The 57,082-nt window shown below is 60.1% G+C and carries 55 protein-coding genes and 1 tRNA gene (2 of these 56 only partly in view); 14 read left to right on the forward strand and 42 right to left on the reverse strand.

All coding sequences use genetic code 11. The annotated features are described in order from the left end of the window. A protein-coding gene (locus ACKVY0_RS27920) for a hypothetical protein (RefSeq protein WP_409218162.1) crosses the window boundary here: on the forward strand, positions 1–262 show its end. It extends 521 nt beyond the left edge of the window; only the last 262 of its 783 coding nucleotides appear in the window; the start codon falls outside the window, past its left edge; the stop codon is at positions 260–262. Positions 263–289: 27 nt separating this feature from the next. Here the strand turns inward: ACKVY0_RS27920 and ACKVY0_RS27925 are convergent, their stop codons facing one another. After that, complete coding sequence (locus tag ACKVY0_RS27925; protein WP_409218163.1) at positions 290–559, reverse strand: hypothetical protein; 270 nt, start codon at positions 557–559, stop codon at positions 290–292. Positions 560–568: 9 nt separating this feature from the next. Further along, on the reverse strand, positions 569–1,585 hold the full coding sequence (locus tag ACKVY0_RS27930) for a GDSL-type esterase/lipase family protein (RefSeq protein WP_409218234.1): 1,017 nt from the start codon (positions 1,583–1,585) through the stop codon (positions 569–571). A 97-nt stretch (positions 1,586–1,682) separates the two neighbouring features. Here ACKVY0_RS27930 and ACKVY0_RS27935 point away from each other — a divergent pair, with 97 nt between their 5' ends. Beyond that, positions 1,683–2,954 carry an SGNH/GDSL hydrolase family protein gene (locus ACKVY0_RS27935; protein WP_409218164.1) on the forward strand — a complete coding sequence of 424 codons (1,272 nt, stop codon included), beginning with the start codon at positions 1,683–1,685 and terminating at the stop codon, positions 2,952–2,954. Positions 2,955–2,964: 10 nt separating this feature from the next. On the opposite strand, the gene ACKVY0_RS27940 is transcribed toward ACKVY0_RS27935, so the two are convergent. The 14 genes from ACKVY0_RS27940 to ACKVY0_RS28005 all read right to left on the reverse strand — a co-directional run bounded on the left by ACKVY0_RS27940 (position 2,965) and on the right by ACKVY0_RS28005 (position 18,888). Further along, the gene (locus ACKVY0_RS27940; protein WP_409218165.1) at positions 2,965–3,531 is read right to left on the reverse strand and encodes a polysaccharide biosynthesis/export family protein; all 567 of its coding nucleotides are present in this window, start codon (positions 3,529–3,531) and stop codon (positions 2,965–2,967) included. Positions 3,532–3,555: 24 nt separating this feature from the next. Next, on the reverse strand, positions 3,556–4,122 hold the full coding sequence (locus ACKVY0_RS27945) for a polysaccharide biosynthesis/export family protein (RefSeq protein WP_409218166.1): 567 nt from the start codon (positions 4,120–4,122) through the stop codon (positions 3,556–3,558). Positions 4,123–4,144: 22 nt separating this feature from the next. After that, positions 4,145–6,343, reverse strand: coding sequence for a GumC family protein (locus tag ACKVY0_RS27950; RefSeq protein ID WP_409218167.1), 2,199 nt, complete (start codon positions 6,341–6,343; stop codon positions 4,145–4,147). Between the two features lie 120 nt (positions 6,344–6,463). Continuing rightward, positions 6,464–7,666 (reverse strand): outer membrane beta-barrel protein, encoded by a 1,203-nt coding sequence (locus ACKVY0_RS27955; protein ID WP_409218168.1) that lies wholly within the window; start codon positions 7,664–7,666, stop codon positions 6,464–6,466. Positions 7,667–7,719: 53 nt separating this feature from the next. Further along, positions 7,720–8,280, reverse strand: a complete 561-nt coding sequence (locus ACKVY0_RS27960) for a hypothetical protein (RefSeq protein WP_409218169.1) — start codon at positions 8,278–8,280, stop codon at positions 7,720–7,722. 46 nt (positions 8,281–8,326) lie between these two features. After that, a tRNA-Gly gene (locus tag ACKVY0_RS27965) sits at positions 8,327–8,397 on the reverse strand. A gap of 245 nt (positions 8,398–8,642) precedes the next feature. Then, entirely contained in the window at positions 8,643–10,088 is a 1,446-nt protein-coding gene (locus ACKVY0_RS27970) for a sulfatase (protein ID WP_409218170.1), read from the reverse strand. A gap of 44 nt (positions 10,089–10,132) precedes the next feature. Next, the gene (locus ACKVY0_RS27975) at positions 10,133–10,618 is read right to left on the reverse strand and encodes an 8-oxo-dGTP diphosphatase (RefSeq protein WP_409218171.1); all 486 of its coding nucleotides are present in this window, start codon (positions 10,616–10,618) and stop codon (positions 10,133–10,135) included. 6 nt (positions 10,619–10,624) lie between these two features. Then, positions 10,625–11,521, reverse strand: a complete 897-nt coding sequence (locus ACKVY0_RS27980; RefSeq protein WP_409218172.1) for a DUF502 domain-containing protein — start codon at positions 11,519–11,521, stop codon at positions 10,625–10,627. A gap of 65 nt (positions 11,522–11,586) precedes the next feature. After that, positions 11,587–12,672: a dihydrolipoyllysine-residue succinyltransferase gene (gene sucB, locus ACKVY0_RS27985; RefSeq protein WP_409218173.1), complete on the reverse strand. Its 1,086-nt coding sequence runs from the start codon at positions 12,670–12,672 to the stop codon at positions 11,587–11,589. Positions 12,673–12,693: 21 nt separating this feature from the next. Beyond that, entirely contained in the window at positions 12,694–15,456 is a 2,763-nt protein-coding gene (locus tag ACKVY0_RS27990; protein ID WP_409218174.1) for a 2-oxoglutarate dehydrogenase E1 component, read from the reverse strand. Between the two features lie 193 nt (positions 15,457–15,649). Further along, on the reverse strand, positions 15,650–16,786 hold the full coding sequence (locus ACKVY0_RS27995) for a transposase (RefSeq protein WP_409218175.1): 1,137 nt from the start codon (positions 16,784–16,786) through the stop codon (positions 15,650–15,652). A 323-nt stretch (positions 16,787–17,109) separates the two neighbouring features. Beyond that, entirely contained in the window at positions 17,110–17,952 is an 843-nt protein-coding gene (gene accD, locus ACKVY0_RS28000) for an acetyl-CoA carboxylase, carboxyltransferase subunit beta (RefSeq protein WP_409218176.1), read from the reverse strand. A 144-nt stretch (positions 17,953–18,096) separates the two neighbouring features. Beyond that, positions 18,097–18,888 carry a ComF family protein gene (locus ACKVY0_RS28005; protein ID WP_409218177.1) on the reverse strand — a complete coding sequence of 264 codons (792 nt, stop codon included), beginning with the start codon at positions 18,886–18,888 and terminating at the stop codon, positions 18,097–18,099. A 53-nt stretch (positions 18,889–18,941) separates the two neighbouring features. Between ACKVY0_RS28005 and purT the strand changes: the two genes are divergently transcribed. The 4 genes from purT (at position 18,942) to ACKVY0_RS28025 (ending at position 21,824) form a co-directional block, all read left to right on the forward strand. Further along, a complete protein-coding gene (gene purT, locus ACKVY0_RS28010) occupies positions 18,942–20,123 on the forward strand; it encodes a formate-dependent phosphoribosylglycinamide formyltransferase (RefSeq protein WP_409218178.1) in 1,182 nt (393 codons plus the stop codon). 89 nt (positions 20,124–20,212) lie between these two features. Continuing rightward, positions 20,213–20,494: a hypothetical protein gene (locus ACKVY0_RS28015; protein WP_409218179.1), complete on the forward strand. Its 282-nt coding sequence runs from the start codon at positions 20,213–20,215 to the stop codon at positions 20,492–20,494. Continuing rightward, positions 20,491–20,901 (forward strand): HNH endonuclease, encoded by a 411-nt coding sequence (locus ACKVY0_RS28020; protein WP_409218180.1) that lies wholly within the window; start codon positions 20,491–20,493, stop codon positions 20,899–20,901. The genes ACKVY0_RS28015 and ACKVY0_RS28020 overlap by 4 nt, the downstream gene beginning before the upstream one ends. Positions 20,902–20,981: 80 nt before the next feature. Further along, positions 20,982–21,824, forward strand: coding sequence for a transglutaminase-like domain-containing protein (locus ACKVY0_RS28025; RefSeq protein ID WP_409218181.1), 843 nt, complete (start codon positions 20,982–20,984; stop codon positions 21,822–21,824). A gap of 6 nt (positions 21,825–21,830) precedes the next feature. Here ACKVY0_RS28025 and mtnP read toward each other — a convergent pair whose 3' ends face one another. After that, positions 21,831–22,703, reverse strand: coding sequence for an S-methyl-5'-thioadenosine phosphorylase (mtnP, locus tag ACKVY0_RS28030; protein WP_409218182.1), 873 nt, complete (start codon positions 22,701–22,703; stop codon positions 21,831–21,833). A gap of 144 nt (positions 22,704–22,847) precedes the next feature. On the opposite strand from mtnP, the gene ACKVY0_RS28035 reads away from it, so the two are divergent. Both ACKVY0_RS28035 and ACKVY0_RS28040 read left to right on the forward strand, forming a co-directional pair. Further along, positions 22,848–23,084, forward strand: a complete 237-nt coding sequence (locus ACKVY0_RS28035) for a YgdI/YgdR family lipoprotein (protein ID WP_409218183.1) — start codon at positions 22,848–22,850, stop codon at positions 23,082–23,084. After that, a complete protein-coding gene (locus ACKVY0_RS28040; protein ID WP_409218184.1) occupies positions 23,081–23,659 on the forward strand; it encodes a Maf family protein in 579 nt (192 codons plus the stop codon). Before ACKVY0_RS28035 ends, ACKVY0_RS28040 begins: the two co-directional genes overlap by 4 nt. Positions 23,660–23,665: 6 nt before the next feature. On the opposite strand, the gene ACKVY0_RS28045 is transcribed toward ACKVY0_RS28040, so the two are convergent. From ACKVY0_RS28045 to ACKVY0_RS28055, 3 genes are read right to left on the reverse strand one after another with little or no spacing between them, the layout of a single operon-like run. Further along, complete coding sequence (locus tag ACKVY0_RS28045; RefSeq protein ID WP_409218185.1) at positions 23,666–25,414, reverse strand: hypothetical protein; 1,749 nt, start codon at positions 25,412–25,414, stop codon at positions 23,666–23,668. Positions 25,415–25,447: 33 nt separating this feature from the next. Continuing rightward, on the reverse strand, positions 25,448–27,889 hold the full coding sequence (locus ACKVY0_RS28050) for a DUF3656 domain-containing U32 family peptidase (protein ID WP_409218186.1): 2,442 nt from the start codon (positions 27,887–27,889) through the stop codon (positions 25,448–25,450). A gap of 33 nt (positions 27,890–27,922) precedes the next feature. Continuing rightward, positions 27,923–29,662, reverse strand: a complete 1,740-nt coding sequence (locus tag ACKVY0_RS28055) for a molybdopterin-dependent oxidoreductase (protein WP_409218187.1) — start codon at positions 29,660–29,662, stop codon at positions 27,923–27,925. A gap of 132 nt (positions 29,663–29,794) precedes the next feature. Between ACKVY0_RS28055 and ACKVY0_RS28060 the strand changes: the two genes are divergently transcribed. The 3 genes from ACKVY0_RS28060 to ACKVY0_RS28070 are packed head-to-tail and all read left to right on the forward strand — an operon-like array spanning position 29,795 to position 31,531. Then, entirely contained in the window at positions 29,795–30,682 is an 888-nt protein-coding gene (locus tag ACKVY0_RS28060) for a diacylglycerol/lipid kinase family protein (protein WP_409218188.1), read from the forward strand. A gap of 43 nt (positions 30,683–30,725) precedes the next feature. Beyond that, positions 30,726–30,905 carry a hypothetical protein gene (locus tag ACKVY0_RS28065; protein WP_409218189.1) on the forward strand — a complete coding sequence of 60 codons (180 nt, stop codon included), beginning with the start codon at positions 30,726–30,728 and terminating at the stop codon, positions 30,903–30,905. Then, positions 30,902–31,531: a hypothetical protein gene (locus tag ACKVY0_RS28070; protein ID WP_409218190.1), complete on the forward strand. Its 630-nt coding sequence runs from the start codon at positions 30,902–30,904 to the stop codon at positions 31,529–31,531. Before ACKVY0_RS28065 ends, ACKVY0_RS28070 begins: the two co-directional genes overlap by 4 nt. Before the next feature lie 8 nt (positions 31,532–31,539). Here the strand turns inward: ACKVY0_RS28070 and ACKVY0_RS28075 are convergent, their stop codons facing one another. The 7 genes from ACKVY0_RS28075 to trpD form a co-directional block, all read right to left on the reverse strand. After that, a complete protein-coding gene (locus ACKVY0_RS28075) occupies positions 31,540–32,547 on the reverse strand; it encodes a pseudouridine synthase (RefSeq protein WP_409218191.1) in 1,008 nt (335 codons plus the stop codon). 9 nt (positions 32,548–32,556) lie between these two features. Then, positions 32,557–32,709 (reverse strand): small basic protein, encoded by a 153-nt coding sequence (locus ACKVY0_RS28080; protein WP_409218192.1) that lies wholly within the window; start codon positions 32,707–32,709, stop codon positions 32,557–32,559. A 95-nt stretch (positions 32,710–32,804) separates the two neighbouring features. Then, positions 32,805–33,101 (reverse strand): hypothetical protein, encoded by a 297-nt coding sequence (locus ACKVY0_RS28085; protein ID WP_409218193.1) that lies wholly within the window; start codon positions 33,099–33,101, stop codon positions 32,805–32,807. Between the two features lie 43 nt (positions 33,102–33,144). Continuing rightward, entirely contained in the window at positions 33,145–33,513 is a 369-nt protein-coding gene (locus ACKVY0_RS28090) for a hypothetical protein (RefSeq protein WP_409218194.1), read from the reverse strand. Between the two features lie 102 nt (positions 33,514–33,615). Continuing rightward, on the reverse strand, positions 33,616–35,079 hold the full coding sequence (gene gatB / locus ACKVY0_RS28095) for an Asp-tRNA(Asn)/Glu-tRNA(Gln) amidotransferase subunit GatB (RefSeq protein WP_409218195.1): 1,464 nt from the start codon (positions 35,077–35,079) through the stop codon (positions 33,616–33,618). Positions 35,080–35,110: 31 nt separating this feature from the next. Beyond that, positions 35,111–35,992: a hypothetical protein gene (locus tag ACKVY0_RS28100; protein WP_409218196.1), complete on the reverse strand. Its 882-nt coding sequence runs from the start codon at positions 35,990–35,992 to the stop codon at positions 35,111–35,113. A gap of 206 nt (positions 35,993–36,198) precedes the next feature. Then, on the reverse strand, positions 36,199–37,236 hold the full coding sequence (trpD, locus tag ACKVY0_RS28105; protein WP_409218197.1) for an anthranilate phosphoribosyltransferase: 1,038 nt from the start codon (positions 37,234–37,236) through the stop codon (positions 36,199–36,201). Positions 37,237–37,373: 137 nt separating this feature from the next. Here trpD and ACKVY0_RS28110 point away from each other — a divergent pair, with 137 nt between their 5' ends. Then, positions 37,374–39,089, forward strand: coding sequence for an Hsp70 family protein (locus ACKVY0_RS28110; RefSeq protein ID WP_409218198.1), 1,716 nt, complete (start codon positions 37,374–37,376; stop codon positions 39,087–39,089). Here ACKVY0_RS28110 and ACKVY0_RS28115 read toward each other — a convergent pair whose 3' ends face one another. From ACKVY0_RS28115 to ACKVY0_RS28135, 5 genes are all read right to left on the reverse strand, one after another. After that, positions 39,090–40,076 carry a hypothetical protein gene (locus tag ACKVY0_RS28115; protein ID WP_409218199.1) on the reverse strand — a complete coding sequence of 329 codons (987 nt, stop codon included), beginning with the start codon at positions 40,074–40,076 and terminating at the stop codon, positions 39,090–39,092. A gap of 211 nt (positions 40,077–40,287) precedes the next feature. Beyond that, positions 40,288–41,892 carry an L-aspartate oxidase gene (nadB, locus tag ACKVY0_RS28120; RefSeq protein ID WP_409218200.1) on the reverse strand — a complete coding sequence of 535 codons (1,605 nt, stop codon included), beginning with the start codon at positions 41,890–41,892 and terminating at the stop codon, positions 40,288–40,290. Further along, positions 41,889–42,473, reverse strand: coding sequence for a hypothetical protein (locus ACKVY0_RS28125; RefSeq protein WP_409218201.1), 585 nt, complete (start codon positions 42,471–42,473; stop codon positions 41,889–41,891). The genes nadB and ACKVY0_RS28125 overlap by 4 nt, the downstream gene beginning before the upstream one ends. Next, a complete protein-coding gene (locus ACKVY0_RS28130) occupies positions 42,470–42,640 on the reverse strand; it encodes a hypothetical protein (protein WP_409218202.1) in 171 nt (56 codons plus the stop codon). The genes ACKVY0_RS28125 and ACKVY0_RS28130 overlap by 4 nt, the downstream gene beginning before the upstream one ends. Before the next feature lie 74 nt (positions 42,641–42,714). Then, positions 42,715–43,833 (reverse strand): aldo/keto reductase, encoded by a 1,119-nt coding sequence (locus ACKVY0_RS28135; protein ID WP_409218203.1) that lies wholly within the window; start codon positions 43,831–43,833, stop codon positions 42,715–42,717. Between the two features lie 175 nt (positions 43,834–44,008). Here ACKVY0_RS28135 and ACKVY0_RS28140 point away from each other — a divergent pair, with 175 nt between their 5' ends. Continuing rightward, the gene (locus tag ACKVY0_RS28140) at positions 44,009–44,215 is read left to right on the forward strand and encodes a hypothetical protein (protein ID WP_409218204.1); all 207 of its coding nucleotides are present in this window, start codon (positions 44,009–44,011) and stop codon (positions 44,213–44,215) included. A gap of 16 nt (positions 44,216–44,231) precedes the next feature. Here ACKVY0_RS28140 and murG read toward each other — a convergent pair whose 3' ends face one another. The 10 genes from murG to rsmH form a co-directional block, all read right to left on the reverse strand. Further along, complete coding sequence (murG, locus tag ACKVY0_RS28145) at positions 44,232–45,350, reverse strand: undecaprenyldiphospho-muramoylpentapeptide beta-N-acetylglucosaminyltransferase (protein ID WP_409218205.1); 1,119 nt, start codon at positions 45,348–45,350, stop codon at positions 44,232–44,234. 14 nt (positions 45,351–45,364) lie between these two features. Beyond that, positions 45,365–46,510: an FtsW/RodA/SpoVE family cell cycle protein gene (locus ACKVY0_RS28150; RefSeq protein ID WP_409218206.1), complete on the reverse strand. Its 1,146-nt coding sequence runs from the start codon at positions 46,508–46,510 to the stop codon at positions 45,365–45,367. A 72-nt stretch (positions 46,511–46,582) separates the two neighbouring features. Continuing rightward, the gene (locus tag ACKVY0_RS28155; protein ID WP_409218207.1) at positions 46,583–47,743 is read right to left on the reverse strand and encodes a LysM peptidoglycan-binding domain-containing protein; all 1,161 of its coding nucleotides are present in this window, start codon (positions 47,741–47,743) and stop codon (positions 46,583–46,585) included. A 44-nt stretch (positions 47,744–47,787) separates the two neighbouring features. Beyond that, a complete protein-coding gene (gene murD / locus ACKVY0_RS28160) occupies positions 47,788–49,092 on the reverse strand; it encodes a UDP-N-acetylmuramoyl-L-alanine--D-glutamate ligase (RefSeq protein WP_409218208.1) in 1,305 nt (434 codons plus the stop codon). Next, the gene (gene mraY, locus ACKVY0_RS28165) at positions 49,089–50,234 is read right to left on the reverse strand and encodes a phospho-N-acetylmuramoyl-pentapeptide-transferase (protein WP_409218209.1); all 1,146 of its coding nucleotides are present in this window, start codon (positions 50,232–50,234) and stop codon (positions 49,089–49,091) included. Before mraY ends, murD begins: the two co-directional genes overlap by 4 nt. Further along, on the reverse strand, positions 50,231–51,601 hold the full coding sequence (locus ACKVY0_RS28170; protein ID WP_409218210.1) for a UDP-N-acetylmuramoyl-tripeptide--D-alanyl-D-alanine ligase: 1,371 nt from the start codon (positions 51,599–51,601) through the stop codon (positions 50,231–50,233). Before ACKVY0_RS28170 ends, mraY begins: the two co-directional genes overlap by 4 nt. Then, complete coding sequence (locus tag ACKVY0_RS28175; RefSeq protein ID WP_409218211.1) at positions 51,598–53,154, reverse strand: UDP-N-acetylmuramoyl-L-alanyl-D-glutamate--2,6-diaminopimelate ligase; 1,557 nt, start codon at positions 53,152–53,154, stop codon at positions 51,598–51,600. The genes ACKVY0_RS28170 and ACKVY0_RS28175 overlap by 4 nt, the downstream gene beginning before the upstream one ends. Beyond that, entirely contained in the window at positions 53,151–55,013 is a 1,863-nt protein-coding gene (locus tag ACKVY0_RS28180) for a peptidoglycan D,D-transpeptidase FtsI family protein (protein ID WP_409218212.1), read from the reverse strand. Before ACKVY0_RS28180 ends, ACKVY0_RS28175 begins: the two co-directional genes overlap by 4 nt. After that, a complete protein-coding gene (locus ACKVY0_RS28185) occupies positions 55,010–55,399 on the reverse strand; it encodes a hypothetical protein (RefSeq protein WP_409218213.1) in 390 nt (129 codons plus the stop codon). The genes ACKVY0_RS28180 and ACKVY0_RS28185 overlap by 4 nt, the downstream gene beginning before the upstream one ends. Continuing rightward, positions 55,396–56,319, reverse strand: a complete 924-nt coding sequence (rsmH, locus tag ACKVY0_RS28190; RefSeq protein ID WP_409218214.1) for a 16S rRNA (cytosine(1402)-N(4))-methyltransferase RsmH — start codon at positions 56,317–56,319, stop codon at positions 55,396–55,398. The genes ACKVY0_RS28185 and rsmH overlap by 4 nt, the downstream gene beginning before the upstream one ends. A 676-nt stretch (positions 56,320–56,995) precedes the next feature. Here rsmH and ACKVY0_RS28195 point away from each other — a divergent pair. Next, on the forward strand, positions 56,996–57,082 hold the 5' end (the start) of the coding sequence (locus ACKVY0_RS28195) for a hypothetical protein (protein ID WP_409218215.1). The gene runs 567 nt beyond the window's last position; only the first 87 of its 654 coding nucleotides appear in the window; the start codon lies at positions 56,996–56,998; its stop codon lies beyond the right edge, outside the window.

Below are 57,082 nucleotides of genomic sequence, written 5' to 3' on the forward strand. Positions count from 1 at the left end.
TGCCTTCTTCTATCCTGGCGACGGAGATGTGATGCTGGCCCGTCCAGACGGATCAACCGGCGTCTGGCAGCACGAATTTTCAGCCGACTATGATGAAAGTGAATGTACCGGTCCTCTAGGTCTCCTCGCCAAGGCCATCCAATCATTTTTGCCCAGCCCTCCCGACCCCGCATCCCGCCCACCAGACTGTGTGGCCCGATGTGACAAAAACATCCTTGTCGAAGTGCGTGAAGCGATAAAATGGGCGATGAACCGGGCCTGACTTGCCAGGCGGCTCAATGAGTCAGCCCTACTCCGGCACGATGATCTGATCTTCGGGCTGAAGCTTGATGTCGCGGTGACGGATTTGGGTCTGTAAGACCCCTCTGTCTGCGGACCTCTTCACTTCGTAATGCACCGTCACAGGTGCCGCATATTGGCGCTGCAACACCTCCAGTTGTTCCAGCGCCTTTTTCGTTTCCACACGTATCTGATCAAGCCCCGGCTGCTGGCTCAGGAAGGCATCACTATAGCTCTGCGATCCGACGATCTCCATGCGCGCATCGGTGACCATCTTCAAGGCCGCCGCCTAGGCATCCCATGGCCCGCCCGGCTCCCAGCCGTTGGCGGTCATGGAGGAGATGTTCATTCCGGCGGCGAATTGCTTGTCGGTGAATTTGCCCAGAAGCCGGCCGCCCGCGCGCAGATCGTATTTGCCTGCGGCAAGGCCGCGCACGGTCAGCCTGTAGCCGTTCAGTTCCGCCGGAATCGGAATGAACATGAAGTTCAGCGCTCCAAAGGTGCCAAAGTTGAGCGGTAGTCCTTCATCCAGGCGGTCAAATTCGATGCCGTCGCTGGCTGGCTTCACACTCGACACCTTGCAGCCGCTGACGGATTCGACCTTGCCCTCACCCGCACTGATCACGGCGGCAGAAACCTCGGTGGGAGCACCGAGACCTTTGAGCATGGCAAAGGCCATCGCGAGCTGGCCGAGTTCGTTGAGATGCACGCCGTCTTCGACATGCAGTTTCGTGGCGTCCTTTTGATTCTTGTTCGCCGCGAGCACATGCCGCTGTACTTTCCGCATCGAGCGCTGGATGTCGGTGGTATCGGCACCCAGGCTCTTCGCGAGTGCCAGCCCTTCATCACACATCTGCTGGAGGAAGCCTTTCTCGGCGTGATCCGGGTCTTCGTTGGTGATGGCAGGCGAGCAGATGAAGACACGGACGTGATGCTCCTGGCAGCGCCCAACAAGCGTGCGCAGTGAAGTAAGATAAGCGTTCTTGTGCTCCGCATCGGCTTTCATGCCCCAGCCGATGTCGTTCACGCCGAAGGCGACGGTAAGCACCGTGGCGCCGCGATCAAAGACCTCGCGCTGTAAACGATCCAGCGCACCTGTCATCGTGTCGCCACCTTTGCCGGCGTTGAAGAACTTCACCTTGTGCTGTGGGTAGCGGAGCAGCGTATAGTTCTCGATGATGCGGTCGTAGCGGCGTGCTGCGGTGATGCTGTCGCCGAGGAAGACGACGGTTTCGCCGTCCTTGAGGGCGAAGTCAGCGAGAGAGATCGAGGCAAAGCCGACAATGCAGGCGACAAGGCGGGTAATTTACATGCCATGAAAACGCATCCGCGAGGCCCGGCTTTGTCCACCAGGCACATACAATGAGATGAACTTTTGCGCCGGCACTGCGTCTCATCCAGCCATGCGTGTCTTCGTCGGTCTCTCGCTGCTGCTGTTCTCCCCGTTGCGGGCGGAGCAGTGTCTAGTGATCGGTGACAGCCTGACGAAGGAATACGAGGCGGAGTTTCCGGGCTTGTATCAGCAGAATCCAGCGTCCTGGCAGGCGCGGAACTGGATCGAGATCCTGCATCAGCACCGCACGGACTGGTTCGACACAGGCACCTGGGATGTTTACGCAGATCCACGTCTGACGGGTCACACCTACAACTGGGCCTTTCCTGGGGCGACGACGACGGAGATCAAGAACCTGCTCAGCAATTTCTTCAACGGCTGGTGGACGAACTCGTTGAAGAATCATCTGCGCCACGATGTCGAACGCGTGGTGATCTTTGCCGGCGGCAACGATGCTGACAGCTACTATGCAAACCTTTACAACGGCTTCATCGGGCCGGAAGTGACGAACCCAACCTTGGGCAACCTCCAATGGCTGGTGAATTACGTGCGAACGGTGAACGCGGCGCTGCCCATCGTGCTCGTGAGTGTGCCGCATGTCGGCTGCACACCGAAGATCCAGCAGGGCTATCCCACCGATCCAGTGAAAACGGCCCGGGTGACTGCGGCAATGGATGCGCTGAACGCCAGCCTCGCCACCTACGCGCAGTCACAGGGCATCGGCTTCGCGCCAGGGGTGTATGAATTCACCAAGGCGATGATCACGCAGCCCTTGCGCATCAAGGGAATTGAGTTTTACCGCGTGGCGGATGCCGACTCGCGCACGCGGTTTGTTTTCGGCGGGGACGGGTTCCACCCAAACACCTGCGCTCACACCAAGATCGCGCAGATGATTGTGGCGGCCTTCAATACGGCGTATCCTGGCACGCCGATCACCCCGCTTGATGACGACTACATCATCACCAACGTCCTTGGTCTTGATCACAACATTCCCTTCAACGAATGGCTGGCCGCGCAGGGTGCCACCGGCGGTTTCAATGACGATGCAGATGGTGATGGTGTGCCGAACCTGACCGAGTTCGCCATCGATGGCTTCACCGCCGGCGCTTCAGACATTGCGAATCTGCCGCGGCCCGTGATGCAAAACGGCGCTCTGAAGCTCACTTGGCGTCCACGGCCGCTTTTTGCCGAATGGGGCGTTTTGAAAGCCCAATCCTCCCCTGATTTGACCGACTGGACCGACGTACCCGCCTCTCAAATCGTGACAAATGCTGACGGCACAGTCACTGTGAGCGCCAATTTAGCAGGTCGAGGCTTTGTTCGCCTAAAAGCCACCAAGTAAGCCGAAAATCTCACTCCGGCACGATGATCTGGTCTTCGGGCTGGAGTTTGATGTCGCGCGCTGGATTGGCGCTGATGTTTTTGAGATCGACCTCGGTGGTGACGCCGTCGCGGATGAGCTTGGTGCGGCTGGGGTGAGCAAAGTCGGAGAAGCCTTTCGCCACACTCACGGCTTTCATGATGGTCATGCCAGAGTTGTAAGGCACCGGGCCGTTCTGTTTACAGCCGCTGACGACATAGACCATGCGGGACGGAGACTCGCCACCATCAATCGAGATGGTGACAGTAGGACGCGTGTAAACCTCACGCTCGATGTAGGCTTTTTCAATGGCACGTTGAAGCATGGACGGCTTGAGACCAGCGGCTGGAACCTCGCCGATATGCACCAGATTGATGGTGCCACCATCACTGACGCTGTACACTTTGCTGATCTGGGTGACCTCAGCATCTGGAATCCCGCCGATGGAGAGGGCGATGCGATCACCTGATTTGAGTGCGAGTTCGCTGTTCTGTGCCTGAACTGGATTCAGAACAAGAGCAGAGGCACCAAGGATGCAAATGAGAAGCCGAGTGTTCATTGCCGTGTCATTGGTTTTCAGAACTTACTCCGGCACGATGATCTGGTCTTCGGGCTGGAGTTTGATGTCGCGCGCTGGATTGGCGCTGATGTTTTTGAGATCGACCTCGGTGGTGACGCCGTCGCGGATGAGCTTGGTCTTGCTAGGCTTGGCAAAGGCAGTGAAACCACCGGCGGCACCGACGGCCTTGAGGATGGTCATACCGGAATTCCACGGGATGGGGCCGTTTTTGCCACAGCCACTGATGACATAGACCATGCGGGCGGTGGCGGCGCTATCATCGGTGGAGACGGTGACGGTGGGGCGGGTGTAGATTTCTTTAGCGACGTAGGTCTGCTCGATGGTGCGCTGGAGCGAGGAGGGCTTGAGGCCGGCAGCGCGGACTTCGCCGATGTGCAGGAGATTGACAGTGCCGTTGTCGCTGATGGTGTAAACCTTGCTGATCTGCGGCACTTCGTTGTCGGGGATGCCACCGATGGAAATGGTGACGCGGTCGTTGGCCTTGAGGGCGAGTTCGCCGTTTTGAGCGTGCGCCGGAGCAAACGCGAAGGCGCATGCGGCGAGGATGCTGGAGAAGATGCGTGTGTTCATAAGCGTGATGATTGGATGAGGATTAAAAAACGTCGTCGCCATCCAGCCGCGACAGGGGCTGGGTGCTGGCGAGCGCGGAGGCGGTGGTTTCGGTCTTGATCTTGCGGCGACGTGCTTTGCCGCCCTGAGCACCACCGGGGGAGTTGGTGGGCGAGTAGTAGGTGTAGTAGCTGGTGTAGTACTGGTATTGGGCGTCGCTGCGGAGATCGACGTTGTTGAGGACGACGCCGATGACTTTGCCGCCGACGTTTTCGACGCTCTGCTTGACGCGCATGAGCATGTGACGCGGCAGTTTCCGATGCTGCACGACGATCATGGTCATGTCGGCCATGTTGGCGAGCACGGAGGCGTCGCTGACGCCGAGGATGGGCGGGGAGTCGATCAAGACGAGATCGAAACGGCTTTTCACATCGGCGATGAGATCGACCATGCGCTGGGAATTGAGCAGTCCGGCGCTGTCCGCAGGCAAGAGGCCGCTGGGGAGGAAGAACAAGTTTTCAACCTGAGTGCGGATGACGACGTCTTCGAGGCGGATGTCGGTGGTGAGATAATTGGTGAGGCCGGTGGCATGGCTGACATCGAAGTGCGTGTGCATGCTGGGGCGGCGCAGGTCAGCGTCGATGAGGAGAACGTTGTAACCGCCCTGAGCACAGACGTAGGCGAGGTTCACCATCGTGGTGGATTTCCCCTCCCCTGCCCCGCCGCTGACAACGGTGAGGCAGTTGGCGTCGGGTGACTTGCGATTGAACTCGATGTTGGTGCGCAGAATGCGATAGGCCTCGGCGTCAGGATTGAAGCCGCTGGAGCGATGAAGCACGCCGACATCCTTCGGCACGACGGCGAGAACGGGAACGCCGAGGAAGCGCTCGACATCATCGAGACTCTTCACGGTGGTGTCCATGTACTCGAGGAAGAAAGCGAGACCGAGGCCGAACATGAGGCCGAGAACGCCACCAAGCGCGAGATGCAGCGCAACGTTGGGTTTGGCGGGTTTCCCTTCGGGCTCCGCCTCGGAGTAGATGGTGGCGGGAGATTTCACGAGTTCGATGCCCGCCTTTTCCTCGAAGAAGCGCGAGCGCATTTTGACGAGGAGGTCTTCGAGGTAGGTCACTTCGTCCTTGGCGGTCTTGTACTCGTTGTAGAGCGACTGCATGCCCATGAGTTCTTGTTTGGCCTTATCGTTGAAGTCCTGGAACGATTCGCGTTTCTTTTTGGCACCATCCAAGCGGTTCTGGAGACCAGCGATGTGCGCCTTCGCTGCGGCATCGATCAACGATTTGTATTGGGTGATCTGACTGTCCACGCTCAGCACCTGAGGATGCATGCGGCCACGGCCCTCATTGATCAGTCCCTCGCGTGCGACTTTCAGTTCCTGAAGCTTGGAGGTCATCGCCAAAATGTTTTGATTCTCCAACTTAAGGCCCGAGGCCTGATCAATAAGTTCATCGGGGGTCAGTTTGCCGACCTGATCGATCTCGGACTGCAAGGTCAGGATGTCCTGATCCGCCATCAGCAGGGCCTGCTCGCGTGTAATGACCATGGAGTCTTTTTCACTGCGCATTTCGCCGCCGGGATTCAACGAATTGCCGCCGCCCGGGAACCAGTCGCCGACGATGCCGGCCTTGCGCTTGGCTTCCTGCGAACGCAACTGCGCCTGACGCCGGAGATCCTCCTGGTCGGAAATCTGCTGCTGCAAAACCGTGAGCGCCTTCTGCTTCTTGTCACTCTCGATGTTGTTCCGCTGCGCCATATAACTTTTGGCGATCTCGTTGGCGATGGTGGCCGCAAGCTGCGAATCCTGGTCGTAGTAGTCAATGGTAACGAAGTCCGAACGAAGCATGGACTGCGTTTCGAGGTTGGCACGCAGCTTTGCCAGCGCCGCCTGGCGTGATGGCAGTTCCCAGCGCTTCGCGAGTTCAAGCTTCTCGATGACCGGATAAAGCGTGGTGGGCTTAGTGATGGTCTCGAACTGTGTTTTGAGATACTCCGGTAGGCTGGCGTTGCCATCCGTGCGGTTGCGTTCGAAGACATTGATGTCCTGCGTGATGCGCTCAATGGTCATCTCGACATGGCCGCGATATTTGCGCGGCATGATGTAGGTGAGGACGGCCGCAGCGGCGAAGATGAGGATGAAGCTCAGCGAGATGAGGCCAAAACGGTTTTTGACCACCTGCCACGTGTCCATCGCATGTTTTTGCAGTTCTGTGCCTGTCTCGTTCATGCCTGGTGAGGTGAAAGTGTTTTGGAGAGGTTAAGAAAGTGGTCTGGAAATGCCGCCAGCGGGAATTTCGTGGTGTCCGAAACGGCCCGCCGGCGGATGGGTGTCTGGCTGTTGAGCGACTTAAAAGCTGGCGGTGGCACCGAGGGACACGCGGTGACGATCGAACTCACGGAGTGCGTCGGTTGCTTGCAGCGTGGAGTAGGAGTAGTTAGCGTTGAGATTCAAATTTTCGAGGAGCTGGTAGCCAATGCCTGCGGAGATGAGCGCCGAGTGCTCGGTGGCGTCTGCCCCCGTGCCATTATCAAACTGACTGAGGGCATATGATGCCCCGGCATTGGCACTGAGGCGCTTCGTAAAATTGTGATTCACCTGGACTCCCGTGTTCAAGCCGTAACGGCTGTTGAAGGCGGCAAGCTCGGCACCGTTGAATCCAAGCGCGGCAAACCAGCGCACCATGGTCTGCTTGGCGACGGCGTAATTAAGTGCAGCTTCGGCATAAGGAGCCGCCTTGGAGACGCGCTCCGAGTCATAGAACTCTGCACCACCGCGCACCGATCCAGACATGCGCTCACTCCAGGCATGATCCACGCCGAGCAGGGCAAAATGAGAGGTGTAGTTTTTGTCCGCCTGGGTGGCGTAGGTGGCCATGCGGTAGCGGTATTCTGCCGTCAGACTGGTGCGCTTTGAAATCGCATACGCAAACTGGTGGGCGAACAAATGCGTGTAACGGTCCTCAGGATCGGCCACCAGGTCATCCTGATAACCGATGCCATCAATCGTGTAGGAAGTGGTGGTGGAGAGACGCGGCGTCCAGGCGTAGCTGACGTTGAAGTTGTTGAAGCCATACAGGTACTGGCCGTTCCACAACGTTGTGGACGCTCCGTAGCCAAAAGCGGAACTGGGGTCCACGCCATAGGTGAGGTAGAAATTGTTGCTGACCTTAAGACGTTCCGAAAACCGGTGCTCAAAATTGAAGGCGGCACGCGCATTGTAAAAGGTGCCGCCAAAACGTGGCACCCCGTCGATGTAGTGGATGACGCTGGTATCGAGATTAAAACTCCACGGCGTCGTGCGGTCAGGATGAGTGTAAGCCGCCCCGACACCGCCCTGCACATACCAAGACTCAATGTCCTGCACGAGCGGCGAATTCACCTTGTAGTTGAGGAAGTCATAGCCGGTCTGGCCGGTAAATGAAAACGTGAGTGGCTGTTCCGTTTTAAAATCCGCCGAGTAATTCTGGATCGCCACCAAGCCTTGGCCGCGCAAAGCAGCGGGGCCGAGCAAAGCAGCCGCAAGGAGCAGTATGGCAAGTGGAGTGCGCATGTTGGTTAGAACGATGGAGTGTGCGGAAAGGAGAAGCAGACCTGAAATCGACTTTATGGAATCGCCGTGGATGGAGACACTGGATTACAGTCGCAACGCGGAGGCAGCGGGCCTGAGGCAGGAGGCTGAATGAGGTAAACTCCACGGATTGTAGATGGAACAAAGAAGTCCTCCTCCTTTGCAGGAGCAGCGGGAATGACCGGATTTTTGCCGGGATTTTTGCCGCCTGCGACAGTCACCGGACGCGCCGCTTCTTCAACTGGTGCGACAGCGGCGAGGCCGGGGACAACACTGGTTGCTGCGTCATTGATGACCGCAGCCATCTTCGGTGCCACCGAAACCGCAGTTTGAACGATCTGGCTGGCGAGAGTCGCATCCGCCTTGGAAGCTGTGATAGCAGTCTTCACGATGTCGGCAGCACAGCCCTCATTGATCACAAGAGCATCTTCCACAACCATCAGAACCTTGGAAGGGTCTTTTTCGACGGCAACTCGCACATCATTGGAAATTTCGGTGCAGTTACTGGGCGACTGCGCCGTAGAAATCGAGGCTCCGGCAAGCATGAGTAAACATGCTGAAATGCCAGCGATGCGAGGAAAAAATACAGCTTTCATAAGCGGCAGTGAATTTATGGTGTTTTGGAAATGTACGCGTTCTCAGAGCGGGTAGTGGGAATCGAACCCACATGGCCAGCGTGGAAGGCTGGAACTTTACCATTAAGCTATACCCGCAATTAAAGTTATAGTAACACGTAACACCTTACTGCCGCAAGATATTTTTTAGAATTAGAAGGATGTTTTTGAATTTCCAGACTGACTGATGGATTCAGAAGTCCAAACTTTCGTAACTTCCCTCTTTTTAAACTCAGGGTGGTTAATTAGCACTCTTGAGCGACCTGGCAAGCAAGGACTAGAAGGAAGCCTTTTGAGCACCATCAGGCTGATTTCGGCCATGAAAGTGTGATTTGGAGCCACGCTTATTTGGAAGCGGCCTTCTCAACCGCATAATCTTCGCCATTGAGGCTGCGAGCCACGCTTTCCAGCCAGTCTTCGAGATTTTTTTGCATTTCCGCCACTCGCTCGGGCTGCTCTGCCAGCAAAACGGTGCTTTCGTCGGGGTCGCTGGCGAGATTGTAGAGTTCCCAGGTGATCTCTCGAGTCTTCTTGTTCTCGATCCGATGGAGCTTCCACGGCCAGTCGAGCCAGGCGGAATGACCGGGGAAACTGGTCAGCGAGACAGGATCGCCGATTTTACCCGCATCAGGGCGAATGCGGACGGGGTCATTGGGCTCGCCACCACGGGATTGATCGGCCCGCAGTTCGTCCATCCATGCTTTTGATGGTGTGCTGATGCCTTTGCTGCCTGTCTCCCAAAAGCCGATAGGTTGACGACGCTGCTGCTCCTGGCCAGTCAGCAGAGGCATAATGTCACTGCCATCCAGCACCGGCTGTTGGTCCATCTTAACATCAGCAATTTCCAACACGGTGGGATAGATGTCAGACGTGACGCACGGTGCCTGGATCACCTTCGGTTCACGAAAAACGGCCGGCCACTCCAGCAGCGCAGGCACGGCGAGTCCGCCTTCATAAATCTGTCCTTTAAAACCTCGTCTTCCGCCACTGGTGCCGACCTTCAGCAGCGCGCCGTTGTCGCTGCAATACCATAACAGTGTGTTTTCTCGCAGGTCCAGTTCACGCAATTCCGCCCGCAGCTTGCCGAAAGCACGATCCATGGCGGTGATCTCGCCATAAAAGTGCTGCTGCTTCTCTGACAGGCCGACATACAGCGCACGGTCGGCTTCCAGCGCCTGATGCGGATCGTGTGGCGATCCAAACCAGACCACAGCCAGAAAACGCTGCTTCTGCACTGCACAGCGGCGGATGAACTTCAGCGCCTCTTCCACCGTGACATCGGAGCTGTCGCCTTGGAATGGCACCGCCTTGCCATGCACACTCAGAACCGGATCGAGATCGAAAAAGTTCGGCGATGAGACCCATTCGTCGAAGCCGCTAGCACCCGGACTGACCGGGCTAGCCTTCTGCACCGAACCCAGGTGCCATTTCCCAAAATGACCCGTCGCATAGCCCGCCGTTTTGAGCGCCTCCGCAATCGTGATTTCCTGCGGGCGCAACGCATGGCCCCAGGAAAAGCAGCCGAAGCGGTTCGGGTTGCGTCCCGTCATCACGCTGCCGCGTGTCGGTGAGCACACCGGCGCAGCAGCATGAAACTGGTCAAAACGCACGCCTTCCTTCGCCAGCGCATCAAAATGCGGCGTCTGCAACTGCGGATGCCCATTATAAGCCATGTCACCCCAGCCTTGGTCATCGGCCATCACGAGAACAATGTTCGGCGGCTCGGACGGAGCGGCATAACAGGCGATGGCCATCAAATAACAGCCGCAGAAAGTCAGAGAACTGTTCATGGCCGGATGATAACCACGAACCAGCTCAGTCTGGAATCAAAAACTCAGCGCCATTCGAGTTCGTGCGACAGCATCGTGTCATCATCAAACACGAAGCGGCCTAGAAAATGGCGGCGCTCGATCAACGTCTGAGCGAGCCAGTGGATGTCATCGGCCCACATTTGATCGAAGGGCAGAACATCTAGCGATGTCCACAATGGCAGGGCTTCAGGTGTTTCGACAGCCTCACCTTCATGCTCGGTGGCGACAAAGACATCCACAAGCATGCGCAGGCCATCGACGAATTGGAACCAGAGTTCGCCGTGATGCATGGGATTAAAGGCGGTAACGCCGAGTTCCTCCTGCGTTTCGCGCACCGCGCACTCCAAAGAAGTCTCGCCAGGTTCCATTTTGCCGCCAGGCCCGTTGATTTTACCCGCGCCAAGGCCGCGCTTTTTGCGGATGAGCAGCACTTCACGTTTCGATTCATCAATGATGAACATCAGTGTCGCGCGCACGTCGGGCTGCCAGGATTGCCAGTCGATGATCACCGTGGTTCAGCGTTTTTTCCACGGCAGGCCACGCAGCCAGCGCTTGCCGCTCTTGATGTCCATGGATTGGGCGAGGATTTCCGTGTCGCCGGCATCGAAGTCCTCGGCACGCGGCAGACCTGCGGGCAGATCATGCACCGGCTCAGGCACTGGCAGTGATTCTGGCAGGGGGGCAACCACCGGCCTTTGATTCAGCGGCACAACAGCGTTGAGCGGCGCGACGAGCCCCCCGGAGATGATCATTTTCATCGCTTCTTCGATCGTGATCGGCGCATCGCTGATTTTTTCGGAATCAACGACCAGCAGGATGCCGGTCATGGGACTGGGAGCAGTGGGCAACAGGACGCAGGTCATGGCCTTGCCGCTCTGCGGATCGCAGTACTGGCCGGTGGCAAAGCCGATCATGCGCATACCGGGCACGGGATAGTCGATGTACACGACTCGCTTGAAGCTCTGCTTCGCACCACCAAGACCGCGGAAGGCGTCGATTACCTGCTTGAGGGGACGATAGATGACGGCGACGAGCGGGATCCGCAGCAGTAGTTTGTCAACGGCCGTGACGACATGCACGCCGATGACGTTCGTGGCCATGAAGCCGAGACCGATGATGGCGAGCACGGAAAACAAGAAACCGATGAAGTTGGTAAAGCTCTCGAGTTTCGGATCCTCAATGTTGAGCACCGGATGTTCGGACAGTTCGTTGACCAAGCTCACCACCTGGGCCAGCACCGGCTTGCTCCAGCCGTGCAGCAGGTCATAGATCGAATACAGAATCCAAAACGTGATGATCAACGGCAGCGCCAGCGCGAGTCCGGCCAGGAACTTGTTGCGCAGCCACACGCCCCATCCTTTCGGCGCAGGTGCTTCAGGTATGACTGCGGTGCTGGATGTTTCGAGTGCCATGTGAATCAGTCTCAGTGCGCTAATGAGAACGTGCGGCAACCGCTTCGTTCAGCATTATTCAGTGATTACGCACCGACGAGCATGCGCGCCGGATTTTCGATGCAATCTTTGACGCGGATGAGAAAAGTAACGGCCTCTTTGCCATCGACAACGCGGTGGTCATAGCTCAGGGCAAGGTACATCATCGGGCGGATAACGACCTGACCATCGACGGCGATGGGGCGCTGCTGGATGCTGTGCATGCCGAGGATGGCGCTCTGCGGCGGGTTGATGATCGGCGTGCTGAGCAGCGAACCATAGACACCGCCGTTGGAAATGGTGAAAACCCCGCCAGTGAGGTCGCTGATCTGGATTTTACCTTCCTTGGCCTTGGCAGCGAAGCCGAGGATGTCTTTTTCGAGTTCGGCGAAGGACTTCTGATCACAGTCACGCAACACGGGCACGATGAGACCACGCTCGGTGCCAACAGCGACGCCGATGTCATGGAAATGCTGCTGCACGATCTCATCGCCTTCGACGCGGACATTGACCTGCGGCACGGCTTTGAGCGCTTCGACGACAGCCTTGATGAAAAAGCTCATAAAGCCGAGTTTGACGCCATGTTTGGCCACAAAACTGTCCTGCAGCTTCGAACGCATCGCCATGACGTGGCTCATGTCGCATTCATTGAAGGTGGTCAGGATGGCGGCGGTGTGCTGGGCGCTGACGAGCTGCTCCGCGATCTTCCGGCGCAGCGGACTCATCTTTTTGCGCGTCACACGGCCTTCGGGCATTTGAGATTTGAGATTCGAAATTTCAGATGCCTGCGGAGCAGGTTCAGGTTTCGGGACGACTTTGAACTCGGTGATGTTGCTCGGCTTGGCTTCGGCAGCAGGAGCAGGCTTGGGCGTTTCAGCCTTCGCCGCAGGAGCAACGGCGCTTTCATCGATTTGACCGACCACAGCACCGACTTCGACGTCTGCACCGGCCGGTTTGCCAATGTGCAATGCACCTGAGAATTCAGCAGTGACTTCAGCGGCCACCTTGTCGGTTTCGAGGGTGAGGAGGATGTCGCCGGTTTTGACATGGTCACCTTCTTTGAAGTGCCATTTAGCGATCTGACCACCGGCGACGGATTCGCCGAGTGCGGGGATTTTGATGTCGGAGGGCATAACGGGGTATTTAGAAAATGATCAAGCGTTGAAGGCGGCCTCAACCAGATTTTCCTGTTCGAGGGTATGGATGGCCTTAGAACCTGCGGCAGGGCTGGAGCTGCGTTCGCGGCCGGCGTAGCGCAGCTTGTGGTTGGAGAGTTCCTCCAAGCGCGGACGGATGTAGTAGTGGGCGCCCATGTTGCGCGGCTCCTCCTGGCACCAGATCCATTTTTTCTGCGCACGCGGATATTTGGCGACGATCTCCTTGAGCATCTCGTAGTTCAGCGGGTAAAGCTGCTCGATGCGGATGATGGCGGCGTTCTTGATCTTATGCTCCGCACGGAAATCGAGCAGATCATAATACACTTTGCCACTGCACAGGATGAGGCGCGTGATGCGCTCCGGCGGTGCGAGGAGCTGATCGTCATCGAGCACTTCCTTGAACGTGGTGCCCTCGGCCATCTCACTGAGCTTGGAGACGCACTTTGGATGACGCAGCAGGCTTTTCGGCGTCATGACGACGAGCGGCTTGCGGGTGCTGCGCTTGAGCTGGCGGCGCAGCGCGTGGAAATACTGCGCGGGCGTGGAGAAATTGCAGACTTGCATGTTACCGCCGGCGCAGAGCTGCAGGAAGCGCTCAAGCCTGGCGCTGGAGTGCTCCGGCCCCTGCCCTTCATAACCATGCGGCAACAGCAGCGTGATGTGGCTCGGGCGCTGCCATTTACTCTCTGCGCTGGCGATGAACTGGTCGATGATGACCTGCGCCCCGTTCACGAAGTCGCCAAACTGCGCCTCCCAGCAGACGAGCAGGTTGCTGGTCAGCAGCGAGTAGCCGTAATCAAAGCCAAGCACGGCGGCCTCGGAGAGCAGGCTGTTGTACACGCAGTAGCGGCCTTGTTCCGGCTTGAGATGGTTCAGCGGGATGTGGCGCTCGCGTGTTTGGGAATCGTAAAACACCGAGTGCCGCTGGCTGAAGGTGCCACGCCGCACGTCCTGGCCGCTGAGGCGCACGCCATGACCTTCTGTGAGCAACGTACCGAACGCCAATGACTCCGCATAGGCCCAGTCGATGCCTTCACCGGCTTCGATGGCCTTCTTGCGCGCGGCGAGGAAGCGCTTGGCGATCGTCGGGTGCAAATTGAAGTCTTCCGGCACTTCCAGCAGGCGCTGGCCCAAGGTTTGCAGGGTCTCTAGTTCGACGCCGGTCTTCACCGGGTGGTAGTCATAAGCCGGCTGCGGCATCGCCATGCTGCCTTCAAACGGATTGCCACCTTCGGCATTTTTATCGCGGTCAGACAGGGTTGTGACGCCTTGTTCGAGTTCGTCCTCCAGCTCGCGCTGCAACACGGCGGCGCCGGCTTCGTCGAGCACACCATTTGCGGCGAGATCGAGGCGGAACAACGTCGCGGTGGAGGGATGTTCGGCGATGGCGCGGGCCATGTTCGGCTGCGTGAAGCCGGGTTCGTCGGTTTCATTGTGACCGTGACGGCGGTAGCAGACGATGTCGATGATCACGTCACGCGCGAAGGTCTGGCGGAATTCGAGCGCGAGTCGCGTCGCGTTCATCACTTCCATCGGGCAGTCGCCATTCACATGGAAGACCGGCGCTTCGATCATCTTCGCCACGTCCGTGCAGTAAAAGGAGCTGCGGGCGTCTTCCGGCATCGTGGTGAAGCCGATTTGGTTGTTCACGATGATGTGGATGGTGCCGCCGGTGCGGTAGCCGGGAAGCTGCGAGAGATTGAGCACTTCGGCCACGAGCCCCTGGCCGGCGAAGGCCGCATCGCCATGGATGAGCACCGGGATGACCTTTTTGCGCTCCTTGGTATCGCCGAGCGCGCGCTGACGCGCGCGCGCCATGCCTTCGACGACGGGATCGACGGCTTCGAGGTGGCTTGGATTGGGGGCCATCATCACGCCCACGGAATCGCCACTGCTGGTCTGGCGCACGGTTTCAAAGCCAAGGTGGTATTTCACGTCGCCGTCGCCGGAGACCATGTTCGGCACGTAGTTCTCGCTGAACTCGTAAAACAGGTATTCCAGCGGCTTGCGCAGAAAATTCGCCAGCACGCTGAGGCGGCCGCGATGCGCCATGCCCAGAATGATTTCTTTGCCGCCTTGCGCAGGCAGGCCTTCGAGGATCGTCTCCAGTGCTACGAGCATGGATTCTCCGCCTTCCACGGAGAAACGCTTCTGCCCGACGAAACGACGATGCAGGAAGCGCTCGAAGGTTTCCGCCTCCAGCAACCAGCGCAACGCGTCGATTTGATCCTTCGCCACCGGTTTGGCCTCAAGATCACGCGCTTCGACACGATCCAGCAGCCAGGCGCGCACTTCAGGATGATGAATGTGCATGAACTCGAAGCCCGTTTTCCCACAATAAATGCGGCGCAGGTCGCCGAGCAGCGTTTTGAGCTTCATCGGCTGGCCGTTGCGGAACAAGTGTGTCTGCACCTCTTCTTCGAGTTCGTCCGCAGTGAAGCCAAGACCAGCAAGAGTGAGCGATGGAATCTCCGGTCCTGCCGTGTCGAGCGGATCGAGATACGCGGCCGTGTGGCCGAGTTCGCGGAAGGCATACAGCGCGTTCGACACGCGCATGCGGAAGTTCAGCGTCTTCTCGGACAACGGCGCCGCGTCTGCGGTGCCGGCGGCTCCTTTGGTGGCAAGCCGGGCCATGCCCAGCTCGAAACCTTCGAAAAACGACGACCACAGTGGTTCAACGGAACCAGGGTCTTTTTTCCAGTCCACGTATTTGGACTCGAGGAAATCCGCGTTGGCGCGGTACGGCAATGTAGCACTCATGAGGGGGGCGGGCAGAATGCGCTCATTCGCTCCAAGTGCAAATCAGGAAAGGCTGCTTTTGCACACCTTTTCAAGGGTGAACCGCCATCCCTTGAGCAGGCTACGCCTTCTTTGCCGCGACCATGCAGACCAAAACCTTCGCAGAGCGCGGCAAACCTGATGTTGGCACCAGTTGCGCTGTTTATGGATGAATTCAACCGACGGGGGCCTTGCGAAGCTGGCGCAACGAGTAAAACGGCTGGGTGAATTCGCTGATGCGTTTGGCCCCATGCTTCCGCTTCGGGCTAAAGTTCTCGCGTTGCGCCTCGAAAATGCCCTCCACAAACGCCTTGCTGCCCAGGATGGCCCCGTCACTGAAGTAGCGCACACGCAGGCGCACCAGCTCCGTCGAACTTAGCTTCCCTCGCCCCGCCAGCACCACTCGGGCGGATTCCACGCTCACGCCGCGCTCCACCACCGTCACATTCTGCGCGTCCTTCACCTCCCGGCCTTCATCAAAGAGAATGCAGCGATACGCCTCCGCAGCTCCCGCCTCCTGCCAGCCGTCCACCGGCTTGCCGATGGCCTTGCACAGTCCGCGCTGTGCCCTCCGACTGCCGCCCAATGCCTCGGCATAACCACACCAGCGGTAGTCCTTCGGATCCTGCACCAGCCCCGCACGCACCGGGTTAAGATCGATGTAAGCCGCCATCGTGCGCAGCGCCTCGCCTTTGCCTTCCACCAGCACGCTCTTGAAACGGTCCATCCACAGCGTGCCACGGCGTCCGCGCCGCTTGTTGAACCAGCGGCTGAATCGCTCTTTCACTTCCTTCACAAACAAGGACAGCTCACAAAAGCGCCGCTTGAGCGTCTCGATCTTCTGTTGCGCCAGTGACTCTAGGCCACGCTGGCGCAGGTCGCTGAGTTCATCGCGCAACAGGCCCACGTAGGTCTTGCTGTAGAGGATGCGCAGGTGCTCCAGCAGCTTCGCTTCGCCCTGTGGGCCATCGAAGCGTTCCAGCCACGTCTCGCGCTGCGGCACCTCGGCCAGCAGGTGAAAGTGATTGCCCATCAAGCAGTAGGTCACGACCTTGATGCCACAAAACTCCGCCATCCGCCAGAGGACGCGCCGCAGCGCCTCTTTCTCCACGTCATCAAAGAACACCTCGCCACCGCAGGTGCGGGACATGACATGGTAGCAGTAGGATTCCAAGGGCCCTTTGCCCAGAATGCGCCGCCGACCGCCAGACCAAGAACGCGCGCCGGGATAGAGACCGGTTTTGGCGTTCACGCCGACAAGCTGTTCTTCGAGCGGGAGCGGTTGAGAATCAATGGATAGCGCGGATTTCATGGCAACGGAAGTTGGTCAAAAACCTGGCGGGTGCAACAACTGAATGCCTGGCATCATTATTGTCTCCATGACGCAAGCCCGTTGGGCCTGAGGTGCGCCGCCGGCATGAGGTAGAATGACTGTGGCGACAGCCCGGTCGTCTGCGTTGGGCGTTGGTTCGCTCAGTGCGCACCGTTCAGCCGGGCGGGCTTACGCCACACCCAGCCTACGACAGCATCCGGCGACACACGCGACATCTGCGGGTTCAGGATGGAACGCAGGACCGAGCAACCTAAAATCAGCCACAGCGGCATGCAGGCTCCTATTTGCCTGAAACGAAGCCGTTACGCCTTCTTTGCCACGACCATGTAACGCAGCACCTTCGCCAGCGTGGGCCGCATGTCCTTGCGGTCCACAATCATATCGACTAGGCCGTGCTGCATCATGAACTCGGCGGTCTGGAAGCCGGGGGGCAGGTCAGCGTGCGTGGTTTCCTTCACCACACGCGGGCCGGCGAAGCCGATCATGCACTTCGGCTCGGCAATGATGATGTCGCCGAGGGTGGCGAAGCTGGCGGTGACGCCGCCAGTGGTCGGATGCGTGAGCACGGAGATGTAGGGCAGGCGCGCTTCGGCATGACGGGCCAGGGCACCGCTGGTCTTGGCCATCTGCATGAGGCTCAGGATGCCCTCGTGCATGCGGGCGCCGCCGGAGGCGGAGAAGACGATGACCGGCTTGCGCTCGGCGGTGGCGGCCTCGATGGCGCGGGTGATTTTTTCGCCCACTACGCTGCCCATGCTGGCGCCGAGGAAGCGGAAATCCATGATCGCAACCAGCACGGCGACGCCTTCGATGGTGGCACGACCGGTGACGACGGCCTCAGTCAGTCCGGTTTTCACCTGATACGCCTTCACCTTGTCCAAATAGCCTTTGAAGCCGAGGGCGTTCACGGAATCGAGCTTCTGGTCCATCTCGACGAAGCTGCCTTCGTCCACCAGGCTGGCGATGCGCTCGTCCGAGCCGATGGTGAAGTGGTAGCCGCAACTGGTGCAGACGCGGAGGTTTTTGGCGAGCGCCTGCTCAAAGAGGCTTTCATTGCATGACGGACATTTCGTCCAGAGGCCTTCTGGCATGTCGCGTTTCTTTTCGCCTAGATCGTCAACGGAGCGTTTTTTGAAAAATCCCATGGTAGTTCAGTCAGTGTGGGCATCCTGCGGCGGCGGACCTGATGGCGCGTCTCCCCGAGTGGCATGTCGCAGGAGGTGCCGCAGCGGAAATCCGCCTGGCGTTCGCACTGTCAGGCCCGGCCTAGGCCGGACGCGGGGGCGATCCTAGCCGCGTGCAACGGTGATGACCACCACTTTTTCTGCCCCACCCTCACGCCGCAAAATCCGGGCGCATTCACTGGTCGTCGCTCCCGTGGTGAAAACATCGTCCACCAGCAGGATACGGCGGCCCTGGGTGCTGCTGATTTTCTGCCAAAACCGGGATTGCCGCAGCGCAAAGGCACCCCGCAGGTTCCGCAGCCGTTCATCACGATCCAGATTCGCCTGCGAGTCCGTCTCGCGAATACGGACGAGCACGTTCGCGGCGGGAATCCCGGTTAATTGCGACAGCCGCAGGCACAGCTCCCAGCTTTGATTGAACTCGCGGTCCATTTCCCGGCTGCGATGCAGCGGCACCGGCACCAGCAGCCAGTCCGCGAGATTTTCCTGCGCCAGCCGGGGTTCTTCCAACGTACGCAGCAGCAGCGTGGCCAGCACACCCCGCAGATGCAGCCGCCGCTCATACTTGAACTGATGCACCAGCTCCCGCACCGCCTCCTCCGCACGACACGCCGCCACGGCAAATTCAAACGCCAGTTTGCGCCCGTCACAGTTCATGCAGCGGAACGCATGCGTGAACGCACCGTCATAGACCTCGCCGCACACCTTGCAATACGGCGACTCCACCAATGGCAACGCATCTTCACAGGTACGGCAAAAATACCCGGATGCCTCGTCTCCCAGCGGCACATGACACACGCTGCACAGGCGTGGATAGATCAGATCTACAAATGCCGACCACACGGGTTGCAGCATCCGCCGCGTACGAGATTCAACTGGCGGGCCGGGATAAGGCATGACCCATGTTAATTGCGATTTGAAGCATGCCAACTGCAAGCCTAAATCCACGCATGGCACGCATCGGCACCCCCCTCTCCTCCACCGCAACGAAAGTCATGCTCCTCGGCTCCGGCGAGTTGGGCAAAGAAGTCGTTATCGAACTGCAACGTCTCGGCTGCGAGGTCATCGCCGTGGATCGTTACGCGAATGCGCCGGCCATGCAGGTCGCGCATCGCAGCCATATCGTCTCGATGCTGGATGGTGAGGCGTTGCGCCGCCTCGTGGAAGTGGAGAAACCCGACTGCATCGTGCCCGAAATCGAAGCCATCGCCACCGACACGCTACTGGAACTCGAAAATGAAGGCTTCCGCGTCGTGCCCACCGCCCGTGCGGCCAAACTCACGATGAACCGCGAAGGCATCCGTCGCCTCGCCGCTGAAGAACTCGGCCTCAAGACCTCGCCGTATGTGTTTGCGGCCACCGAAGAGGAGTTCCGGGCCGCGATTGCAAAAATCGGCATGCCCTGCGTCATCAAGCCGATCATGAGCAGCTCCGGCAAGGGTCAGAGCGTCGTCAAAACCGCCGCCGACATCGAACACTCGTGGAAATACGCCCAGGAAGGTGGTCGCGCCGGCAAGGGCAAGGTCATCGTCGAAGGCTTCGTCGATTTCGACTACGAGATCACCATGCTCACCGTGCGGCATGCCGGCGGCACGTCGTTCTGCGCTCCCGTGGGCCACACGCAGATCAAAGGCGACTACCGCGAGTCCTGGCAGCCGCATCCGATGTCGAAACAAGCCCTCGCTGCCGCCGAACACATGGCCGGAGCCATCACTGAAGCGCTTGGGGGCCGCGGACTCTTCGGCGTCGAGATGTTCATCAAAGGCGACGACGTGATCTTCAGCGAAGTTTCGCCGCGTCCGCATGACACCGGCCTCGTCACGCTCATTTCACAGGATTTGAGCGAGTTCGCGCTGCATGTGCGCGCCATCCTCGGCCTGCCCATTCCCAACATCCACCAGCACGGCCCCAGCGCGAGCTGTGCTGTGCTCGTGGAAGGTGAATCAGCCAAGGTTCAATTCGGTGCGCTCGACAAGGTGCTCGCCGAACCCGACACGCAGATCCGCCTCTTTGGCAAACCCAACGTCAGCGGCCAGCGCCGCATGGCCGTGACCCTCGCCCGTGCCGAGAACATCAACGAAGCCCGCGCCAAGGCCCACCGTGCCGCGAAGGCGATGGAAATCCGGCTGTGACGACGGCCTAGATTCGTGCTTGCGCTGATATGAGCAAACAGTCAATGTCATTAAGTTAATGACATTGAGCAAACAGTCATCATTTTCACATGACAGGTAACGTTCAACCGCCAGAAGCCGCCATTCTGCAGCGCCTCGTCGATCCGCGCCGCTGTGGCTGGTCGGAACAGGCCGCGCAGGCCGTGCTCAAGCTCAACTTCTCCTCGGAAGACCAGGAGCGTGCCTCTGAACTCGCCGACCGTGCCAACCAGGGCATTCTCACCAAGGACGAGGAGCGTGAGATGGAAAGCTATCTGCGGCTGGGAACCCTGGTGGATCTGATGCAGTCCAAGGCCCGTCTTTATCTGCGCGAACTCAGGCCCGCAGCATGAGCCGGGTGACGCCAGCCGTCGCCGCCACCGTGCGTGCCCGGGCGCAACACCGCTGCGAGTACTGCCATCTGCGCCCGGAATGGACCATCATGCCATTCCAGGTGGATCACATCATCGCCCAGAAGCATCGGGGCGATTCCCAGGAGCAAAATCTCGCGTTTGCCTGCCTGCGCTGCAATGCCCGCAAGGGGCCGAACGTGGCGGGGGTTAATCCAGTCGAGGGGCAGATCACGCCGCTGTTTCATCCACGTCATGATGTTTGGGAGGAGCATTTTGAATGGCATGGTGCCTGGTTGTTTGGCCGCACCGCCCGCGCTCGTGCCACCATTGATGTCCTTGGCATCAATGACGCTGAAGCGGTGCAGGCCAGGGAAGGCATGATGACCGAAGGGCGGAACTTCGGTTAAAACCTGTGGGCCGGATGGAAATCCGGCACTGACACATTTCGTCATTGCGTTGGATGCGCCGGTCATGCTAACACCATGCCATGCCCGCGCTCGCTCACCTGAGCCATCTCATCAAATTGCTGGACGACGACTCCGAAGTCGTGCGTCAGGCGGTGAAGCAGGAGCTGACCGGCATGCGGCGTGAACTCCCGCAGCGCATTGAGACGCTGGAGACGCCGCTCAGCGCTGATGAGGAGCGTCTCGTGGCGCAGATGCTCGATCCGGCACGCCGCACCGAACTCGAAGAAACCTGGATGCGCTGGCGCTGGATGGACGGCCCGGATGCGCAGCTTGAGGAAGGCTTGAGCCAGCTTTCCGCCTTCTTGAACGGCTGGAAGACGCAGTCTGCCGATCTCGCCAAACGGCTCGACGCGATGGCGGAGGAAGCCTTTGCCGAAAATGGCCGCATGGACGCGCATGAACTCGCGCAATGGCTGTTCGCGCCGCGTGGCGGCATCACACGCTTCCGTGGCAACAGCAAGGACTACTACTCACCCGCCAACAGCAATCTGTTCTGGGTGTTCGACACCGGCCTGGGCAATCCGATCAGCCTCTGCTGCCTCTACCGCCTGCTGGGGCAGCGTTTTGGCCTCGAAATCGAAGGCTGCAACTTCCCCGGCCACTTCCTCTCCCGCGTCACCTATCGCGACAAAACCTGGCTGGTCGATTGCTTCAACCGCGGCCGCTTCATGCTGGCCGCTGACGTAGCGAAGCATCATCCCGCCGCCAATCCCGGCATGGAAGACCTCATTCGCGAACCCGCCACCGCCGATGGCACCCTGCTGCGCATCCTGCGCAATCTCGACGAGGCCTACGAACGCCTCGGCAACCTCCCGGAACGCCAGTTCATGCGCCGCCTGGCGGTGAAGCTGATGGAGGATTGATCAGCCTCACAGAAACCGCTGCAACATCGGCAGCAGATCTTCCACCGTCTGTTCCGGCCACAGTTTGCGATCGGTCATGAGTGCGGTGTCGAGCGCACGATGCTCCGGCCAGTTCGGCTCGGTGGGAATCTGCGGAATGACCTGCGCGAGGATGGCTTTCGCGGCGGCGACATTGGCATGCAGATGGCCGATGACGGATTCGGCGGTCACCGCTTCTTCCTCGACCTTCCAGCAGTCGTAATCCGTGATCATCGCCAGCGTGGCGAGGGCGATCTCGGCTTCGCGGGCAAGTTTGGCCTCGGGCAGGTTCGTCATGCCGATGACATCGAAGCCAAGCTGGCGGTGTGCGTTCGATTCCGCCCGCGTGGAGAAAGCGGGACCATCCATGCAGACGTAGGTGCCACCGTTGTGGACGCGGCGGCCTTGGGCCACGGCGGCGTCATGCAGCAGCGAGCGCAGACCGGCCGAAATGGGGTCACCAAAGGAGACATGACCGACGATGCCACGGCCAAAGAAGGTATGCTGATCACGGCGGCTGGTGCGGTCGAAGAACTGATCCGGCAGGACGATGTCACGCGGATGGTATTGCTCTTGCAGGCTGCCCACAGCGGTGACGGCGATGATCCAGCGCACGTTCAGGCTGCGCAGCGCCCAGAGATTCGCACGGTGGTTCAGCTCGGTGGGCAGGATGCGGTGGCCTTTGGCATGCCGTGGCAGGAAATAGACGCGACGTCCTGCCAACGTGCCTGTCACCAGCGCATCCGAAGGGTTGCCAAACGGTGTCTCCACGTTGATTTCCTCACGATTTTCCAAGCCTTCGAGGTCGTACAAGCCGGAACCGCCGATGATGCCGATGGCCGGGGGAAATTTTTCACTCATGCGGGCAGGTTAAAAGGCACGGCTGCTGCTTCAAGCTGCTTCATCCTCATGCTTGAAAATGTCACCGGCATGAAGGATGAACAGAATCGTCGAAAGTCGCATCTGAATGCCACCGTTCCACTTCTACCAATAGCCATGAACACCATGCGCCGCCTCCTGCTGATCCTGCCCGCCATCTCCCTCGCTGCCTGCTCCATGCCCAGCATGCTGGCATCCACCGCACCGTACACGATCAAGCTCAAGGACGGCCGTGAGGTGCTCAGCGCCGGTGAGCCGCAGTATCAGGAAAAGACCGGCTACTACCGCTACCGCACCCCGCAGAAGCGCGATGCACTGATCCGTGCGGATGAAGTGGTGAAGATCGTGGAGCAGCGCGCGTGAGCCAGCACGGGACGCAACGTCCGCTGGTGCTCGCCTCCGCCTCGCCGCGTCGTGTTGAGCTGCTGCACGCAGCAGGTTTTGAATTTGAAATCATCCTGCCGCAGGTCGAGGAGGCACACGATGCCGCACTGACGCCGGAAGCGCTCACGATCGAAAACGCCCGGCGCAAAGCACTCGCCGGAAGTGTGTTGAGGCCCGGAGCGCTCGTGCTCGGCGCTGACACGCTGGTTTATGTGGATGGCGAGCCGCTGGGTAAGCCTGCGGACATGGCCGAGGCGCTGCACATGGTGCGTCGTCTCTCCGGCCGCACGCACGAGGTCTGCACCGGCGTGGTGTTTGCGTGTGACGGCAGCGTGGAGCATGCCTTGCATGTGATCACTCACGTCACGTTCAAGCCGCTCACCGATGCGATTATCCACGCCTACCACGCCCAAGTGAACCCGCTCGACAAAGCCGGTGCCTACGGCATCCAGGCCTGCACGGACATGCTGCTCGACCACATGACAGGCTCGTTTACGAACGTCGTCGGCCTGCCGATGGATGAAGTGACTGCCGCGCTCCAAGCGGTGGCCTGACCAGCGCTACTTCATTTTGAAGAAGTCCTCGCCCTTGATGACTTTGCCCTCGCCCATCACCACGGTGAACTTGCCGTTGTTGCGCCTCGCCAGATCATCCAGTTCGCGCGCAGCATCCGGCTGCTGCATCGCGCTGGTGTGAATCACCGTCATGGGTGCCCGGCGTTTGTTTTCGGCCGTGATGATGTCAATCCAGCCCATTTCGTCAGACCGGTTGCCGTCGGTCATGAAAAAGATCACATCAGGCTTCGGGCTGGCGTTCAGCGCCATGAGCAGCCCCGACCCCCAGTTGGTGCCGCCTGGATTGTCCGACCGTTCGATGATTTCCCGGCTGTCCTGCAGCGAGAACGGGCTGGCTTGGAGGAATTTGAAAGTGGGGATCTTCACCTGCTTGAAATCCTTCGGTTCGATCTCCCAGCGGTACTTGAGGAGCGCGTCTGGTTTCCGGCTGTCCACCTCGTTGTGCGGCCAGGCGAAGTCGGAAAAGAACAGAATCTGGTAAGCGGTTCCCATGGGGATCTGGCTGATGCTCTTAACCAGCTCCTTTTTCAGCAGATCAAAGCGCGAGATTTTCTCCCCCTGCCCGATGGCGGACATGGAACCCGACACATCCACAACAAACACCACCCGCCGCCCGATGGCGGTCTGGCCCACGAAACTGAACTTGCCGCCACGTCCGATCCCGGCACCGAAACCACCGCCCGCGCCACCCGCGCCCATGCCCAGCGGCTTACTCGCCCCCAGCACACCCGCTTTGCTGATGTCCATGCGGTTGTTGATCTTCGAAAAATCCATCATGTCCATCGGCGGCATCTCCGGCAGCACCACATTCGCCGTCAGCGACTGCACCGCGAGCTTGCGCATCTGCGGCTTTGTCTTCAGCCAGGGGTTTTTCTTCTGCTGAATCTTGTGCGTCAACTCCTCGGCAGCGGCCTGCGACTGCGGTGAACTGCCACCGGGCAGGAAGTCCACCTGCCGCTCCATCACTTGCGTGACACCGACGAAGGCCGCGATCGACAGCAGGAACAGATGCACGCCCACGCTCAAGCCCAGCGAACTCACACCCACTTTTTCCGCCAGCTTCCGCCAGCGGGTTTTTTTGGCCGTGTCTGGATCCTCTGGCTCCGTCGGCGCAGGTTTCGGCGCGATGAACGGCTTGGGGTTTGCCAAGGTGTCTGCCGGCTCTTGCGCCTGGGGCAATGACTCCATTTTGGCCTTCCCTGTCGGCATCGGCGGCGGTGAGACCGGCGCACCAGCCTTCTCCTGCGCACGCCGTCCACTGAAAGAGACCGCCGGTGTCGCCACCGGCCCGCTGTTTTTTTCATCCCGCAGCCGCACGGCTTCAGGGGCACGCGGCACGGGCAGGGGCGCTTCCGGCTGCTTGGGTTTTGCTACCGCCTTTTCTTGCGGAGGGCTGGCCACCGCGGCCTGTTCCTTTTCAAACGCCTCCCACAAGGCACGTCCATCCTGCCCTGGTTCCGCAGGCGCTTTCGGCAGCCGTCCTGCTTCTGCTACATCGGCCTCGAAAATGCGCTCCTTCTTCGCTGACTGCGGCACCTGAACGGAACGGGGTGGAGCCTGCGGCGTTGGTGCAACCACCGGAGACTCCTCATGCACCGGCTGCTCCGGCTCTACCGCCCCAGGCTGCGGCTGGCGACGTCCCGTCTCCCACAGGGCTTCTTTCTCAATGGCATCCTCCTCCGTCGAATCGACGGTTGGCAGGAAACTAAAATCGTCGGGAACGTGCCTGGGCATGGCGGCTTGATTGTCGTGGTAAACGCGCCCAGTTCAAGAAAGTTCCTGCAATGTTCCGCGGGTGACCCCGAGCTGGCTTTGGGCCTTCAAATCACGCCAGATCTCGTCACCATCGCGCTGACCGGCCAACAGCTCCTGGTAGGTGCGCAGGACGATCATCGCCTCATCGGCGTCTTCTTCGAGCAGCTCGACGCGGAAGCAGCTCAGGCCGTGCTCGCGAAGTTCGGCAAAAAATTGCGCGCCCGTTTGCGCCACGGCATTGAACAGCGTGTTGCGGCAGCCGACATCGGCCTTCAACGGGTGATTCATACCCACGCGGTCACGCAGGTGGACCCGATGGCGGTCGCAGGGGCGGCCGCAGTTGGTGAAATCGGTGCCGTTGCTCATGAACGCGGCAAAGACGCAGTGCTCCATGTGAAACATCGGCATGTGCTGGTGCAGCGTGAGTTCAAACCACGACGGCGGTGCCGCAGCGAGCAGATCGACCACCTGCTCGATGTTGAGGTCGTAGCTGACGGTCAACCGCTCCAGGCCGGACTTTTTCAAGATCTCAGCGGTCAGCGGATTCGCCACGTTGAGCGAAAAATCGCCCGTCATCGGGATTTTCGCGTCCTGGAAGAACGAAATGGCTCCGAGATTGCGAATGAGCACGCCATGCGGCTCCGCACGCTCGATGAGCTTGAAGAAACCGACCTCGCCCGACTTCTGAATGCGTGGCGTCGCCAGCCAGACCTGCGCCGTGTCGCTGCTGGCCTTGATGTGCTTCACCGCGTCCGCATAGCGGCGGATGTCTTCGAAATCGAGGTAGAGACGCGGAATGCCGAGCACCAGCGCCGCGTCGATGTGCGCCAGCGTGCGGCACAACGCATGAAGCTGGAGTTCCGCCGGTGCATTGGCATTCCCACGCGATGGCATGAGAGATTCGAGTGTCCCCGTGCTTGCCGGAGTTTGCTTTGCCGACAAATCGGCGACGCTCGCCAAGGCAATCAAATCACGCCTCATCCGGTTCAGCTCACTGATGGGCAGCATGACTTCGCCTTCGACATCAAATTGCACGCTGCCGAGTTCGAACTCCGTGCCGCCGAGGCGGCTGAACTGCTCGATGAAGGCGGACGGCGTCAGCGGCCGCTTCATCGCGGCCTGCAACGCCATGGTGGAGGCAATGCTATGAACACCGCTATGCACAACGAGCGGTTCGCCGACTTTGCCCGTGACGTGGAGATCAAGCTGGCGCTGCTTCCGAATCGGAATGTCTCCCTCAAACGACTGCCGCAAGGCCCGGTTGAGCGCTGGATCACTCGTTTTGAAGACACGCATGCCGATCTGCACGTCTTCCATGCGCAAATGCCCGTGACGGAAGCTCAGGGCGCTGCCGCGCATCTCATAGACGCTGCCGCCTTGCTCGTAGTTCGTGTCGGCAAGGTTTTCAAAGACGACGCCGTCGCCCGGCTTCATGGCGATGTGCAATTCATCGAGTTCCAGCGTGTCCGCACCAAGAATGCGCGTGACCTGGCCGACATACGGCCCACGCTTCTTGCCGTAGTAAGCACCGACAAGCTCCTGATGGTTCACGCCGTGCATCCAGCCGGGATAAAGGCCGCGTGAGAACGTCATTTCGAGCGCATATCGATCTGCATCACTCGCAGGAGCCGGTTGATTGGCCAGCGCACGATCAATGGCCGCACGATAGACCTGCGTGACACCAGCGACGTATTCCGGCGTTTTGAGACGACCTTCGATCTTGAAGCTGCGGATGCCCAGCTCGATCAGGCGCGGAATTTCATCCACCGCAGCAAGGTCCTGCGGCGAAAGCAGGTAGCGCTTGTCACCGAGGTCACGTTGTTCGCCATCGACGATCATGTCATACGGCATGCGGCAAGCCTGCGCGCATTCACCGCGATTCGCACTGCGACGACCCAACGACTCGCTGGTGAGACACTGCCCCGAGTAAGCGACACACAAGGCCCCATGCACAAACACTTCGAGCGGCACCTGCGCGTCTTTGAAGCGCTCCAGCTCGCGCATGGAAAGCTCACGCGCGAGCACCGCTTGGTCGATGTTGAGCTGCTTCGCGAATTCGAGGCCCTCGGGCGAAGTAATCGTCATCTGCGTGCTCGCATGCAGCCGCAGCTTCGGTGTGAGCGCCTTCACCATGCGCGCAAGGCCGAGATCCTGCACGATCACGGCATCCACACCGCTGTCTTCGAGCAAACGAAGCTGGGTTTCGGCATCCGGCAGTTCCTTGGTGAAGATGAGCGTGTTGAAGGCCACATAGCCCTTCACCCCATGCTCATGGAGAAACTTCATCAACTCCGGCAGGTCTTCAGCGGTGAAGTTGTCCGCCCGCAATCGCGCATTGAAGCGCGGCATGCCAAAGTAAATCGCATCCGCGCCGTTGGCGACGGCTGCACGCGCACAGTCCCAGTTTCCGGCAGGAGAGAGAAGTTCGGGACGTGGCAAAGTGGAGGGCGGCATGCGGCCTATGACTACAGGCGCACGGCCTCACACTCAACCGACGATGATACCCTTCGATTTGCGCTCTTTCTCGCGATCCAGCAGCGGGATTTTCTCAGCAGTTTCGAGCACTTGAACGCCCTGGTCACCGATCTTGGAGAAGGTGAGGCCATTCAAGGCGCTCACTTCGGTGGTGAGGCGTTTGAAGACGTCTTCGGCGGTGTGGATGCCGTTGCTGCCGCCGAGGGCGACGATGAGGTCGCGGAGGATTTCCCAGGTGTCGTGGGCGTGGCCAGGAGCTTTGACGGCCTTGTTCAGGCGCTGGAGACGGCCGGTGACGTTGATCATACTGCCGCGCTTCTCGGCGTAAGCGGTGCCGGGGAGGACGACATCGCTGAGTTCAGCGCTGGCGTTGGCGAGGATGTGCAAGGAGGCGATGAACGGGACTTTTTCGAGGTCGCGCTGCGCAAAGCCGACTTTGAGCAGGTTTTCGCCGAGAGCGAGCACGGCACGGAGGCGGCCACGGCTCATGAGTTCGTGAATTTCAGCGAGTTTGGCTCCGGGTTCGATGCCGAGGATGAGTTTGGCCCCGTTAGTGTTCGGATTGAGGTCGTCGGCGCGGAGGTAGTTGTCGGAGCCGCCGGTGCGGGGGATGACATCGACGTTGGTGGTGCCGAGTTGGGCGGCGAGGCGCTTCACGAAGAACAATTCCTCGTTCGTCATGCGCGCGCTGGCGATGATGGCGATTTCTTCGCCTTTCTTGCCGGCCAACGCGGTGGCGATGTTGCTGAGCGCGGCTTTCCAAGTGGCAATGTTGTGTTTGCCGCCGGTCTTGATCATCGGATCGGTGAGGCGGAATTCGCTGTTCACGAAATGGAAGTCGAGACGGCCGCTGTCGCACATCCAGGAGGAGTTGACGGCGTTGTTGTCGCGTGGGGTCTGGCGATAGACGGTTTCACCGCGTGCGCCGATCTCCATGTTGCAACCACGGCCGCAGCCGGTGCAGATGCTGTTGGTTTCGGTGAGGAACCACACACGCTGCTGGAAGCGGAAGTCGTTGCTGGTGAGTGCGCCGACGGGGCAGATGTCCACCGTGTTGAGCGAGTAGTTGTTTTCGAGGCGCTTGCCGGGATGCACGGCGAGTGTCGTGTGGCTGCCGCGTTCGGTGAAGCCGAGCACCGGATCGTCGGCGATCTCGGCGGTGAAGCGGATGCAGCGGCTGCACATGATGCAGCGCTCGTCATCGAGGCGCACACGCGGGCCGATATCGACGTTCTTCGGCTTCTTGACCTTGTCTTCGCGGAAGCGGCTCTCGCCTTTGCCGTGCTCGACGCTGAACTCCTGGAGGCGGCATTCGCCGGCTTGATCGCAGATGGGGCAGTCGAGCGGGTGATTGATGAGGAGGAATTCCATCACGCCTTTGCGGCATTCCTGCGTGAGCAACGAGTCGGTGCGGATGCCCATGCCTTCAGCAACGGTGTTGGCGCACGCGATGACGGCGCGTGGCATCCAGCCGATCTTTGGCATGCCATGCTCGTCTTTTTCTGGCTCGGTGCCGGGCGCGGGACGCGGCGGCATGCCCATCTCGACGAGGCACATGCGGCAGTTGCCGGGAGAGGACAATTTGGGGTGGTAGCAGTAGTGCGGGACTTCTTTTTTCGCCTGTTTGCACGCTTCGATCATGCGCGTGCCTTTGGGGAACTTGAGCCAGACGCCGTCGATCTGCACATTCACCTGGTCGGCAGGCGGTGGTGCGGTGGGAGTGGCAACGGGGGCTTCAGCAGGAGCGGGCATGAAAATGGGGGGGAAGGCAGGCGATTATCGGAGCCGCATGGAGAGCGGCAACCCGATTTTGTGAAAAGTTTCACAAGCGGGCAGGCATGAGGCTTTGCCAAGTCGGCGCAACGTGCCATACATCGTCCCGCAATGCCCATTCCGGTAATTTTGAACCCAGCCGCTCGCAGCACGAAAGCGGCGGCGCTGGAACAGGCGCTGCGCCAGCTCTCCCCCGAGCCGGAACTGCATCTCACCAAGGGGCCCGGCGACGCGACGGTGATCGCCGAGCGACTGGCGACAGAGGGGCGTGAACTCGTCGTTTCCGCCGGCGGCGATGGCACAATGAACGAAGTCCTGCAAGGCATCTGCCGCGCCAACGCCCGCCGAAAGCCGGGCGAAAAGCACACGGCGCTGGGCGTGCTGCCGCTGGGCACGATGAATGTGTTCTCCGTGGAGCTGAAGCTGCCGGGCCGGGACATCGAAGGCTGCTGGCGCGAAATTACCTCCGGGCAACGCCGTGAAGTCGATTTGTGGATGGCGAACGACATGTATTTCGCCCAGCTCGCGGGCGTGGGCCTGGATGCGCAGATCGTGCAGGAGACATCCTGGGAGCAGAAGAAAAAATACGGACCGCTCAGTTACGTGATGAGCGCCGTGAACGTGCTGATGCAGACGCCGCCGACCCTCAGCGTGCAAATCGAGGGCAAAGCACCGCTGCTGGGCACGGTGGTGCTCATCGGCAACGGCAAGCACTACGGCGGGCCGTTTCCGTTGTTCCGCGATGCTTCGAATACCGACGGCCTGCTCGATATGATCATCTTTCGCGGCCTCGGCGGCATGGAGTTCCTGCAATTGCTGCGCGGCATGCTGCTCGACGGTTACCAGGAGTGCGAAGACCTCGACTACCTCCAGGCGAAAGAATTTACCGTGACGGCGGACTGCGGCGAGGCCCCCGTGGAGCTGGACGGCGAGCTGGCGGACCTGAGCGCCCCCGTGGTTTTTCGCCCCGCGCCGTTTCACCTGAGCGTGGTGGTTTGAAGGCGGTGCTTGAGAATCCAAACCGTGTGCCTATCATGTTCGCATGCCTGCCAAGACCACCAAAGCGCGACGCCTGCCAAAGCCCAAGATTTTCCACTTCGGCGATCTTGAGTACAAGTGGTATCCGCCGGGCTACCGCGGAGGCAGCATCCCCACTTCTGAGTTGAAGAAAGCGGTGCGCGCGGCGCTCGCGGAGGAAAAGGCGCAGCAAAAACCGGCATGAGCAGCCGTGCTCCGGCAGACTATGGCAAGAATGTGTTCATCAACTGCCCGTTTGATGAAGAGTATCTGCCGCTGCTGAGGGCCATCACGTTCACGGTCACATTCTGTGGTTTCAACGCACGTTGCGCACTGGAAGTTCAGGACGCCAGCGAGGTCAGACTGGCAAAGATTCTCCGGCTAATCCTTGAGTCGCGCCTGAGCATCCATGACATCTCACGCACGGCCTTGGATCGTGAGAATGGGCTGCCGCGATTCAACATGCCCTTTGAGCTGGGCATCTGCGTCGGCGCGGCTCATTTTGGCGGCAAAAGTCAGGCGCAGAAGCGACTTCTGGTTCTCGATGTCGAACGCTATCGTTTCCAAAAGTTCCTCTCCGACATCGCCGGGCAGGACATCAAGGCCCATCACAACGATCAGCCGACAGCCATCAGCGTGACACGGGAATGGCTGAACGACTTTCATTCCGGTGGTTCGCTGCCGGGCGGCAAGGCCATCGCCGCGCAGTATCGCCGTTTCTGCGACCGTATTCCGACCATGCTCAAGGCGATCCGGCTTCACGAAAGCGAAGTCTTATTTTCAGACTGGAAACGGCTGATCGAGCAGTGGCTCAAAGAGCCGGAGGTTTGAACAAAGCTTTATTTGGATGGCCGGCGTGGCCCCCGTGGGGCTGGACGGCGAACTGGCGGACCTGAGCGCCCCCGTGGTTTTTCGCCCCGCCCCGCTTCGCCTGAGCGTGATCGCGGGCTGAAGGCATCACGCTTCGGCTTGAAGCGGGAAGGCTTGTCCTCGGCAGCGCCACGACGCGGTGGGCCGCTTTTTTTGCCACCACGAGTGGGTTTGAAGCTGCGAGGTTCGCGGGCCTCGGGATCGCGAGTGGATGAACGGGCCGGACGGCGCTCTTCATCACCTTCCTTCTCCGCAGCAGGCTTGCGCTCGAGACGCGGCTTGGCGGGTTCTTCTTTGAAGAAACGCTCGACCTCGGTGGGCGTGAGTTCTTTGTAGGCACCTTTGGCCAGGCCATGCAATTTCATCCAGCCGATGCGGATGCGTGTGAGGCGTGTGACCTCGTAACCGAGGTAGTAAAGCATCATGCGGATCTGGCGCTTGAGGCCCATCTTCAAAACGATGTGCGCCCGGTAGCCGGTGTCCACCCAGGCACGCTCAGCACGGGCGAAACCTTCCTCGGTCATCATGCCTTTGACGAGTTTCGCCATCACTTCCGCGTTCAGCGGCTGATCGACGACGACTTCGTATTCCTTTTCGGCTCCCTGGCTCGGATGAATGATCCGGTGGGAAAGATCACCGCGATTCGTCAGGAGAATGAGGCCTTCGCTTTCTTTGTCGAGACGACCGACGTGATGCAGGTTCTGATACTTCAGCGGCAGCAGATCATAGATCGTCATGCGCTCGTGCGTGTCGCCACGGGAGCAGAGGTAGCCCTTCGGCTTGTTCAACGCGAGAACGACCGGCGTCTCGGTGCGCACTGGAGAGCCATCTACAACGACTTTGTCGTCAGGCTGTACCTGGGTGGCGAGTTCCTTGATGATGTGGCCGTTGATCGACACACGACCGCCGAGGATGATTTCCTCCGCGCCACGCCGTGAGGCCACGCCGCACTGGCTGAGATAACGATTGAGGCGCACGGGGAAGCCTTATTCGGGCTTGGTCTTGGGCAGATTCGTCGCGAGACGGCCTTCCTTCCAAAGTCCACGGGATTTGAGCAGCTTGACGCGCTCGCCGCGCTTCAAAACACTGCGCTTGGTGCCGACGGAGCCGGAAGTCTTGAGGCTGCTATGTTGGGACATGGTGAGTAAAGGGGCTGGGGGTAGTCTGAAAAAGGGCGCGGAGAATAGCCGCCCGCTCCCAAGGTGCAAGGGGTTTGTGGGAGGGCCGCCCAGCCTCAGTAGAAGCTGCCAAAGACCGGCGGAATCTCGCGCACGACCACTCGCAGGCTCAGCCCATGGCGGCTCAGTTCTTCATCAAGGGCATCATCCGCCTCCGGTCCGGCCTCCAGCACCTTCTCCACCCAAGGGCGGTAGGTTTGGGAGAAACGCCGGGCATAAGGGTGCTTTTCGTCATTCCAATGCTTGAGCAGCCGCTTTTTGGCGGAAGGCCGCTTCCACAGCAAGCGACCATACTCCAGCCGCGCCTGATCATGCAGGAGCAGGGGCCAGCGGTGATGTGGGGGCAGAGTCATGGGCACCAAGTATGCCACTGCACAACAGAACCTGCAACGCCGCTCAAATCAGGTCCAAGCTGGCTGCAAAAGCCTCATGCGCCCGGTCTCGGGCTTCGTTGCGCGCGATTTTGGGTGCCAGGAGATCGGCCGCCGTCGGAACAATCACGGTCAGTCTGTCGCGATAGGTTTTTGAAAAAGAACGGTCGCGCCATCCTGCTGGCAGGTGATCCAGCACCATGCGCGGCATCAAGTTCACATGCCAGCCGTGCGTCTGCTCGAACTCGCTGCCGATCAGGGCATCGTAGGCCAGTTCGGCGATGGCGTCGCTTTCCGTCACCGGATCGGCATCCATGCTGTTTTCAGGCAGTGGGTCGTCACGGCCAATCCTCGCCACATGCCAGAGGATGGCCGCTGAACCGATCAAAATCATCTCCGCAGGCTCCATCAGACGCTCAGCCCATTCGTTGAGCCAGTCGATGACCTGATGCGGATGGCTCAACTCTCTCTTCGGCATGATTTTGTCCGTTTGAAATTACCCCAGCACCTTCTTCCGCACGATCTCGGTGACCATCTTCGGGTTCGCCTTGCCCTGGCTGGCTTTCATGGCCTGACCGGTGAACCAATTCATGGCCTTCTCGTTGCCAGCCTGGACTTCGGCGACTTTGTCGGGGTTGGCGGCGAGGATTTGCTCGACGATGGCCTCCAGAGCGCCGGTGTCGCTGACCTGCTCGAATCCCTTGGCCTTGATGATCTCGGCGGCGGGTTTGCCGGTCTCGAACATCTCGGTGAAGACCTCTTTGGCCTGATTGTTGGAGATTTTTCCGGCTTCGACGGTGGCGACGAGCGCACTGAGCGCCTCGGACTTCACGGGGCAATCTGCGAGAGTGAGTGAGCGGTCGTTGAGAGCGCCGAGGAGGTCGTTGATGACCCAGTTGGCGATTTTTTTGGCCGGGACCTTCGTGTCGGCAGCCACGGCGGCTTCATACCACGCGGCGAGATCTTTCTCGCTCGCGAGCACTCCGGCATCGTAGGCGCTGCAACCGTAGTCCTGCTCAAAGCGTGCGCGTTTCTCGTGCGGCAGCTCAGGAACCTGCGGTTTGACCTTGGCGAGCAAATTCGCCGTGCGCACCGGCAGCAAATCAGGATCGGGGAAGTAGCGGTAGTCGTGCGCGTCTTCCTTCGTGCGCATGAGCGTGGTCTCACCGCGGTCATCGTCCCAGCGGCGGGTGCTTTGAATGAGTTTTTCGCCACGATCCAGCGCCTCGGCCTGGCGCTCGGTCTCAAACTTGATCGCTCGCCGCACGGCAGACATCGAATTGAGATTCTTCAGCTCAATTTTCGCGCCCAACTCCTTCTGGCCCTCGGGCCGCAAAGAAATGTTCACATCGCAGCGCAGATTGCCCTTCTCCATGTCGGCATCGCTCACGCCGCCGTAGATCAAAATTTGCCGCAGACTCGTGAGGTAGGCGAAGGCCTCTTCGGCGCTGTCGATGTCCGGTTCGCTGACGATTTCCATCAGCGGCGTGCCGGCGCGGTTGTAGTCGATGGCGGTGAACTTCTCGTGATGTGTGGACTTGCCCACATCCTCCTCCAGGTGGATGCGCGTGAGCTTCACCACCTTGCCCGGATTCGCGATGCTCTTTTGCGCGTCCTTCGGATACGCCAGATCATACAACGGCACGCCGCCGCCAATGCACAGCGGCAGGTCGAACTGCGTGATCTGGTAGTTCTTCGGCATGTCCGGGTAAAAGTAGTTTTTGCGGTCCCACTTCACCACCGGCGGCGTCTCGCAGCCCAGCATCATCCCCGTGAGAAGGGTCTTCTCAATCGCCGCCGCATTCAACACCGGCAGCGCCCCTGGTAATCCAAGGCAGGTCGGGCAGGTCAGCGTGTTCGGCTCGGCACCATACTCGACCGGACAGGCGCAGAACATCTTGCTCTGGGTGGTGAGCTGCGCGTGAACTTCGAGGCCGATGGTGAGGATGTACTTGGGCATGATCTGGTGCGAAATGGATGCGCTCCGGGCATCAATTCAAACGCACCGGCTGCGGGCGGCCATAAACGATGGAATCCATCGCTTGTTCAAGCGCCAATCCGCTCAGCACCGGCTTCAAGTCAGGGTGATGCGCGGCGTCCTCGACTTTTTTCATCTGCATCAGGCCGGCGAAGTCCTGTTTCTCGATGGCTTTGCGCACCTCGGGATCGTTGCCGAGTTCCGCGATGCGCGGGTGATTGAGCGCATTGGCCGTGGCGGGGCTTTGCGCCGCCAGCCGCTGCCACATGCTGCCTTCCGGCCAGAGGATGAGCAGCCGCGCGAGATTGGCGGTGGCCTTGATGTCGTAGGGATCGAAGTGTGTGGCGAGTTTGCCGATGGGCGTGCCGTCCATGCGCTGGCTGAGGCTGTGCCAGATGGACTTGGCCTGGCTCTCCAGCGCAGTGCCTTTTTTCATCACCGCAGCGGCGCTTTCCATGCCCTCAAGGTTTCCCATCAGGCGCAGCACCAGGGCACCGATCCACAGCAGTGCGCCAGAAGGCAGGAGGCTCATCAGCATGCCCTTCCAACCATCCACGCCGCCCGCGAGCTTTAGAAAACCAAAGCCGGCGAGCAGCAGCAGGCCCTTTCGGCACACAAAATACGTCAACGCCCCGGCGGCGATGCAGAGCACCAGCAAGTGGTCGGTGCTGATCCCTGTGGCACCAAAAATCTGCGTCCGGTGCCGGAATACATACCAGCCCGCGCCCACGGAGAGCGCCAACGTCAGCACGCGCATGACCTGCTGCATCACGCCCTTCACAAAAGCGATGCCTGCCGCGAAGCACATGAAGCCGATGGTGCCCCAAGTCACCCAGGTGCTGGAGGGCAGCTTCTGGACGGTGTCGATCACTTCGCTGGTCGTTGGCAGTGGCACGGTGGAAAGAGTGCGCGCATCGTAACACCTCCCGTCGTGCTGTCTCGCACGAAAATGGCGCTCGTTGGTGGAGTGATGAATGCGCTCGCTATCGAAAGCGCCGCCGCATCCCTCCATCCCTCCATCCCTCCATCCCTCCATCCCTCCATCCCTCCATCCCTCCATCTCTCCATCTCTCCACCTCTCCACCTCCCCTCCGGTCCGCCTCAGCACAAGTCCTGCATCGCCCGCAGCTTCGCATGCGCCGCGCCGCGATTGAGCAGCTCCTCCGCCAACGCCTTGCCTGCAACGAGATCGGTCGCCATGCCGGTGATCACGAAACCCGCCGCCGCATTCAGGACGGCAATGTCACGCTTCGCGCCCTTGATCGTCCCGGCCAGCACGCCTTCGAGAATCGTCGCATTCTCTGCCGCATCACCGCCGACGAGTTCATCAAGCGCTGCTTTGCCAAAGCCGAGTGACTTCGGATCGATCCGCGTTTCGCTCAACTTACCGTCCACGACCTGGCAGACATCGTTTACACCGAGCGTCGAGAGTTCATCCATCCCCTGCCCTGCTCCGGCGCTGCCATGCACCACCCAGGCACCCTTCCGGCCCAGCTTGAGGAGGATTTCACCAAACACCCGTGTCAGCTTCGGATCAAACACGCCGATGAGCTGATAGTCCGGCCGGCCCGGATTCAGCAGCGGCCCCAGCACATTGAAAATTGAGCGCTGACCTTCCGCCGCGAGCAGCTTCCGCGCCTCCGCCACCGCCTTGAACGCCGGATGATACAGCGGTGCAAAAAAGAAGCCCAGCCCGATGCTTTCGATGCCATGCACGACTTTTTCGACCGGCAGATCGATCTTGATGCCCAGCGCCTCCAGCACATCCGCACCGCCCGCCTTCGACGTGATGCCACGGTTGCCATGCTTCGTCACACACACACCACCAGCAGCCAGGATGAACATCGCCGTGCTCGACACATTGAAGAGATGCAGCTTGTCCCCGCCCGTGCCGACGACATCCAGCATCGGTCCTGGCAGTTTCGCCCGATCAATCTTCGGATCGACCGCCAGCTTCAAGAACTCCTGCACAAACGCCGCGATCTCCGCCGGCGTCTCGCCCTTCTTGGCCAGTGCACGCAAAAAATCTGCTTTCGCCACGGATTCGACCGCCGGATCGACAAGCTGTGCCGCCGCCAGCGTGATTTGGGCTGCGGTGAGGTTGGTTCCGGTTTGCAGCGTGGTGGTCAGTGCTTCCATGCGCTGATTCAATCACCAAAAACCAAATCTTAAAACCACTAATGTTCACTAATTCGGAACAATGGATCGCCATCATTTCAAACCTCATTCATTAGTGTTCCATTAGTGACCATCAGTGGTTAAAAAAATCCGGCCTCATGCAATCTGCTCCCATCCTCGGCATCGACCTCGGCACGACGAACTCGCTCGTCGGTGTCGTCGATAGCGGCTTCCCCATCCTGCTCGCCGACGAACATGGCAGCCGCAGCACGCCCAGTGTCGTCTGCATCGCTCAAGATGGAACGATCAGCGTTGGAGCCGTGGCGTTGAGGCAACGGGCGTTATATCCCACGCGCACCATCACTTCGGTGAAACGCCTCATTGGCCGTCGTCCCGGCGAAGGCGGCTGGGTGCCGCCTTATGCTCTGGGCGATTTGAAAACATCGCCAGTCGAGGTCTCGGCGGAGATTTTGAAGCATCTCAAAGCCGTTGCTGAACGCGCGTTGGAGCAAAGCGTGTCGCAGGCCGTCATTACCGTACCCGCCTACTTCAATGATGCGCAACGCAACGCCACCAAGCGTGCGGGTGAACTCGCTGGACTCGAAGTCGTGCGAATCCTGAGCGAACCGACCGCCGCCGCGCTTGCCTACGGTCTCGACAAGCTCGGCGAGCATCAAAAAGTGGCCGTCTATGACCTCGGCGGCGGCACGTTCGACATCTCCGTGCTCGAAATGCACGACGGCGTCTTCCAGGTGCTATCCACGGCTGGCGACACCCAACTTGGCGGCGATGATCTCGACCGCCTGCTCGCTGCATTCATCGCCGAACGACTCCAGTTGCCGCCAAACGACATTCGCGTGCTCGAAGCGGCCGAAGCCGTCAAAAAGCGGCTCTCCAGCGATGAAACGGCCTCTTATCAGGCTCTAACCATCACGCGTGCGGACCTCGAAAAAATCGCCCGCCCATGGATCGAACGCACACGCCTGCATTGCCTGCGCGCTTTGAGTGATGCCGGTGTCAAAGCCGAGCAACTCGACGAAGTCATCCTCGTCGGCGGCAGCACGCGCATGCCGCTGGTGCGCGATTATGTGCGCGGAATCTTCGGGCGTGAGCCAAACACCTCGCAGAACCCCGACGAAGCCATCGCGCTCGGCGCAACGATCCAAGCGGGCATTTTGAGCGGCAGTTTGCGGCAGGTGCTGCTGCTCGATGTCACACCGCTCTCACTCGGCATCGAAACCTTTGGCGGATTGATGAACATCATCATCCAGCGCAACACGACGATTCCTGCCAAGGCCGGTGAAATGTTCACCAACGCTGTCGCGAATCAGGACCGCATGCTCATCCGCATTCTCCAGGGCGAACGTGAGCTGGCGAAGGACAACTGGGAGCTAGGCCGCATCGAAATCCCCTTCCCTCCTGGTCCCAAAGGCAGCGCCCGCGTCGGTGTACAGTTCAGTTTGGACGCGAATGGCATCCTGCACGTCCTCGCCCGCGACACGGCCACCAAGCAGGACATCACGCTCGAAATCAGCAACACCGCCATTGATGTCGAAGACGAACGCGTGGAGCAGATGATCGCCGAGAGTGTCGAATACGCCTTCGAGGACATGCACGAACGCATCTGGACCGAGGCGAAACTCAAAGCCGAGGAATTGCTCCCCGCCGTCGAAGCCGCGCTGGCCCAGCTCGGCGAATCCGCCGAAGTCCGCGCCTGCGCCGCCGAAGTGCGCCGCCTGCTCGATTCACCGGAACACAATGCCGCAGCACTCAAGGCGGCGAATCAAAAACTGGATGACGCCACGCAGTCGCTCGCGGTGATGCTGATCGAACGGGCGATGGAAGAATCGCTGGTCCGGCGCGGGCTGGTGTGATCAGCGCACCGCGCCCGTGCCGTTTTGCTTGAAGTAATCGTCGCGCATGCGGCGGAGTTCTTCGAGGCGGGAGGAGATGGCGGTGTGTTCGCGGGCGGCCTCGATCTTCTGCGTGCGGACGAAGTGATTGTTGGCACCCAGAGTGCGCCACGGACCCGCTGGAACCTCGCTCACATCCACAAAACGCCAGTCGCAACGACCGCTGCTGGACATGCCGAGGTAGTCACGCACCGCAGGGGAAATGTCGAGACCGGCCCCCCGGTTGCTGGTGTTTTTGGGGCGTTCGCTGCCAAAAACATATGCGTGATCATCCGTGACGAAGGGGCCGCAGTCCTCCCACTGCGCGTAGCAAACGCGGCTGCCGGAGCGAATCGCCAGCCAGGTGCCCTTGAGCACCGTTCTGCCGGAGCGGGTGAAGCGCTGCTTGAACCAGGGGATGACCTTGGAGGCCTCCGGCTTGTGCGCACTGGAATCAATGCAGTCGTTGTAGGGCAGCGCCACATAGAACGGGTTCTGCTGCGGCGTGAAGCCGATCGGAGTGAAGTTGTCGGTGCGCTTGGTGGGATCAGGGTCGTCGTAGCCGCCGAAATTATCCATCCATTTGGTGTCCCAGGAGCTTTTGTCGTTCGGCGTCGGATTGTTTTCCGTCGGCTGCTCACCCACCCAGAACACCGTGGCCATGATGTCGAGCTTCCACGGATACCGGGCATAAGCGGTCTGCGGCATGGTGGGCGAACTAAAATTGGGCAGCGCGGAGACGATGCCCCGAGGCTGCGGCTCAGGCTTGGGTGGTGCTGGTGGTGCCTCGCGCTTGACCACCGGTGCCGCAGTGGCCGGTTTGCCTTTCGCCGCCGGTGGCGCTGCCTCACGCTTCTTCAAGGCCGCCACGGCTCCCGTCGCCGATACCGACTGCTGACCCAATGCCGCCCCCCCCGTCGCGAAAGACGCGGCGACGATCAAAGAACTAAAAAAACGTTCGGCAGGCATGGGGTTGGATCCGATTGGACAGAATTGTAGCAGCTTCACAGGGCAAACCGCAATCTGTAATTCACGGCGTGAAGGCGCGACTACCTAGCGAACCGGATGGTTTTGATTGGCGAAGCAATGGCGCAAAAACATCGACAAAGCCGACATGACGCTGTTCAAAAGCCCGACTGGTGGCTCCGCCAAAATGCAGCCGGACGCAGCGGCAACAATCTCAATAGCGACGCAGGGTGGAATCCTGCGGAGGGCGGATCTGGTCCGTCTCGGGATAATCGAGTGTGTAGTGCAGGCCCCGGCTTTCATGGCGGCGGATGGCACACTCAACAATGAGAGAGGCGGTTTCGACGAGGTTGCGCAGCTCGAGGATTTCGCTGGTGACGTGGTTGTTCCAGTAAAACTCCTGCACCTCGCGCTTGAGGTTGCGCAGGCGGGCGGCGGCACGCTGAAGCCGCTTGTTAGTGCGTACGATGGAGACGTAGTCCCACATCAGGCGGCGGATTTCGTCCCAGTTGTGGTAGATGACGACGAGTTCATCATTCTCCACATCGCCGCTGGTCTGCCACGGCCGCAGCTCGTAGCTCTGCTCGGCGATTTTCCCGGGCGGCATTTTTTTGAGGAGGTGTACCACCGCACGCTGCGCGGTGACGCAGCATTCGAGCAGTGAATTACTCGCCAGGCGATTCGCGCCATGCAGGCCGGTGCAGCCGACTTCTCCCACGGCGCAAAGGCCGCGGATGCTGGAGGCACCATTCACATCCGTGAGGACGCCGCCGCACTGGTAATGCGCGGCAGGCACCACGGGGATCGGTTCTTTCGTGATGTCGATGCCAACTTCGAGACAGGCCTTCTGGATATTCGGAAAGTGACTCGCGATAAAGTCGGCGGGCCGGTGACTGATGTCGAGATACACGCACGGTCCGCCGGTGCGTTTGATCTCGTGGTCGATGGCGCGTGAAACGATGTCACGCGGCGCGAGCGAGCCACGCGGATCGTAACGCGGCATGAATTCCTGCCCGTCCTTGCCAACCAAGCGAGCACCCTCGCCGCGCATCGCCTCGGTGATGAGGAAGGAGCGCTTCTGCGGATGATAGAGGCAGGTCGGATGGAACTGGATGAACTCCATGTTCGAGATCGTCGCTCCCGCACGCCACGCCATCGCCACACCGTCACCCGTCGCGACCCGCGGATTCGTCGTGTACAAATACACACGACCGCAGCCGCCGGTGGCCAGGATGACGCGGTCGGAGCGGAAGGTGTGAACTTCGCCGCTGGTTTCATCGAGCACATACAGCCCCAGCACGCGATCTTCGGACACGAGGCCGAGCTTGGCCGTCGTGAGGATGTCGATGGCGTAATGATTCTCGTAGATTTTGATGTTCGGCTTCGCGCGCACGGCGGCGAGCAGCTTTTCGGTGATCTCGCGGCCCGTGGCGTCGGCGGCATGCAACACGCGGCGGGCCGTGTGCCCGCCTTCCCTAGTCAGATCGAATTCCAGATGACCGCCAGGAGACTCGCGCTGATCAAAATGCACGCCCCACTTCACCAGATCGGCGATGCGTGCCGGCCCTTCGCCCACAATCGTGCGCACCGCCTGCTCTTTGCACAAACCGGCACCGGCGATGAGTGTGTCGCTCACATGTTTCTCGATGGAATCACTTTCAGCCGTGACACAGGCGATGCCGCCCTGCGCCCAATTGGAATTCGAGTCCAATACGCCGCGCTTCGTGACCATCACCACGCTGCCATGCTCCGAGGCATGCAACGCAGCCACCAAGCCGCCTGCGCCGGTTCCAACGATGATAAAATCCGCCTCGATCATGCTGTTGTGGTGGGTGAGTCTGTGTCAGGCGGTGGCGGCAAACCGGCTGCCATTGCTTGATCACGGTTGAATACCGCCATTTGCAAGTCGAGCGCGATGATGCCGGCTGCCGTTGCGATGAAATTGTCCGCTTTCGCATCCACAACCACCACCCCATCTGCGGCCCGATACCAACCATAGTAGGATTTGGGCACTTGCGCAAAGCCGTCATCGGCCATGCGCTGAGCAATCAGCCCGGGAGTGATTTCCTGCTGACGTTCCAGCCATTCTTGCGAGATGACAAACGAAGGCTCGCCCGCTGGCTGACCGATGATCATGCTGGGTCTGTCCGAAACAGAAACACTTTCGAGCCGGAGATCGCTGTGGAAAACCATGATCTGCAAAGCCATGCGGAACAGATACTCGGCAGGCGTGGCATTGCGCCTGCCTAACGTCCCATTTTGCGGACAAGGCACCTGGCCGTAAAACCCAGCCCAAGTGCGTTTCGATGCCCGATTTTGTTCTTTGCGATAACGCACTTCGTGTTCGCTCGTGGCATTCGAGATGAGCATGTCAGACTCGAATTCTGCGGGATCGCTCAAGATGCCTCGTTCGCCTGCCCATTCTGCAAGAAGTGCCGCTTGGCTTCCGCCAGATGCAGCTTCACCTGCTGCGCCGCCTGCTCGCCGGTGAAGGTCTTCCGCGGCAGTGAGGAAAGCACGCGCCTGGCTTCCAAGGTCTGGCGGGAGGGTGGAGAGAGCTTCGTCATAGTTCAAAAGTCGTGATGTTGGTTGGCGTGATTGTCACCTTTCGGCCGCAATCGTCAATCCTCGATTCCACACCTCACCAGGCCGTGCCAAGATCCCAGCGCGTCGCCAGCGTCAGCAAGTCAGGACGCAGCGGCCATTCGTCAGGACGCGGTTCCTGGCCTTCATGGCGTTTGCTGGCACCTTTCAGCACCATGCAGCCGGTGTTGTCGCCGATCTGGCGGATGGCCTCGACATCCTCGGCGGTCAGGCGCTGCTCCGGCAGGGCCGCGAGATCGTCGAGCTTGCTCTCAATGGTGCGCGCACCTTCGCCGTGCTCTTGGATCATGGTGGGCACCACGCTCTTCACGCCTTTGTTCCCCAGCGTCCACTGACAGGCGAGCTGGAGCATCGTGAGGCCGTGCTTCTCGGCAAAGGGCCGCACTTTTTCGAGTTTCTCCACGCCGTGCTCTATCCAGTCGCCCGGACGATGCGTGCGGTGGTCGCCATCGCGGAATTTGTGGCCGGGCTTCACGTCATCGTGGAACAGACCGCCGTAATCGACCACACGAGCCAAAATATCGACGCTGTTCTTTTCCGCCGCGCCGAGCACATGCTGGCCGGGCCAGGGCTCGAACGGATTCAAAATGATCATCGCCCAGTCCATGCGGTCGCCGAAACGCTCGAAGCACTCGATCATGTCCAGCGTGAAACCGTTAGCAGGACCAGGAGCGATGCCGAGGCGGTCGGTGAGACCCTCGTCACGCAGCTTGCAGAAGGCGTCCCACACCTTGTCGCTCGTGTAACTGATGCTGTCCGGGTTGTGCAGCATGAGCAGGTCAAACTTCGAGGTCTGGCAGCGCTCCAGGCTCTTCTCCGCCGCCATTTTGAGGTAATCGTAATACTTCTCCGGCCCACGCAATGCGGGATCGGTGAAACGCGGGTAGCCTTTCGAGCCCTGGCGCACGCCTTCATAGATGTCGTGCCCGATGATGCCCACGAGGCAGTACTCCTCGCGCGGGATGCCCTTCAGAGCCTCGCCCAGCAGCGCATCAGCACGGCCCACGCCATAGACGTCCGCCGTGACGAACGTGCGCACGCCTTTCTCGAACGAATCACGCATGAGCTGCATGTAATGCTCCTCGGAGAGTTGTTCTCCGTAATGCATGAAGCGACCGCCGCTCCAGGTGCCGTAGGCTGTCCGTGTCAGGTTCATAAAGTGTGAGGTTGGGTTTTGAGGGGCGGATACATACCGAGTCCGCTCCGCCTTTCAAACAAGGATCGCATGCACCACGGTACAGGCGCAGGATTTGGCAAGATCGGTAACAAGTTGGTGAGCGGCTGATTTGTCGCAAAGTTTGACTCACACCAGACTTGGGAGAAAATGAGCCATGGAAGCACCACTCCCCACCATCGCCGCTTGGCCTTATGGCGTTCAAGTCGAGGTTTCGACCCAAGGTCTGCTCCTGCGACCACGCCGCAAACCGCGTGACGGCTGGGCCAAGGCCTTCGGTCGTCGCACCACTAGTCGCAAAGATGACCTTGCCGAGATGCGCAGCGCCCAGAACAAGTTCGATGCGGAGGACTGGCAATGGTGATGGAGCGGTTCGCCGTTTACTTCGCGCTCGCCTCTTTGACCAGCATGTCGGCGATCTTCTCCGCCGAGTTCTTCACCGCGAGCTTTTGCGCAGCTCTCTTCATCTCACCAGCCTTGCGCGGGTCGTTGAAGACGCCACGCACGGCATCGGCAAGCGTGTCGGCGTTGAGATCTTTCTCCCGCATCAGGCGTGCGGCCCCGGCCTGGTCAAAGATCTCGGCGTTGCGGGTCTGATGATCTTCGGCGGCGAAGGGATACGGCACCAGCAGGCTCGGCACACCGAAGTAGGCCAGCTCCGCCATCGACGAAGCCCCGGAGCGCGCAATAGCGAGATCAGCGGCACGATAGGCTAGGTCCATGCGGTGGCAGAACGCGGCGACGTGCTGCTTCAGCAGCGGAACCTTTGCGTACACGTCGCGCACCTCTTCGTAATCGGTCGGTCCGGCGATGTGCAGCACCTGGATGCCCATCGCTTCGAATTGATCAAGCGCCTGGCCCACGGCGCGGTTCACACCGCGTGCGCCCTGGCTGCCGCCCATGATGAGCAGCGTGCGCCTGTCCTTGTCGAGCTTGAAGAAAGCGCGTGGGTCATCGCTGTTCTGCTGCCGCATGCTGCTGCGGATCGGCGTGCCGACGACACGCACATCCTCGTGCTTCGGGAAGTGCGCCTGGCAGGCCTCGAGGCCGCACAAGACGATGTCGCTGTAACGGGCGTTGAGCTTGTTCGCCTTGCCGGGGATGGCGTTGCTTTCGTGGATCAGCGTGGTGCAGCCCTCTTTGCGGCCGGCATACAGCGGTGCAAACGAAGTGAATCCGCCCATGCCGAGCACCACATCGACCTCACGGTCGCGGATGAGCTGGCGGCAGGCCTTCGTGCCCTGCCACAGGCCTTTGAGGAAGCCGATCATCTTGGGCGACCACGGTTTCGGCATGGCCAGAAACGGCATTTTCTCAAACCGCAGTTCCGGGTGCCCGGAAGCGGCCAGGGAATCGATTTTCTTTTCGCTAATAAGCAGGGTCACGTCGTGACCGCGTGAGGCCAAAACCTCACCGACGGCAATGCCAGGGAACAAATGCCCCCCGGTGCCACCGCATGCGATGAGCACATGGATGGACTTCAAATTTTTCTGTTTCACTGAGATTCAAAAGGCTAAAGCTGCGGTGTCCAGCGGCGCTTTCTGCGGATCACGGGGAGCTGATCCCAGGTCAGATGCACGCCCTGGCGGTGGATGTTGATCAGGATGCCCACCGCGACCATCGCGGCGACGAGGCTGGAACCACCGTAGCTCACGAAGGGCAGCGGGAGGCCCTTGTTCGGCAGCAAAGCAGTGGTCACGCCCATGTTCAAGAGCGCTTCCATGCCGAGCAAAAAAGTCACCCCCGCACCCAGCAGCTTGCCAAAACGATTCGGTGCATAGGACGAAACGACCATCCCGGCCATCACCAGCACCGCAAAGGCCAGCACCACCGCCGCCGTGCCGCGCAGGCCCAGTTCCTCGCCCACCATGGGGAAAATGAAGTCCGTATGCGCCTCGGGCAGGTAGGAGAGCTTCATGCGGCCTTCGCCAAGGCCGCGGCCCTCGATGCCGCCGGAGCCGAACGCGAGCTTGGACACCCACTGCTGCAGGCCGAGGTCTTCTTTGTGCTTTTCGAGGTCGAACACGACCATCACACGCTCCAGCCGGTTGGGCAGGTACGTGATTCCGGCCCACAAGCCGCCACCGCACAGCAGCACGATGATGGCGAGGTAGCGCAGCTTGGTGCCTGCGATAAACATCACTCCAAGACCAACCGCGGCGGCCAGCAATGCGCTGCCGAGGTCAAACTCGCAGCCGATCAGCGCCACGATGGCCGACAACAGCAGTCCTGGCAGCAGAAAGCCGCGCACAAACGTGCGGGTCATCGCCTCATGCGTCGCATACCAACCCGCCAGCGCGATGATCAAAGCAATCTTCGCAAATTCCGACGGCTGCACCCGCAATGACTGCAAGCCGATCCAACGCTTCGAGCCATTAATCTTCACGCCGATCATCGGCACATAGCACAGCGCCAGCAGCACCGCCGCAGTGATGAGAATGTGCCAGCGCCAGCGCAGCCACACGTTGTAATCCAGCACCGCCGCGATCACACAGGCGACGAGCGAGACCCCCAGCCAGACGATCTGCCGCCACAGCGTCACATAGTCCTCGCCGCCTTCCTGCGCGATCTCAAACGTCGTGCTCGCCAGCATGGTGATGCCCAGCGCGATCAACGACACCACCGCCAGGATGAGCAGGAAGATAGAATGTTTGGCCATGAGAAAGTAGTTTCGAGCTGTAGCTCGTTCCGGTCGTTGCCACACGCGCAGCAGCCGGGCTGAAGCCCTGGTTTACTTTGGAATCACCAGCTTCATGCCATCACGCATGGCGTTGGGGTTCTTGATGTTGTTCGCCTTCTGGATGGCATCCACGCTGACACCATACTTCGTTGCCAGGCGGTAGAGTGTCTCGCCGGACTTGAGCGTGTGTGAGCGGGCGGGCGTTGCCTTCGTCACCGATTTCGGCGGTGCATCAGCGGCGAGTTTCTTCACCGGTTCCGGCTTCTTCGTGGCAGGCGGCGTGTCGGCGATTCTTTGCAGCATCTGCGTTGGCCGTGGCACGGGATTGGGCTTGGTCAGCGGTTTGGGTTCCGCTTTGGCAACCTTCTTCGCTGCTTCCTTCGGCTTGGTGCTCACCGGTGCGTTTTCTTGCAGCAGTGCCACGGCACGCGGGTTCGCCGGCGGCGGCAGCGCTGCCACTGCTTCAGTCAGCACGGTCGCGGTCGCGGGCGAATCAGCCGCAGCAGCGAGCGAAGGCGAAGATGGCGGCGCCTCATTCGGCGCCACCAAGGACATCGGCGTCAGCGCTGCGGCAGACAAACTTGCCGGCGCATCCGCAGGTTTCACTGCCTCGCTCGGCACGTTTACCGGCGGCTGATCCTTCACCGGAATCGGAATGGCCTTGGGCACGTCATCCGTGACGGCCAGCGGCTTCAAGGTCTTCGGATCGATCGGAATAGCGCTGGGCACCGCCTGCTTCGGCACACGCAGAATCGTGCCAGGGCCGATTTGCAGCCCTTTGTCGATCATGTTCATCTTGGAAATTTCTGCCTCGGTGGTGCCGAACTTCGCCGCGATGTTTTTGATCGAATCACCGGAGCGCATCTCATAGTTGTCGAACTGCTGCGTGTCCGCCGCGGCCTGCGCCTGGGCGCTGACGATGGCAGGAGCGGCCGGTGGCAGACCTGAGGCGGTGCTCATGGCGCGCGCGGCCTGCGTCACGGTCTGCTGCGGTGCTTCCTCGTCGCCCATGAAATCATAGATGATGATGCCGCCGATGAGGACAACGTGGATCAGCAGCATGACGACAAACATGCGCGCCATGCCGGAGTTTGGTTCATGCTGGTTCCATTCCCCTTCTTCCGTGACGAGCGCAACGCGATGACGCTGGCGCTCGCCTGACATCAGGTTCAGCAGCAGTTTCTTTTCTTTGGGCTGTGGTTTCGTCTTCATAAGAACGCGGAGCTTGGGGTTGTCGTATGGGCGGGTGCTGAAATTCATTTCAATTCATCCACGGCGGTGTGAAACACGTCGCCGCGTTGGGCGTAGCCGGTGTACATGTCAAAAGAGGAGGTGCCGGGACTGAGAATGATGGCGTCGCCTGCCTGCGAGGCGGCGGTGGCCAGGCGCACAGCGTCCGCCATGTCGGCGGCACGCTGGCAGGGCAGTAGATCGCCAAAGGTCTGCTCAAGCTGCGGCGCGATCTCGCCGATGAGCACCATCGCGCGCACCTGGCCGTTCAATTCGGCACGCAACGGCGTGTAATCGAGTTCCTTGTCCTTGCCGCCGGCAATCAACACGATGGGACGCTCCTGCGACTTTAAACACGCCTCCAGCGCATGCAGATTCGTGGCCTTGGAGTCATTGATGTATTCGCGGTCGTTCAAAGTGCGCACCAGCTCACAGCGGTGCCGTGGTGGCTCGTAGCTCTCCATCGCCCGCAGCATGCTGGAATACTGCAGACCAAACACACGGCCGGTCATGAGCGCGGCGAGCACGTTTTCCATGTTGTGCTTCCCGCGCAGCTTCAAACCAGCAGCGCTGCCGATTTCCTGGCCGCCATGATAAAATTTGCCCGCGCTGTAAGTGTAACCAGCCTCGGCTCCATACGCGGAGAAGGTCCAGCGATCCGCCTTGCCGGTAGCGACCGTTTCACCCGCACGCACGATGGCGACATCGTCTGAAGTGGCGTTTTCAAAGATGCGCGCCTTCGCGGCGAAGTACGCCGCCATGTTTGGATAACGATCCAGATGATCGGGCGCGAAGTTGAGCCACAGATTGGCCTTGGCGCGGAAATTCTTGATCGTTTCGAGCTGGAAGCTGCTGATCTCGAGCGCCAGCACATCGTAGCGCACAGCGCTGGCGACGACTTCGCTCAAGGACATGCCGTGATTGCCACAGGGCACTGACTTCATGCCGCAGCCGTTGAACAACGTCGCGATCAGCTCCGTGCAGGTGCTCTTACCGTTCGTGCCGGTGATGGCGACCATCGGCATGTCGGTCAGGTTGAAGGCGAATTCAGTCTCACCGACGAGCGGCGTGCCTGCATCCGTAAATTTCTTCGGCAGCGGCCAGTGCTCGTCCAAACCAGGGCTGATGATGACGAGATCGAAATCACCGGGTTTGACGACAAGATCACGCGCGGCCTGACCGAGCACGCACTTGAAGTCCTCGACCTGCTTCGCCTTGTCGCCCTCATCAAACACCGTTACGTCAGCGCCATGCATCCGCGCCAGACGCGCAGCACCGAGGCCGCTGCGGCCAGCACCGAGAATGGCGAAACGTTGTGAGGCAAATTTCATCGAAGTTTAAGCGTGGCCAAGCCGAGCATGGCAAAGAGTAGTGAGAGCACCCAGAAGCGAACGATGACCTGATTCTCGTGCCAGCCGCCGAGTTCAAAGTGGTGATGGATTGGTGCCATGCGGAAGATGCGCTTGCCGCGTTTTTTGAAGCTCCACACCTGGAGAATGACGCTCATCGCCTCCATCACGAACACCCCACCGACGAGCGCGAGCACGATTTCCTGCTTGCAGCCGATGGCGAGCGTCGCGATGCAGCCGCCGAGCGCGAGCGAGCCGGTGTCGCCCATGAACATCTTGGCCGGATGCGCATTGAACCAGAGGAAACCGAGACACGCTCCCGCCATCGCCATCGCGACGATGGGCAGTTCGTTGGCAAGGCTGTTGTGCGCCACGCCGAGGTAGTCCGAGTAACGCGCATTGCCGCAGATGTAGCCAAACGCGGCATACGCGAGCGCCGTGGTGACGGAGCAGCCAGTGGCGAGACCATCCAGGCCGTCCGTGAGGTTCACCGCATTCGACGCACCGACGATGATGATGGCAAACATCGCCACGGCGAAGATGTGCATGTCCGCGATGACCGCATTCTTCACGAAGGGCAGGTACAGCGCCCGCAGCGTGACGCCGTTGTCCGCCGGCACCGCATACGCGAACAGCAGGCCCGCCAGCACCGCCACGGAAGTCTGCCAGATGAGCTTGGTGCGTGCGCTGACACCTTTGGAGTTCTTTTTGCTGATCTTGAGGTAGTCGTCGCGGAAGCCGAGCGCACCGAGGCCGATGGTGGTGAAAAGGACGATCCACACCATGATGTTGTCCCACTTCGCCCACAGCAGCGTGGAGATAACGATCGCGGCCAGGATGAGAATACCGCCCATGGTCGGCGTGCCGGCCTTCTTGCCGTGGAGTTCGTGCAGTTTATGCACTTCCTCGGCGGAACGGATGGGCTGGCCGATCTTGAGTGAGATGAGTTTCCGAATCAGGCGGTCGCCATATAGCAACGAAAGCACAAAAGCCGTGACTGCGGCACCACCGGCACGGAACGTGTGGTAGCGGAACAGGTTGAGAATCTTGTACAGAGCGGCGTCCTCGCTGATCCATTGATGAGCGGTGAGCCATTCCCTAAGTTCGTAAAGCCAGTACATCATGAGGCGGAGAAGTGCGTGAGAATCTGTTCCATGCGCGCGGAGCGGCTGCCTTTGAGCAGCACCACGTCTCCCTCACGCAACCACTCGCGCAGACGTGCGGCGCAGGAAGCATGATCGGGAAAATGGCGGACTTGCAGCGTGCTGCTCGTGCATGCGGCGGCATCGCTGATGAGCGCGGCCTCATCACCACCCACGGTGAAGACGGCGGTGAGATCGAGGGAGGCGGCAAACTCGCCAACACGACGATGTTCAGCCTGCGCAATGCTTCCCAACTCCCCCATGCGGCCCAAAACGGCCACGCGACGTGCTGTGCCCAAAGTGCTGAGCGTGCGCAAGCCGGCGATCATGCTGTCGGGATTCGCGTTGTAGGAATCATCGATGAACTGGATGCCATCGATGACTTTGGGCTCCACGCGACCACCGGTAAGCTTCGCTTGGTTCAAAGCGTCCGCGATGTCTGCGGGCGCGATGCCCTGACGCCAGCCCATGCACGCAGCAAGCGCGGCATTGCCGACCATGTGCTCACCAAGAATGGGCAGCCGCGTTTCGACTTTTTCACCGCCGAAATCGAGCGTGAAGGTCGTTCCCGTCGCGTCCGCGCGCAGATTGGAGGCGGAAACATCGCCACAGCCGACACCAGCCGTCGAAACGCTGGCCTGGCAATGACGGGCGATGACTTCGCTGTATTTGTCGTTCGCATTGAGCACGACGACACCACCGGCGCGAACATTCGCCGCCAGCGTGCCTTTTTCCCACGCAATCGCGTCCTGTGTGCCCAGGTACTCGATGTGGGCCATGCCGACATTGGTGATAATGCCAGCATCCGGTTGGGCGATGTCAGTGAGCACTTTGATTTCACCGGCGTGATTCATGCCCATCTCAGCGACGCAGCATTGATCGCCCTCACGCATCGACAGCAGCGTGAGCGGCAGGCCGATGTGGTTGTTCAGATTGCCAAAGGTGGCACGCGTCTGGCATTTTCGGGCCATGACGATGGCGACGAGGTCTTTGGTCGAAGTCTTGCCGTTGCTGCCAGTCAAACCGATGATCAGCGGCGCATGATGCTGGCGATAACCGCGCGCCATGTGTTGCAATGCGAGCAAGGTATCGCCCACTTCGATCACGGCACACGGCAGTGGTCCCCAGGCAGGATTGACCTTGCTGACAACGACGGCAGCAGCGCCAGCGGCGGCGACTTGCGGGATGAAATCGTGTGCGTCGAACTTGTCACCGACCAGCGCGACAAAAACCTCGCCTGCGGTGATTTTGCGCGAGTCCGTGTTCACATTCGTGACCAGACGCGTGCCATCGCCACGCAGATTACCTGCGGCGAATTGGGCGAGAGTCTGGAGTGAGACGGGAATCATCGATCAAAACGGTCTGGGCGATCAAAGCCGCCACGCATGGCTTCGCGTTCAGCGGCTTTTTCTTCGCGCTCCTGCGCGCGGGTGGCTTTGAGTTCGTGCAGGAAGTGGCGGGCGATCTTGCGGTCGTCGAACGGGTGCTTCTTGCCCTGGATGTCCTGATAATCTTCATGCCCTTTGCCGGCGATGAGCACGAGATCGCCTTCCCAGGCGTTTTCGAGCGCGGTGTGGATCGCGGTGCGGCGATCGGCGATGATGGCGTGTTTTTGCGGACTCTTGAAACCGGCCTTCGCGTCGTTCAGAATCTGTTCAGGGTCTTCGGTGCGTGGATTGTCGGAGGTGAGCACGCAGATGTCGCTGCCCGCCTCGGCGGCAGCGGCCATCTTCGGGCGCTTGGTGCGGTCACGATCACCACCGCAGCCAAACACGGTGATGAGGCGGCGCGGACGCAGCGCACGGGCCGTGCGCAGCGCGTTCTCGAGACCGTCGGGCGTGTGTGCGTAATCGACGAAGACCTGGAAACGCGAGTTTTCGGAGACGCGCTCCATGCGTCCCGGCACCTGCGGCGCGTTTTGCAGGTGCTTGATGGCCTCACGCAGGTTCAAACCGACACCGTGCGCGGCAGCGAGCGCACCGATGGCGTTGTACACGTTGAAATCGCCGATGAGCGGCAGGCGCACGAGGAAACTGCGGCCTTTGGCCTCCAGTTCGAAGGTGGTGCCGGTGAGATCGTAGCGCACGTTGATGGCGCGGAATTCAAGACCCACACCGAAACCAAAACGTGTGACGCGGCCCGTATGTTCGAAGCGCTGAGCCAGTTTTCGGCCCCAGGAGTCGTCGCCATTGATGATCAGGGCCGAGCGTTTTGATTCGGCGGTGATTTCAAACAAGCGCACCTTGGCCTCGAAGTACTTCTCCATCGTGCCGTGGTAGTCGAGATGGTCCTGCGTGAGATTCGTGAATACGGCGGCGGCGAAGGGCAGGCCGAAGACGCGATCCTGATCGAGCGCATGCGAAGAGACCTCCATGGCGCAGGCACGGCAGCCATTGTCACGCATGTCAGCGAGCAGGCCTTGGATTTCGAGCGATTCGGGCGTGGTGTGCGTGGCCGGCAACTGCTCGCCATTACCGAGATCGTAATACACCGTGCCAAGCAGGCCGCTGCGCATCTGAGCGGTGTTGAACAGATGATGCATGAGGAAAGCCGTGGTGGTCTTCCCGTTGGTGCCGGTGACACCGGCGATGACGAGTGCTTTGGCCGGAAAATCCTGCAAAGCCGCCGCTGCTTGCGCCAAAGCGATGCGCGAGTGGCGCACATGCACCCACGGCACGGTCACATCGTCCGGCGGTGCTTGTTCAGCGATGATCGCGGCAGCACCGAGTTCAATTGCCTTCGGAATGAAGGCGTGTCCATCCGCATGCGTGCCACGCAACGCGACGAAGGCGATGCCGGGGCCGACTTTGCGTGAATCGTAGGCGAGGCCGGTGATCTCGGTGTCGAGGCTGCCGGAGACGGCTGGTTTGCCAAAATTCGGGATGAGGTCGCGCAGTGTCATGGGGCATCTCCTTTCGCTGCGACCTTGATCGGGCGCTCGTGACGGATGGCGAGGTGATCGAGCGTCTCATGCACGACTTCGGCAAAGATCGGCGCGGCGACACGACCGCCACGGATCATTTTTTCGCTCTCGGCCTTCGGATCATCGAGCATGACGAGGCAGACGACCTGCGGCTTTTCCACCGGCGCAAAACCGACGAACGAAGTGAGGTAGGAACCTTCGATGTAGCGCTTTTTGGCGGGGTCATAGCGTCGCGTGGTGCCGGTTTTGCCAGCGACACGCACATCAGGCAAGGCCGCGCGGCTACCGGTGCCTTCGAGCACAACGCCTTCGAGGAAATCACGCAGCGAGGCGGCGGTCTTCGCGGTGCATACCTGCCACACGGGCTGCGGCGGCAGCATTTCGACAGCGCCATTCGGTTTGACGACGCGGTCGATGAGACGCGGCTTCATGAGCACCCCGCCATTCGCGATGGCACCGTAGGCCAGACACATTTGCAGCGGCGTGACGGAAACTTCGTAGCCGATGGGCATGCGCGAGTAGGTGGTGTTGCTCCACTTGCCGGTGTTCATGTAGCCGGCCTTTTCGCCAAGCAGGCCAAGGCCGGTGACACTGCCGAAGCCAAAGCGCGAAGCGTAGTCGAGCAGCATGTCCTGGCCGACGCGCTTGCTGATTTTGTACATGCCAATATTGCTGGAATGCACGAGCACGCCTTTGACGGTCTGCATGCCGAGCGGCTCATCATCACTGAGTTTCACTTTCCGCACGGGGTCTTCATAAAACATGTTGCCGCAGTCGATCTTGTCGGTGGGTGTGACCTTGTGGTTGTCGAGCGCAGCGGCGAGCGTGACCACTTTAAAGATGGAGCCGGGCTCATACGGATCCGCGATGACGTGATTGGTCCAGGTGCTGACATCGGGGCTGTTCACATCGAGATGCGGACGCGCGGCCATGGCCAGAATGGTGCCGGTGGCGGGTTCGGTGACGACGATGACGACGCGGCGCGCTTTGTTGGCCTTCCAGGCGCGCTCGCAGATGGCCTCGACGTTGTCCTGCAACTGCATGTCGATGGTGAGATGCACATCGCTGCCGTGCTGCGGCACGACGACTTGACCACGGTAGGCGGGCAGTTCGTGGCCGGATTTGTCGCGCTCAATGAACTGCTCGCCCGCAATGCCGGTGAGTTCGCGATCCTGGAGACGTTCGACGCCCCAGCGGCCTTTGTTGCTCGTGTCCGTGTCTCCAAGCACGAGCGAGAGACGATCGCGCGCGGGAAAACGCCGCGAGATGGCTGGACGCAGATGGAGGCCGACGATGTGCTCGGCCTTGAACAGAATGCCCCACTGTTTCGCCTGCTCCTCTTCAACTTTTTTGGCCAACACGATTTCCGGCGTGTCGGCGGCGATTTGCTGGCGAATTTCTCTCTCTGGCAGCGGGAGGATGCTTGCGAGCACTTTGGCGACATGATCGTGATACGCGGCGATGGTTTCGGCCTCGCTGAGCTGCTCGCGCAAATCAACGGCCCGCATGCCACGCACGGCGGCGAGATGATGGCGCACGGTGATGATCTCGCGCAGATGCGTGCGGTCGGTGTACAATTCGCTCACGTCCTCGTCATGCGCGAGGTATTCACCATTGAAGTCCTTGATGGCACCGCGATGCGCGGGCAAGACGATGTGGCGCTGGTATTTTTTCGCCGCAAGGGCCGTGAGACGCGGTGCTTCCTTGATCTGAATAACCGCAAGCCGCCACGTCACGAGCGAGAAGCCCGCGAGCAGCACAAACAGCAGCAGGAGCATGCGGCGGCACACCGGGCGGTCACGGCGAAGCTGAGTTTGATTTGGCAGGGACTGGCTCACGGATGCTGGGGCGAGGTTTGAGCGATGGCAGGGTCTGCCTTCGGGGCGGAAGCGGCGCTGTCCACCGGCGGTGGCAACGATTTAAGCATTAACAGACTGAATTTGGTGATCGGACGTAACAACGTGCCGGAACTGGTCAGGCGCGGCTGCACGCGGTCGCGGGTGAGCATCGTTTCGATGCGGTTGTTCAAGGCCACGATTTCGGTCTGCAGCAGGCGGGTCTCGGATTCGACCTTGCGCTGTTCGTCCCCGAGGGCGCGCACGCGATTTTTGCTCACCACGATGCCCAAACCGACAAGCGCGAGCGATGCGACGACGATCAGGATCGCCGTGATGGTGGGCAGGCCGAGGCTGTTGCGGTAGCGATTGCGTTGGCGTGGTTTCATGCAGGAAGGCGTTCGGCGACACGCAGCACGGCGCTGCGAGCACGGGGGTTGAGTTCGATCTCCTGCGCTGTGGCCTGTACCGGCTTGCGCGTGATGAGTTTGAGCAGGCAGTCGGGATTTTTACGTGCTTCGGGCCATTCAGGGCGGTCGATGAACGGTGCCGAGAGATGCTGGAGGGTCTGTTTGACGATGCGGTCTTCCAACGAGTGGAAGGAGATCACTGCAAGCCTGCCGCCGGGCTTCAACCAGCGCGGAGCCGCAGCGAGGAAATCATGCAGCGCAGCCAGTTCGTCATTCACAGCAATGCGCAACGCCTGAAACACGAGCGTGGCCGGGTGGCGCTTGCCGCGCTTCGGCGATGCGGCGGCAACGATGTCCGCGAACTGCAATGTCGTTTGAATGCGATGGGCGGTGCGTGCCTTGACGATTGCGCGGGCGATGCGGCGTGCGTTCGGCTCCTCGCCGTAGTCAAAGAAGATGCGCATGAGTTCGGCCTCATCCGCCGTGTTCACCAGATCCGCCGCCGTGCGTGGCGAATCCGTGTCCATGCGCAGATCGAGCGGCCCATCCCGCATGAACGAGAAACCGCGTGCGGCATCATCGAGCTGATGACTCGACACGCCAATGTCCACCAGCATGCCGTCGAAGCCGGACACGCCCGTTTCTTCGACGATCTGCGGGAAGTGCCGGAAATTGCCGCGCAGCGCACAGAATTGAGCCGCATAGGGTTTCAGACGCTCCGTGGCATGCTTGAGTGCATTCACGTCCTGATCCATGGCAACGACACGCGCACCATGTTGCAACAACGCCTCGGAATGCCCGCCACCGCCTAAAGTACCATCAAACATGAGCTTGCCGGGAGCGGGCTGGAGAAGCTCGATCACCTCTGCGAGCAACACCGGCGCATGGTAGAATGGCAAATTTCGCGAAAAATGTTCGGAGGGGCCAGATTCGGGCGATCCCCCCCCTCCCTCAGCATCCGGCCGGGCCACCAAGGTGCCACGACCCCACGGCATGAGGTCATCCATCGCATCGGCAGTGCCGAACCAAGGCCAGCCACCCACTTGAGAGAATCCAATCAGTCTGGAAATCTTAGTCAGCCATGATTGCACAGACAACCGCCCCTTTCGGCTTGGCCGTTCAAAGAGGCGCGGCAGGGGAAATCCAACTGCGGGAAGCGCATTCATGGGAGTAGCAATAATCGAACCGGCCATCCAAGCCTAAAAGGTGACAAACGGGTTACGGACTAAAATTTAACCAATCCTTATAATCTAGGAGGCACAGTCTTGGCAATCGCCTATTTTCAGAATTTTTGCATCCATATAGAATTACTCGAAGGCTGTTCATTCGAGCAATTGGGAGTTTTAGATTTACCCTCAACTCTGACCTTGTGATCGACCTTTCTGGCAAATGCTTTGAAGAAGTCGAGCGGGCTTCGAAGTACTGCTCCCAGAGGGGTATGAGCACCCGAAGACCATTCATTGCCCCGGTGCCTTCGCGACAATTAACGACAAAATACCAAGAGGAATCTCGACAGATGACCGGAAGTATTGCTAGCCTCTCGGAAATTTAAACAATTCCGACCCACCAACCACCATGGCCAAAAAACCTGCTCCCAAAAAGGCACCCGCTAAAAAGAAGCCTGCTTCAGCCAAGAAACCAGCCGCTGTAAAGAAACCGTTG

The sequence above is a fragment of the Prosthecobacter sp. genome, from assembly GCF_046154365.1.
In the GTDB taxonomy this organism is placed as follows: domain Bacteria; phylum Verrucomicrobiota; class Verrucomicrobiia; order Verrucomicrobiales; family Verrucomicrobiaceae; genus Prosthecobacter.

Coding starts and splice junctions, on each gene's coding strand:
- ACKVY0_RS27935 (WP_409218164.1), top strand. CDS start 1,683: ATGCGTGTCTTCGTCGGTCTCTCGCTGCTGCTGTTCTCCCCGTTGCGG.
- ACKVY0_RS27940 (WP_409218165.1), bottom strand. CDS start 3,531: ATGAACACTCGGCTTCTCATTTGCATCCTTGGTGCCTCTGCTCTTGTT.
- ACKVY0_RS27945 (WP_409218166.1), bottom strand. CDS start 4,122: ATGAACACACGCATCTTCTCCAGCATCCTCGCCGCATGCGCCTTCGCG.
- ACKVY0_RS27950 (WP_409218167.1), bottom strand. CDS start 6,343: ATGAACGAGACAGGCACAGAACTGCAAAAACATGCGATGGACACGTGG.
- ACKVY0_RS27955 (WP_409218168.1), bottom strand. CDS start 7,666: ATGCGCACTCCACTTGCCATACTGCTCCTTGCGGCTGCTTTGCTCGGC.
- ACKVY0_RS27960 (WP_409218169.1), bottom strand. CDS start 8,280: ATGAAAGCTGTATTTTTTCCTCGCATCGCTGGCATTTCAGCATGTTTA.
- ACKVY0_RS27970 (WP_409218170.1), bottom strand. CDS start 10,088: ATGAACAGTTCTCTGACTTTCTGCGGCTGTTATTTGATGGCCATCGCC.
- ACKVY0_RS27980 (WP_409218172.1), bottom strand. CDS start 11,521: ATGGCACTCGAAACATCCAGCACCGCAGTCATACCTGAAGCACCTGCG.
- sucB (WP_409218173.1), bottom strand. CDS start 12,672: ATGCCCTCCGACATCAAAATCCCCGCACTCGGCGAATCCGTCGCCGGT.
- ACKVY0_RS27990 (WP_409218174.1), bottom strand. CDS start 15,456: ATGAGTGCTACATTGCCGTACCGCGCCAACGCGGATTTCCTCGAGTCC.
- ACKVY0_RS27995 (WP_409218175.1), bottom strand. CDS start 16,786: ATGAAATCCGCGCTATCCATTGATTCTCAACCGCTCCCGCTCGAAGAA.
- accD (WP_409218176.1), bottom strand. CDS start 17,952: ATGGGATTTTTCAAAAAACGCTCCGTTGACGATCTAGGCGAAAAGAAA.
- ACKVY0_RS28005 (WP_409218177.1), bottom strand. CDS start 18,888: ATGCCTTATCCCGGCCCGCCAGTTGAATCTCGTACGCGGCGGATGCTG.
- purT (WP_409218178.1), top strand. CDS start 18,942: ATGGCACGCATCGGCACCCCCCTCTCCTCCACCGCAACGAAAGTCATG.
- ACKVY0_RS28015 (WP_409218179.1), top strand. CDS start 20,213: ATGACAGGTAACGTTCAACCGCCAGAAGCCGCCATTCTGCAGCGCCTC.
- ACKVY0_RS28020 (WP_409218180.1), top strand. CDS start 20,491: ATGAGCCGGGTGACGCCAGCCGTCGCCGCCACCGTGCGTGCCCGGGCG.
- ACKVY0_RS28025 (WP_409218181.1), top strand. CDS start 20,982: ATGCCCGCGCTCGCTCACCTGAGCCATCTCATCAAATTGCTGGACGAC.
- mtnP (WP_409218182.1), bottom strand. CDS start 22,703: ATGAGTGAAAAATTTCCCCCGGCCATCGGCATCATCGGCGGTTCCGGC.
- ACKVY0_RS28035 (WP_409218183.1), top strand. CDS start 22,848: ATGCGCCGCCTCCTGCTGATCCTGCCCGCCATCTCCCTCGCTGCCTGC.
- ACKVY0_RS28045 (WP_409218185.1), bottom strand. CDS start 25,414: ATGCCCAGGCACGTTCCCGACGATTTTAGTTTCCTGCCAACCGTCGAT.
- ACKVY0_RS28050 (WP_409218186.1), bottom strand. CDS start 27,889: ATGCCGCCCTCCACTTTGCCACGTCCCGAACTTCTCTCTCCTGCCGGA.
- ACKVY0_RS28055 (WP_409218187.1), bottom strand. CDS start 29,662: ATGCCCGCTCCTGCTGAAGCCCCCGTTGCCACTCCCACCGCACCACCG.
- ACKVY0_RS28060 (WP_409218188.1), top strand. CDS start 29,795: ATGCCCATTCCGGTAATTTTGAACCCAGCCGCTCGCAGCACGAAAGCG.
- ACKVY0_RS28065 (WP_409218189.1), top strand. CDS start 30,726: ATGCCTGCCAAGACCACCAAAGCGCGACGCCTGCCAAAGCCCAAGATT.
- ACKVY0_RS28070 (WP_409218190.1), top strand. CDS start 30,902: ATGAGCAGCCGTGCTCCGGCAGACTATGGCAAGAATGTGTTCATCAAC.
- ACKVY0_RS28080 (WP_409218192.1), bottom strand. CDS start 32,709: ATGTCCCAACATAGCAGCCTCAAGACTTCCGGCTCCGTCGGCACCAAG.
- ACKVY0_RS28085 (WP_409218193.1), bottom strand. CDS start 33,101: ATGACTCTGCCCCCACATCACCGCTGGCCCCTGCTCCTGCATGATCAG.
- ACKVY0_RS28090 (WP_409218194.1), bottom strand. CDS start 33,513: ATGATTTTGATCGGTTCAGCGGCCATCCTCTGGCATGTGGCGAGGATT.
- gatB (WP_409218195.1), bottom strand. CDS start 35,079: ATGCCCAAGTACATCCTCACCATCGGCCTCGAAGTTCACGCGCAGCTC.
- trpD (WP_409218197.1), bottom strand. CDS start 37,236: ATGGAAGCACTGACCACCACGCTGCAAACCGGAACCAACCTCACCGCA.
- ACKVY0_RS28110 (WP_409218198.1), top strand. CDS start 37,374: ATGCAATCTGCTCCCATCCTCGGCATCGACCTCGGCACGACGAACTCG.
- ACKVY0_RS28115 (WP_409218199.1), bottom strand. CDS start 40,076: ATGCCTGCCGAACGTTTTTTTAGTTCTTTGATCGTCGCCGCGTCTTTC.
- nadB (WP_409218200.1), bottom strand. CDS start 41,892: ATGATCGAGGCGGATTTTATCATCGTTGGAACCGGCGCAGGCGGCTTG.
- ACKVY0_RS28130 (WP_409218202.1), bottom strand. CDS start 42,640: ATGACGAAGCTCTCTCCACCCTCCCGCCAGACCTTGGAAGCCAGGCGC.
- ACKVY0_RS28135 (WP_409218203.1), bottom strand. CDS start 43,833: ATGAACCTGACACGGACAGCCTACGGCACCTGGAGCGGCGGTCGCTTC.
- ACKVY0_RS28140 (WP_409218204.1), top strand. CDS start 44,009: ATGGAAGCACCACTCCCCACCATCGCCGCTTGGCCTTATGGCGTTCAA.
- ACKVY0_RS28150 (WP_409218206.1), bottom strand. CDS start 46,510: ATGGCCAAACATTCTATCTTCCTGCTCATCCTGGCGGTGGTGTCGTTG.
- ACKVY0_RS28155 (WP_409218207.1), bottom strand. CDS start 47,743: ATGAAGACGAAACCACAGCCCAAAGAAAAGAAACTGCTGCTGAACCTG.
- murD (WP_409218208.1), bottom strand. CDS start 49,092: ATGAAATTTGCCTCACAACGTTTCGCCATTCTCGGTGCTGGCCGCAGC.
- mraY (WP_409218209.1), bottom strand. CDS start 50,234: ATGATGTACTGGCTTTACGAACTTAGGGAATGGCTCACCGCTCATCAA.
- ACKVY0_RS28170 (WP_409218210.1), bottom strand. CDS start 51,601: ATGATTCCCGTCTCACTCCAGACTCTCGCCCAATTCGCCGCAGGTAAT.
- ACKVY0_RS28175 (WP_409218211.1), bottom strand. CDS start 53,154: ATGACACTGCGCGACCTCATCCCGAATTTTGGCAAACCAGCCGTCTCC.
- ACKVY0_RS28185 (WP_409218213.1), bottom strand. CDS start 55,399: ATGAAACCACGCCAACGCAATCGCTACCGCAACAGCCTCGGCCTGCCC.